This is a genomic window from Stenotrophomonas sp. MYb57, from assembly GCF_002966815.1.
Taxonomy (GTDB): domain Bacteria; phylum Pseudomonadota; class Gammaproteobacteria; order Xanthomonadales; family Xanthomonadaceae; genus Stenotrophomonas; species Stenotrophomonas indicatrix.
Map to the genome: position 1 here is coordinate 4,010,555 of NZ_CP023271.1, position 55,836 is coordinate 4,066,390.

The 55,836-nt window shown below is 66.4% G+C and carries 53 protein-coding genes (2 of these 53 only partly in view); 21 read left to right on the forward strand and 32 right to left on the reverse strand.

Annotated elements, in window-relative coordinates; translation table 11 throughout:
- A protein-coding gene (locus tag CLM74_RS18270; protein ID WP_105164667.1) for a M1 family metallopeptidase crosses the window boundary here: on the reverse strand, window positions 1–1,864 show its 5' portion. It extends 65 nt beyond the left edge of the window; the window shows 1,864 of its 1,929 coding nt (coding positions 1–1,864); its start codon is at window positions 1,862–1,864; its stop codon lies off the left edge, out of view.
- Window positions 1,865–2,094: 230 nt separating this feature from the next.
- Window positions 2,095–2,856: a bifunctional demethylmenaquinone methyltransferase/2-methoxy-6-polyprenyl-1,4-benzoquinol methylase UbiE gene (gene ubiE / locus CLM74_RS18275; protein WP_025877269.1), complete on the reverse strand. Its 762-nt coding sequence runs from the start codon at window positions 2,854–2,856 to the stop codon at window positions 2,095–2,097.
- Between the two features lie 80 nt (window positions 2,857–2,936).
- Here ubiE and CLM74_RS18280 point away from each other — a divergent pair, with 80 nt between their 5' ends.
- From CLM74_RS18280 to CLM74_RS18295, 4 genes are all read left to right on the forward strand, one after another.
- Window positions 2,937–3,389 carry a nucleoside deaminase gene (locus CLM74_RS18280; protein ID WP_005411083.1) on the forward strand — a complete coding sequence of 151 codons (453 nt, stop codon included), beginning with the start codon at window positions 2,937–2,939 and terminating at the stop codon, window positions 3,387–3,389.
- Window positions 3,390–3,588: 199 nt separating this feature from the next.
- Window positions 3,589–3,849, forward strand: a complete 261-nt coding sequence (locus CLM74_RS18285) for a hypothetical protein (RefSeq protein WP_025877271.1) — start codon at window positions 3,589–3,591, stop codon at window positions 3,847–3,849.
- 74 nt (window positions 3,850–3,923) lie between these two features.
- Entirely contained in the window at window positions 3,924–4,250 is a 327-nt protein-coding gene (locus CLM74_RS18290; protein ID WP_025877273.1) for a hypothetical protein, read from the forward strand.
- Between the two features lie 72 nt (window positions 4,251–4,322).
- The gene (locus tag CLM74_RS18295) at window positions 4,323–4,745 is read left to right on the forward strand and encodes a low affinity iron permease family protein (RefSeq protein WP_025877275.1); all 423 of its coding nucleotides are present in this window, start codon (window positions 4,323–4,325) and stop codon (window positions 4,743–4,745) included.
- A 103-nt stretch (window positions 4,746–4,848) separates the two neighbouring features.
- On the opposite strand, the gene smeF is transcribed toward CLM74_RS18295, so the two are convergent.
- The 3 genes from smeF to smeD all read right to left on the reverse strand — a co-directional run bounded on the left by smeF (window position 4,849) and on the right by smeD (window position 10,679).
- Window positions 4,849–6,249, reverse strand: a complete 1,401-nt coding sequence (smeF, locus tag CLM74_RS18300; protein ID WP_134833102.1) for a multidrug efflux RND transporter outer membrane subunit SmeF — start codon at window positions 6,247–6,249, stop codon at window positions 4,849–4,851.
- A gap of 110 nt (window positions 6,250–6,359) precedes the next feature.
- Window positions 6,360–9,485 carry a multidrug efflux RND transporter permease subunit SmeE gene (gene smeE / locus CLM74_RS18305; protein WP_080149814.1) on the reverse strand — a complete coding sequence of 1,042 codons (3,126 nt, stop codon included), beginning with the start codon at window positions 9,483–9,485 and terminating at the stop codon, window positions 6,360–6,362.
- Between the two features lie 12 nt (window positions 9,486–9,497).
- The gene (gene smeD, locus CLM74_RS18310; RefSeq protein ID WP_032976547.1) at window positions 9,498–10,679 is read right to left on the reverse strand and encodes a multidrug efflux RND transporter periplasmic adaptor subunit SmeD; all 1,182 of its coding nucleotides are present in this window, start codon (window positions 10,677–10,679) and stop codon (window positions 9,498–9,500) included.
- 226 nt (window positions 10,680–10,905) lie between these two features.
- On the opposite strand from smeD, the gene smeT reads away from it, so the two are divergent.
- The gene (gene smeT, locus CLM74_RS18315) at window positions 10,906–11,565 is read left to right on the forward strand and encodes an efflux transporter SmeDEF transcriptional repressor SmeT (protein ID WP_025877280.1); all 660 of its coding nucleotides are present in this window, start codon (window positions 10,906–10,908) and stop codon (window positions 11,563–11,565) included.
- 164 nt (window positions 11,566–11,729) lie between these two features.
- On the opposite strand, the gene hslU is transcribed toward smeT, so the two are convergent.
- The 9 genes from hslU to CLM74_RS18360 form a co-directional block, all read right to left on the reverse strand.
- On the reverse strand, window positions 11,730–13,106 hold the full coding sequence (gene hslU / locus CLM74_RS18320; RefSeq protein WP_025877282.1) for an ATP-dependent protease ATPase subunit HslU: 1,377 nt from the start codon (window positions 13,104–13,106) through the stop codon (window positions 11,730–11,732).
- A 76-nt stretch (window positions 13,107–13,182) separates the two neighbouring features.
- The gene (gene hslV / locus CLM74_RS18325; RefSeq protein WP_105164668.1) at window positions 13,183–13,734 is read right to left on the reverse strand and encodes an ATP-dependent protease subunit HslV; all 552 of its coding nucleotides are present in this window, start codon (window positions 13,732–13,734) and stop codon (window positions 13,183–13,185) included.
- A 74-nt stretch (window positions 13,735–13,808) separates the two neighbouring features.
- Window positions 13,809–14,009, reverse strand: coding sequence for a DUF3079 domain-containing protein (locus tag CLM74_RS18330; RefSeq protein WP_025877286.1), 201 nt, complete (start codon window positions 14,007–14,009; stop codon window positions 13,809–13,811).
- A gap of 176 nt (window positions 14,010–14,185) precedes the next feature.
- Window positions 14,186–15,079 carry a tyrosine recombinase XerC gene (gene xerC, locus CLM74_RS18335; RefSeq protein ID WP_105164669.1) on the reverse strand — a complete coding sequence of 298 codons (894 nt, stop codon included), beginning with the start codon at window positions 15,077–15,079 and terminating at the stop codon, window positions 14,186–14,188.
- A gap of 16 nt (window positions 15,080–15,095) precedes the next feature.
- Complete coding sequence (locus CLM74_RS18340; protein WP_105164670.1) at window positions 15,096–15,770, reverse strand: DUF484 family protein; 675 nt, start codon at window positions 15,768–15,770, stop codon at window positions 15,096–15,098.
- Complete coding sequence (gene dapF / locus CLM74_RS18345; RefSeq protein WP_033832253.1) at window positions 15,767–16,618, reverse strand: diaminopimelate epimerase; 852 nt, start codon at window positions 16,616–16,618, stop codon at window positions 15,767–15,769. The genes CLM74_RS18340 and dapF overlap by 4 nt, the downstream gene beginning before the upstream one ends.
- Window positions 16,611–16,850, reverse strand: a complete 240-nt coding sequence (locus CLM74_RS18350; RefSeq protein ID WP_105164671.1) for a lipoprotein — start codon at window positions 16,848–16,850, stop codon at window positions 16,611–16,613. Before CLM74_RS18350 ends, dapF begins: the two co-directional genes overlap by 8 nt.
- Before the next feature lie 128 nt (window positions 16,851–16,978).
- Window positions 16,979–17,401 carry a YbaN family protein gene (locus CLM74_RS18355; RefSeq protein ID WP_032976551.1) on the reverse strand — a complete coding sequence of 141 codons (423 nt, stop codon included), beginning with the start codon at window positions 17,399–17,401 and terminating at the stop codon, window positions 16,979–16,981.
- A gap of 56 nt (window positions 17,402–17,457) precedes the next feature.
- Complete coding sequence (locus CLM74_RS18360) at window positions 17,458–19,590, reverse strand: S9 family peptidase (RefSeq protein ID WP_105164672.1); 2,133 nt, start codon at window positions 19,588–19,590, stop codon at window positions 17,458–17,460.
- Between the two features lie 203 nt (window positions 19,591–19,793).
- Between CLM74_RS18360 and CLM74_RS18365 the strand changes: the two genes are divergently transcribed.
- Window positions 19,794–20,978 (forward strand): pyridoxal phosphate-dependent aminotransferase, encoded by a 1,185-nt coding sequence (locus CLM74_RS18365; RefSeq protein WP_199776056.1) that lies wholly within the window; start codon window positions 19,794–19,796, stop codon window positions 20,976–20,978.
- A 109-nt stretch (window positions 20,979–21,087) separates the two neighbouring features.
- Here the strand turns inward: CLM74_RS18365 and CLM74_RS18370 are convergent, their stop codons facing one another.
- On the reverse strand, window positions 21,088–23,184 hold the full coding sequence (locus CLM74_RS18370) for a prolyl oligopeptidase family serine peptidase (protein ID WP_105164674.1): 2,097 nt from the start codon (window positions 23,182–23,184) through the stop codon (window positions 21,088–21,090).
- 69 nt (window positions 23,185–23,253) lie between these two features.
- A complete protein-coding gene (locus CLM74_RS18375; RefSeq protein ID WP_105164675.1) occupies window positions 23,254–23,571 on the reverse strand; it encodes a hypothetical protein in 318 nt (105 codons plus the stop codon).
- A 126-nt stretch (window positions 23,572–23,697) separates the two neighbouring features.
- On the opposite strand from CLM74_RS18375, the gene CLM74_RS18380 reads away from it, so the two are divergent.
- Window positions 23,698–24,297 (forward strand): lipocalin family protein, encoded by a 600-nt coding sequence (locus tag CLM74_RS18380; protein ID WP_025877305.1) that lies wholly within the window; start codon window positions 23,698–23,700, stop codon window positions 24,295–24,297.
- A gap of 156 nt (window positions 24,298–24,453) precedes the next feature.
- On the opposite strand, the gene CLM74_RS18385 is transcribed toward CLM74_RS18380, so the two are convergent.
- From CLM74_RS18385 to CLM74_RS18395, 3 genes are all read right to left on the reverse strand, one after another.
- The gene (locus tag CLM74_RS18385; protein ID WP_025877307.1) at window positions 24,454–25,143 is read right to left on the reverse strand and encodes a methionine ABC transporter permease; all 690 of its coding nucleotides are present in this window, start codon (window positions 25,141–25,143) and stop codon (window positions 24,454–24,456) included.
- Window positions 25,140–26,147: a methionine ABC transporter ATP-binding protein gene (locus CLM74_RS18390; RefSeq protein ID WP_025877309.1), complete on the reverse strand. Its 1,008-nt coding sequence runs from the start codon at window positions 26,145–26,147 to the stop codon at window positions 25,140–25,142. Before CLM74_RS18390 ends, CLM74_RS18385 begins: the two co-directional genes overlap by 4 nt.
- Before the next feature lie 203 nt (window positions 26,148–26,350).
- Window positions 26,351–27,247, reverse strand: a complete 897-nt coding sequence (locus CLM74_RS18395) for a DMT family transporter (protein WP_025877311.1) — start codon at window positions 27,245–27,247, stop codon at window positions 26,351–26,353.
- An 83-nt stretch (window positions 27,248–27,330) separates the two neighbouring features.
- On the opposite strand from CLM74_RS18395, the gene CLM74_RS18400 reads away from it, so the two are divergent.
- Window positions 27,331–27,813, forward strand: coding sequence for a YajQ family cyclic di-GMP-binding protein (locus CLM74_RS18400; protein ID WP_025877313.1), 483 nt, complete (start codon window positions 27,331–27,333; stop codon window positions 27,811–27,813).
- A gap of 38 nt (window positions 27,814–27,851) precedes the next feature.
- Here the strand turns inward: CLM74_RS18400 and CLM74_RS18405 are convergent, their stop codons facing one another.
- From CLM74_RS18405 to CLM74_RS18420, 3 genes are all read right to left on the reverse strand, one after another.
- Entirely contained in the window at window positions 27,852–28,943 is a 1,092-nt protein-coding gene (locus tag CLM74_RS18405; RefSeq protein ID WP_223483514.1) for a helix-turn-helix domain-containing protein, read from the reverse strand.
- 567 nt (window positions 28,944–29,510) lie between these two features.
- A complete protein-coding gene (locus tag CLM74_RS18415) occupies window positions 29,511–30,638 on the reverse strand; it encodes an NAD(P)-dependent alcohol dehydrogenase (protein ID WP_105164677.1) in 1,128 nt (375 codons plus the stop codon).
- A gap of 17 nt (window positions 30,639–30,655) precedes the next feature.
- A complete protein-coding gene (locus CLM74_RS18420; protein WP_105164678.1) occupies window positions 30,656–32,122 on the reverse strand; it encodes a benzaldehyde dehydrogenase in 1,467 nt (488 codons plus the stop codon).
- 195 nt (window positions 32,123–32,317) lie between these two features.
- Between CLM74_RS18420 and CLM74_RS18425 the strand changes: the two genes are divergently transcribed.
- Both CLM74_RS18425 and CLM74_RS18430 read left to right on the forward strand, forming a co-directional pair.
- Window positions 32,318–32,884 carry a DUF1415 domain-containing protein gene (locus tag CLM74_RS18425; RefSeq protein WP_025877318.1) on the forward strand — a complete coding sequence of 189 codons (567 nt, stop codon included), beginning with the start codon at window positions 32,318–32,320 and terminating at the stop codon, window positions 32,882–32,884.
- Entirely contained in the window at window positions 32,881–33,681 is an 801-nt protein-coding gene (locus tag CLM74_RS18430) for an SDR family oxidoreductase (RefSeq protein ID WP_032976558.1), read from the forward strand. Before CLM74_RS18425 ends, CLM74_RS18430 begins: the two co-directional genes overlap by 4 nt.
- Window positions 33,682–33,848: 167 nt before the next feature.
- On the opposite strand, the gene CLM74_RS18435 is transcribed toward CLM74_RS18430, so the two are convergent.
- Window positions 33,849–35,879 carry a M3 family metallopeptidase gene (locus CLM74_RS18435; RefSeq protein WP_105164679.1) on the reverse strand — a complete coding sequence of 677 codons (2,031 nt, stop codon included), beginning with the start codon at window positions 35,877–35,879 and terminating at the stop codon, window positions 33,849–33,851.
- 170 nt (window positions 35,880–36,049) lie between these two features.
- Between CLM74_RS18435 and CLM74_RS18440 the strand changes: the two genes are divergently transcribed.
- Window positions 36,050–36,454 carry a hypothetical protein gene (locus CLM74_RS18440; protein WP_032976560.1) on the forward strand — a complete coding sequence of 135 codons (405 nt, stop codon included), beginning with the start codon at window positions 36,050–36,052 and terminating at the stop codon, window positions 36,452–36,454.
- A gap of 97 nt (window positions 36,455–36,551) precedes the next feature.
- On the opposite strand, the gene CLM74_RS18445 is transcribed toward CLM74_RS18440, so the two are convergent.
- Window positions 36,552–37,664, reverse strand: coding sequence for a PLP-dependent cysteine synthase family protein (locus CLM74_RS18445; RefSeq protein ID WP_025877326.1), 1,113 nt, complete (start codon window positions 37,662–37,664; stop codon window positions 36,552–36,554).
- A 127-nt stretch (window positions 37,665–37,791) separates the two neighbouring features.
- Between CLM74_RS18445 and gloA the strand changes: the two genes are divergently transcribed.
- Window positions 37,792–38,310 (forward strand): lactoylglutathione lyase, encoded by a 519-nt coding sequence (gloA, locus tag CLM74_RS18450; RefSeq protein WP_105164680.1) that lies wholly within the window; start codon window positions 37,792–37,794, stop codon window positions 38,308–38,310.
- A gap of 120 nt (window positions 38,311–38,430) precedes the next feature.
- Window positions 38,431–38,859: a VOC family protein gene (locus CLM74_RS18455; protein ID WP_025877330.1), complete on the forward strand. Its 429-nt coding sequence runs from the start codon at window positions 38,431–38,433 to the stop codon at window positions 38,857–38,859.
- A gap of 125 nt (window positions 38,860–38,984) precedes the next feature.
- On the opposite strand, the gene CLM74_RS18460 is transcribed toward CLM74_RS18455, so the two are convergent.
- Window positions 38,985–39,416, reverse strand: coding sequence for a CBS domain-containing protein (locus tag CLM74_RS18460; protein ID WP_025877332.1), 432 nt, complete (start codon window positions 39,414–39,416; stop codon window positions 38,985–38,987).
- A gap of 442 nt (window positions 39,417–39,858) precedes the next feature.
- Window positions 39,859–41,697: a glutamine--fructose-6-phosphate transaminase (isomerizing) gene (gene glmS, locus CLM74_RS18465; protein WP_105164681.1), complete on the reverse strand. Its 1,839-nt coding sequence runs from the start codon at window positions 41,695–41,697 to the stop codon at window positions 39,859–39,861.
- A 214-nt stretch (window positions 41,698–41,911) separates the two neighbouring features.
- On the opposite strand from glmS, the gene CLM74_RS18470 reads away from it, so the two are divergent.
- The 7 genes from CLM74_RS18470 to CLM74_RS18500 all read left to right on the forward strand — a co-directional run bounded on the left by CLM74_RS18470 (window position 41,912) and on the right by CLM74_RS18500 (window position 49,724).
- Window positions 41,912–43,189: an efflux RND transporter periplasmic adaptor subunit gene (locus CLM74_RS18470; protein WP_025877336.1), complete on the forward strand. Its 1,278-nt coding sequence runs from the start codon at window positions 41,912–41,914 to the stop codon at window positions 43,187–43,189.
- A gap of 31 nt (window positions 43,190–43,220) precedes the next feature.
- Complete coding sequence (locus tag CLM74_RS18475; RefSeq protein WP_032976565.1) at window positions 43,221–43,943, forward strand: ABC transporter ATP-binding protein; 723 nt, start codon at window positions 43,221–43,223, stop codon at window positions 43,941–43,943.
- 10 nt (window positions 43,944–43,953) lie between these two features.
- Window positions 43,954–45,258, forward strand: a complete 1,305-nt coding sequence (locus CLM74_RS18480; RefSeq protein WP_025877340.1) for an ABC transporter permease — start codon at window positions 43,954–43,956, stop codon at window positions 45,256–45,258.
- 21 nt (window positions 45,259–45,279) lie between these two features.
- Window positions 45,280–46,494, forward strand: coding sequence for an FtsX-like permease family protein (locus CLM74_RS18485; RefSeq protein WP_105164682.1), 1,215 nt, complete (start codon window positions 45,280–45,282; stop codon window positions 46,492–46,494).
- 1 nt (window position 46,495) lies between these two features.
- Window positions 46,496–46,879: a PDZ domain-containing protein gene (locus CLM74_RS18490; protein ID WP_105164683.1), complete on the forward strand. Its 384-nt coding sequence runs from the start codon at window positions 46,496–46,498 to the stop codon at window positions 46,877–46,879.
- A gap of 140 nt (window positions 46,880–47,019) precedes the next feature.
- Complete coding sequence (locus tag CLM74_RS18495; protein WP_105164684.1) at window positions 47,020–48,366, forward strand: sigma-54 dependent transcriptional regulator; 1,347 nt, start codon at window positions 47,020–47,022, stop codon at window positions 48,364–48,366.
- Window positions 48,363–49,724: an ATP-binding protein gene (locus CLM74_RS18500; protein WP_025877347.1), complete on the forward strand. Its 1,362-nt coding sequence runs from the start codon at window positions 48,363–48,365 to the stop codon at window positions 49,722–49,724. Before CLM74_RS18495 ends, CLM74_RS18500 begins: the two co-directional genes overlap by 4 nt.
- Window positions 49,725–50,192: 468 nt before the next feature.
- Here the strand turns inward: CLM74_RS18500 and CLM74_RS18505 are convergent, their stop codons facing one another.
- Both CLM74_RS18505 and glmU read right to left on the reverse strand, forming a co-directional pair.
- Window positions 50,193–50,726 (reverse strand): GNAT family N-acetyltransferase, encoded by a 534-nt coding sequence (locus CLM74_RS18505; RefSeq protein ID WP_032976568.1) that lies wholly within the window; start codon window positions 50,724–50,726, stop codon window positions 50,193–50,195.
- Window positions 50,695–52,062, reverse strand: a complete 1,368-nt coding sequence (gene glmU / locus CLM74_RS18510; protein ID WP_032976569.1) for a bifunctional UDP-N-acetylglucosamine diphosphorylase/glucosamine-1-phosphate N-acetyltransferase GlmU — start codon at window positions 52,060–52,062, stop codon at window positions 50,695–50,697. The genes CLM74_RS18505 and glmU overlap by 32 nt, the downstream gene beginning before the upstream one ends.
- A gap of 79 nt (window positions 52,063–52,141) precedes the next feature.
- Between glmU and CLM74_RS18515 the strand changes: the two genes are divergently transcribed.
- Window positions 52,142–52,525, forward strand: coding sequence for a GtrA family protein (locus CLM74_RS18515; RefSeq protein ID WP_059065201.1), 384 nt, complete (start codon window positions 52,142–52,144; stop codon window positions 52,523–52,525).
- Between the two features lie 77 nt (window positions 52,526–52,602).
- Here CLM74_RS18515 and CLM74_RS18520 read toward each other — a convergent pair whose 3' ends face one another.
- The 4 genes from CLM74_RS18520 to atpA all read right to left on the reverse strand — a co-directional run.
- Window positions 52,603–53,025 (reverse strand): F0F1 ATP synthase subunit epsilon, encoded by a 423-nt coding sequence (locus CLM74_RS18520; RefSeq protein WP_025877355.1) that lies wholly within the window; start codon window positions 53,023–53,025, stop codon window positions 52,603–52,605.
- A gap of 112 nt (window positions 53,026–53,137) precedes the next feature.
- Window positions 53,138–54,544, reverse strand: coding sequence for a F0F1 ATP synthase subunit beta (gene atpD / locus CLM74_RS18525; protein ID WP_025877357.1), 1,407 nt, complete (start codon window positions 54,542–54,544; stop codon window positions 53,138–53,140).
- Window positions 54,545–54,582: 38 nt separating this feature from the next.
- The gene (atpG, locus tag CLM74_RS18530) at window positions 54,583–55,446 is read right to left on the reverse strand and encodes a F0F1 ATP synthase subunit gamma (RefSeq protein WP_025877359.1); all 864 of its coding nucleotides are present in this window, start codon (window positions 55,444–55,446) and stop codon (window positions 54,583–54,585) included.
- 95 nt (window positions 55,447–55,541) lie between these two features.
- Window positions 55,542–55,836: the 3' portion of a F0F1 ATP synthase subunit alpha gene (atpA, locus tag CLM74_RS18535; protein ID WP_025877361.1), read on the reverse strand. Its footprint extends 1,253 nt past the window's final position; the window shows 295 of its 1,548 coding nt (coding positions 1,254–1,548); its start codon lies beyond the right edge, outside the window; the stop codon is at window positions 55,542–55,544.

The window sequence follows — 55,836 nt, forward strand, 5'->3', positions numbered from 1 at the left end:
GCTTGGCCTTCTCGAACGCCTGCTTGGCCAGCTCCAGCCCCTTCGGGGTCTTCACCAGTTCAGCGTAGATCGGCAGGATCAGCTTGCGACGGCCGACACGCTCGATGAACGCAGCGGCCGCTTCATTGGCCTGCTCGTAGCCGCTGCGGATGGTCAGCGGGTACCAGCGCATGGCGATCTCGCCATTCGGGGTGCCAGTGAAGTGGAACGCCTTGTCCAGCGTGGCCAGCTTGTCCAGCGGCTGGGTGGCGCCCAGGCCATCGATGAAGCGGACCCATTCCTGGGTGCTCCACTCGGCAATCACCTGGCTGCTCGGCACGGTGCCGGCGCTGGCGAAGGCAATGCGCGCGGTATCGACGCTGCTGAAGTTGCGCGACTGCGCCTTGGCTGCGAACGCCGGAATGCCCGGCTCGTCCAGCCACGCCTTCAGTTCGGCCTCGGTCACCGCCGACGGATTCTTCGGCAGCAGGTTCTTCTTCAGGTACTCGACGAACTGGTCGGTGTTGGCGCTCTGGAAAGCGTGGTCATCGAACCAGCCGCGCAGGAACGGGTCGAAGGTTTCGCGGCCGAAACGCTGTTCCAGGAATTCCAGGAACCACGAACCCTTGACGTAGGCCACCTGGCTCAGGGCTTCGTCCGGATCACGCTCGTTCAGCGGCGGCAGCGCCAGCGCCTGGTCGGCCGGGCTCATGTCCTTCACTTCGGCCAGCAGATCGGTCTGGTCGATCTGCTTTTCCATCTCGGCCATCTCCTTGCCGTACAGGGCTTCGGTGATGCGGCCCTGGACGTAGGTGGTGAAGCCTTCGTTGAGCCAGATGTCCTTCCAGCTGGCGTTGGTCACCAGGTTGCCCGACCAGCTGTGCGCCAGTTCATGGGCCACCAGCGAGACCAGCGACTTGTCGCCGACGATCACGGTCGGGGTGGCGAAGGTCAGGCGCGGGTTTTCCATGCCGCCAAACGGGAACGACGGCGGCAGCACCAGCATGTCGTAGCGGCCCCAGCGGTATTCGCCGTACAGCTTCTCGGCGGCACCGATCATTTTCTCGGTGTCTTCGAATTCCTTGGCGGCCTTGTTGACCATGGTCGGCTCGGCCCAGACGCCGGAGCGGCCGGAGATCGGCTCGAACACCAGGTCGCCGGCGGCGATGGCCAGCAGGTAGGACGGAATCGGCTGCGGCATCTTGAAGGTGTAGTCACCGTCACGCGCGGCCTTGGGATCGTTGTCGGCGCTCATCAGCACCATCACGTCCGGGCGCGAGACCACGTGCGCGCTGTAGGTGAAGCGCACGCTCGGGGTGTCCTGCAACGGTACCCAGGAACGGGCGTGGATCGCCTGCGACTGGCTGAACATGAAGGGCAGCTTCTTGCCCTCGGTCATCGACGGCGCCAGCCACTGCAGGCCCGAAGCGGTCGGTGCGGTGTGGTAGGTCACTTCGACCTTGACCGGCTGTTGCGGAGTTTCGATGGTCAGCTTGCTGCCGAACACCTTGTCGGCCGGGGCCAGCACGAACTGCAGCGGGCTGCGCGCGCCGTCAGCGGCGATCGCTTCGACCTTGGCGATGCTCAGCTCGCGGGTGTCCAGCACCAGCTGCTTGGCGTCCTTCTGCTTCCATTCCAGGGTGTAGGTGGCGGTGCCGCCGATCTGCTTCTGGTCGAAGTCCAGCTTCAGGTCCAGCGCGATGTCCTTGACGACGACCTTGTCCGGCTCGGCGTACGAGCTTTCATCGTGGCTGCGGTTTTCGGCGTTCACGGGGGCGGCGGGAGCCTTCTGGGCAGTCGGGGTGGCGGCGGGTGCGGCCACCTCCTGGGAGCAGCCGGCGGCCAGGGCCACGGCCAGCGGAAGGAGCATCAGCGGATTGCGCATGAATCGGGACCGTTACGGGGAACAAACCCCAATGGTACCTCTCCCCCGGCCGGGAAGCGTTGCGCGGTGCGGGGTAACGGCCGGCCCCGCGATGGCCCGGTAGGTGCCAACCTTGGTTGGCACGGACCTGTCAGCGCTAGCGGACGGGCGTGTGCCAACCAAGGTTGGCACCTACCAGGACCGTGCCGTGCAGATGCCGGCCAGCGGCCGGCACTACCTGGGAACCCGACTTACAGCTTGTAGCCGGAGTGGATCGAGACGATGCCGCCGGTCAGGTTCTTGTAGTGGCAGCGCTCGAAGCCGGCCTGCCCCATCATCGCCTTCAGCTCTTCCTGCGGCGGATGCTTGCGGATGCTCTCGGCCAGGTACTGGTAGCTGTCCGAATCGTTGGCGAACAGCTTGCCCAGCTTCGGCAGGATCTTGAACGAGTGGAAGTCGTAGATCGGCTTGAACCAGTCGGCGGTGACTTCGGAGAACTCCAGCACACGGGCCTGGCCGCCCACCTTCAGCACGCGGAACATCTCGCGCAGGCCAGCGTCCTTGTCGGTCACGTTGCGCAGACCAAAGGCGATGGTCACCAGGTCGAAGCTGTTGTCCGGGAACGGCAGGGCCTCGGCGTTGCACTGCACGTAGTCCAGGCCCAGCACCAGGCCGCGGTTGGTCAGGCGGTCACGGCCGACCGACAGCATGCCGGCGTTGATGTCGCCCAGCACCACCGAGCCCTCGGCACCGACGCGCTCCTTCAGCAGCGCGGCGATATCGCCGGTGCCACCGGCCAGGTCGAGCACGCGGTCACCCGGCTTCACCTGCGCGGTGGCGACGTAGTAGCGCTTCCATGCCCGGTGCACGCCCATGCTCATCAGGTCGTTCATCAGGTCGTAGTTGCGCGCGACCGACGTGAACACCTGGCCGACCAGCTTCTGCTTGTCCTTGGCGTCAACGTCGCGGAACCCGAAATGGGTGGTACCGGATTTGTAGGGGGATTCGCTCATGCCCCCGATTATCGCACCGCCGGGCCCCTGCGGGGAACGCTGGCCGTATCATGGCGCCCCACGACCTACCGGAGCCCCGCATGATCACCACGCCCGACTACCAGGCCCTGCTGCAGACCGCCATTGCCGAAGCCCGCCAGGGGCTGGCCGAAGGCGGCGTGCCGATCGGCGCGGCGCTGTACCACAACGACGGCCGCCTGCTCGGCTGCGGCCACAACCGCCGCGTGCAGGAAGGTGACCCGTCCGTGCATGGCGAGACCGATGCCTTCCGCAAGGCCGGCCGCCAGCGCCGCTACCAGGACACCATCATGGTCACGACCCTGGCCCCCTGCTGGTACTGCTCGGGCCTGGTGCGGCAGTTCAACATCGGCACGGTGGTGGTCGGCGAATCGCGCACTTTCCAGGGCGGCATCGACTGGCTGCGGGAAAACGGCGTCAACGTGATCGACCTGGACAGCCAGGAATGCGTGGACCTGCTTGGCGGTTTCATTGCGCAACATCCGGAAATCTGGAACGAAGATATCGGCGAATGAGCATCCGCCACGGCTGATGAGCCCGCCTTGATGAACGCTTCAGTGCCGGCACAGCCTTGTGCCGGCAGCGTCTGCACGCTTCAACGTGAACTGCTGCGCAGTCAGCTGGGTGCGGTCAACACGCGCCACTAACATCCTGCTGCGCAGCGACGTCTAGGGTGGAATGCAACCGGGCCCCCGCCCCGGATTGGAGCCGACCATGCAAGCGCATGCCGTACGTCCTCGCAGTGACCCGGCCCTGGCCGCGATCTGGAGCCGACTGCAGCAGCAATACGCACTGCACCAGCGCAGTGCCCCGTTCTGGAGCGCCTACCAGGACATGCAGCAGGATCTGCTGCACGACCATCCCCGCGACCTGGTGCGCCTGTGCAATGCGATGGCCGCCATGGCCGAACGCCTGGGTGCGGTTGAACACGCACAGCTGCTGCGCCATCGCCACGCTGGCTGCACATCACGCTGACGCGGCATGCACCGCCGCCCGGGCCACACTGTAATGGGCCCCCACTCCCTTCACCTCCAACCGATTGGATCGTCATGCACGCTGAAGTTCCCGCCATTCCCCCTGTCATCAATGTCGATGCGGAGCTGGATTACTGGCGCCGCCAGCACGCCGATGGCGCACTCGCGCACACCTCGTTCGGCACCTATGTCCCGTGGATCAAGTTCGCCTGTGATTCGCTGATCACCCAACCACGCGCCAGCAACGCCCAGCGCGATGAGCTATTCCAGACCCAATACGCCCTGCAGATCATGCCGCGCCTGAGTGAAGCGCAGGCCCGCGAATTCGTCGAACGCTGCTGGCAGCACGTCTACCTGGCCAGCCCGGTGCGCAGCCAGGAAGCACCGCGCCTGCGCGCCTGAGTCCACGCCTGCTGCACGGCACCTGCACGGCCATGTGCCGATGATCGTCGCCATTCCCGTGGAACGATGACGATGAGCGCAAGGAACCTGTTCAATACGATCGCCAAGAAGGCCGCGGCCGCCACCGGCTCGCCGTGGACCTTCCTGGCCGCAGTATCGATCGTCGTGCTGTGGGGCATCAGTGGCCCCATATTCAAGTTCAACGACACCTGGCAGCTGGTGATCAACACCGGCACCACCATCATCACCTTCCTGATGGTGTTCCTGATCCAGCACACGCAGAACTCGGACACCGCGGCGATGCAGATCAAGCTGGACGAGCTGATCCGCGCCACCGCCGAGGCCAACAACGAGCTGCTGGACCTGGAAGAGCTGGACGAAGAGCGCCTCGAAGAGATCCGCGCCGAGTACGAAAGAATGGCGCGCGAAGCCGGCGACGCATTGACGCGGGTACGCGCCTGCCGCACCGAGCGGCGCGACGACGAAGCGGTGTAGCCCTGCTCATTGACCGGTAGCGCCGGCCGCTGGCCGGCAACTGCACGATCCCTGTTGATCCCGCGCGCTGCCGGCCAGCGGCCGGCACTACCGGTCTGCGCGCTTACCCGCGCTCGTGCCAGCCGCCGCCCAGCACCTTGTACAGCGTGATGCGGTTGGCCTGCTGCGCCAGCTGTGTCTGCAGCTGGCTCTGCTGCGCGTTGTAGGCGGTACGACGTGCATCCAGCAGGGTGACGAAGCTGTCCAGGCCCGCGTCATAGCGCGCCTGCGACAGGCGGTTGGCCTGCTCGGCCGCTTCCACCAGGCGCTGCTGCGAGGCCGCCTGTTCATCCAGGCTGACATTCAATGCCAGCGCATCGGCGGTTTCGCGGAAACCACTCTGGATCGACTTTTCGTACTGCGCCAGCGCGATATCGCGGTCGGCGTTGGCCACGGCCAGGTTCGCGCGCAGCTTGCCGCCCTGGAAGATCGGCAAGGTGATCTTCGGCAGGAAGCTCCACACCCGCGTACCGCTGTCGAACAGGCCGGACAATTCACCCGAGCCACTGCCGATGCTGCCGGTCAGCGAGATGCTGGGGAAGAAGGCTGCGCGTGCGGCACCGATGTTGGCATTGGCCGCCAGCAGCTGATGTTCCGCCGCCATGATGTCCGGGCGCTGCAGCAGCACGTCGCTGGGCAGGCCAGCCGGCGGTGGTGCCAACGCAAGCACCTGCGGTGAGATGCTGTCCGGCAGCAGCGCCGGATCCAGCTGGCCACCGGCCAGCAGCGCCAGCGCGTTGCGGTCCTGGGCCAGCTGCCCACGCAGGCGTGCGGCATCGGTACGCGCGGTCTCGACCAGGGTGCGGGTCTGGGTCAGTTCCAACCCCGAACTGCCACCGCGCTCATGGCGTGCTTCGGCCAGGCGCAGCGAATCCTCATAGGTCTTCACCGTGGCTTCGGCGATTTTCAACTGTTGCGCGTCGGCACCGTAGGTCAACCACGCGGTGGCGGTCTCGGCCACCAGGCTCAGCTGCGCGTTGCGGCGGTTGGCGGCTACAGCGAAGTACTGCTGCAGCGCGGCTTCGCTCAGGTTGCGCACGCGGCCGAACAGGTCCAGTTCGAACTCGGCCACGCCGACGCCCGCGCTGAACTGCTCGGTGACCGGCACGTCGCCACCGCGGCGGTCCATCTGCCCGGTCACGGCCACGCCCGGCACCCGGTCCGCGCGCTGCACGCGGTACTGGCCACGCGCCTTTTCGACGTTGAGCACGGCCACGCGCAGGTCGCGGTTGTTGTCCAGCGCCTGGCCGATCACCTGCTGCAGGCGCTCGTCGGTGAAGAAGTCACGCCAGCCGACCGCGGCCGCATCGGCCACTTCGCCCTGCGCGGCTTCGGCCGGCCACTGCGACGGAATGGCCGGGGCCACTGCGGTGTTCTTCGGCGCCAGGGTGCCGCAGCCGGCAAGCGCCAGTGCCGCAGCGATGGAGAGGAACAGAGATGCACTTTTCATTGGAATGACTTCCATCGGTACTGCCGGATGGCAGGAGGTAGTGCCGGCCACTGGCCGGCAACCTCATTGGATTCACATCAAGCGAGCAGCAGCTGCCGGCCAGCGGCCGGCACTACCGTTTCAAATCAGCTGGTGGCGTTGCGCTTCTTGAACACGCGCTGCACCACGACGAAGAACAGCGGCACGAAGAACACGCCGAGCACAGTGCCGACCACCATGCCGCCGAGCACGCCGGTGCCGATCGCCTGCTTGGCGCCGGAGCCGGCACCGCTGGAGATCGCCAGCGGCAGCACGCCCATGCCGAAGGCCAGCGAGGTCATGATGATCGGGCGCAGGCGGTCGCGGACCGCGTGCATCGTCGCTTCGATCAGCCCCGCGCCCTTCTCCAGATGCTCCTTGGCGAACTCGACGATCAGGATCGCGTTCTTGCTGGTCAGGCCCACCGTGGTCAGCATCGCCACCTGGAAATAGATGTCGCGCTCCATGCCACGGAAGGTATTGGCCAGCACCGCACCGAGGATGCCCAGCGGTGCCACCAGCAGCACCGAGGTCGGCACGCTCCAGCTTTCATACAACGCGGCAAGGCACAGGAACACGATCATCAGCGACAGGGTGTACAGCAGCGGCGTCTGCGAGCCCGCCTGGCGTTCCTGGTAGGACATCGCCGTCCACTCGACACCGAAGCCCGCCGGCAACTGCTTGGCCAGCTGTTCGATCTCGGCCATGGCATCACCGGACGCCACGCCCGGGGCCGGCTCGCCCTGGATTTCGGTAGCCGACACGCCGTTGTAGCGTTCCAGGCGCGGCGAGCCGTAGTCCCAATGCTTGCTGGCGAAGGCGCTGAACGGAACCATCTCGCCCTTGTCGTTCTTCACCGACCAGAGATCGAAGTCCTCCGGCACCATGCGGAACGGCTGGTCAGCCTGCACGAACACGCGCTTGACGCGGCCGCGATCGATGAAGTCATCGATGTACGAGCTGCCCCACGCGGTGGCCAGAGTGGTGTTGACCTGGTCGATCGACAGGCCCAGCGAGCTGGCCTTGGCCACATCGATATCGATGCGGAACTGCGGCGTGTCTTCCTGGCCGTTCGGTCGCACGTTGGCCAGCTTCTTGCTGCCGGCCGCCAAGCCGAGCAGCTGGTTGCGGGCCGCCAGCAATGCCTCGTGGCCCTGGCCGCTGTTGTCCTTCAGGAAGAAGGTGTAGCCGGAGGCCGTGCCCAGTTCCGGAATGGCCGGCGGCGGGAAGGCAAAGATGAAGGCATCCTTGATCTGCCCCAGCGCGGCCATCGCACGTCCGGTGATCGGCATCACGCCGTTGTCGGCGTCACGATCCTTCCAGTCCTTCAACTTGACGAAGGCCATGCCCGCGTTCTGGCCCATGCCGGCGAAGCTGAAGCCCTGCACCGAGAACACCGATTCGACCGCACCCTTCTCGTTTTCCATGAAGTGCTTTTCGAGCGCGGCGATCGATTCCAGCGTGCGCTCCTGGGTTGCGCCCACCGGCGCCTGCACCAGCGCCATCAGCACGCCCTGGTCTTCGTTGGGCAGGAACGAGCTGGGCAGGCGCACGAACAGCACGCCCATCAGCAGGAACAGCGCGGCCACGATGCCCATGAACCGCCACGGGCGATGCAGAATGCCGCGCACGCCGCGCTGGTAGCTCTCGCTGGTGCGGTCGAAGCCACGGTTGAAACCGTTGAAGAAGCGACCGGCGAAACCGCGGTGGGCGACATGGTGCTCCCCCTTCTTCAGCGGCTTGAGCATGGTCGCGCACAGCGCCGGCGTCAGCACGATCGCGACCAGCACCGACAACGCCATCGCCGAGACGATCGTCGCAGAGAACTGCCGGTAGATCACGCCGGTGGAGCCGCTCATGAAGGCCATCGGCACGAACACCGCCGACAACACCAGGCCGATGCCCACCAGCGCGCCGGTGATCTGGCTCATCGACTTGCGGGTGGCTTCCAGCGGCGACAGGCCCTCTTCGGACATGATGCGCTCGACGTTCTCCACCACCACGATGGCATCATCCACCAGCAGGCCGATGGCCAGCACCATCGCGAACATGGTCAGCATGTTCACCGAGAAGCCCAGCACCGACAGCACGCCGAAGGTACCCAGCAGCACCACCGGCACGGCGATGGTCGGGATCAGGGTGGCGCGGAAGTTCTGCAGGAACAGGTACATCACCACGAACACCAGCACGATCGCTTCGAGCAGGGTCTGCACCACGCCCTTGATCGACACGCGCACGAACGGGGTGGTGTCGTACGGGATCTCGGCCTTCAGGCCGGCCGGGAAGAAGCCTTCCAGTTCCTTCAGCGTTTCATCGACACCGGCAGCGGTATCCAGCGCGTTGGCGCCGGTGGCCAGCGTGACCGCCAGGCCGCTGGCCGGCTGCCCGTTGTAGCGGGTGACGAAGTCGTACGACTCGGCGCCCAGCTCGACGCGGGCTACATCGCCCAGGCGCAGTTCGGCACCGTCCTGCGCACCGCGCACGATGATGTTGCGGAACTGTTCCGGGGTCTGCAGGCGCGACTGCGCGTTGATGGTGGCGTTGAGCTGCTGGCCCTTCACCGACGGCGCACCACCCAGCTGGCCGATGGCCACCTGCGCGTTCTGTGCCTTCACCGCAGCGACCACTTCCGGCACCGACATGCCGTAGGTGTGCAGCTTGTTCGGGTCCAGCCAGATGCGCATGGCGTACTTGCCACCGAACACCTGGATGTTGCCCACGCCCGGAACGCGGCTGAGACGATCCACGACGTTGGAACCGACGTAGTCGGCGATGTCGTTGGCATCCATGCTGCCGTCTTCGGACACGAACGCGATGACGTTCAGGAAGCCCGAGCTGGACTTGGCCACGTTGATGCCCTGCCGCTGCACTTCCTGCGGCAGCAGCGGCATCGCCAGCTGCAGCTTGTTCTGCACCTGCACCTGGGCGATGTCGGGGTTGGTCCCGCTCTCGAAGGTCAGGGTGATGGTGGCCTGGCCGTTGGACGAGCTGTTGGAGGAGAAATAGATCAGGCCATCAAGGCCCTTCATGTTCTGCTCGATGATCTGCGTCACCGAGTCTTCGACCACCTTGGCCGAAGCACCCGGGTAGCTGGCGCTGATTTCCACCGCCGGCGGTGCGACGTTGGGGTACATCGAGATCGGCAGCTTGAACAGGGCCAGGCCGCCGGCGAGCATGATGATGATCGCGATGACCCACGCGAAGATGGGTCGATCGATGAAGAAACGTGCCATGGAGTTCTCCGCTTACTTCGCACCTGCGGCCGCAGCTGCAGGTTGGGCGGCGGCCGGCTTGGCCGGGGCGGCGCCCTGTTCGGTGGCATTCACGGGCATGCCCGGGCCGATCTTCTGCAGGCCTTCGACGATGACCTTGTCGCCGGCCTTCAGGCCGTCCTCGACCAGCCACTTGTCGCCGACGGTGCGGCTGACCTTGACCGGGCGCACTTCGACCTTGTTGTCCTTGCCGACCACCATTGCACTGGTATCGCCCTTCGGATCGCGGGCGATGCCCTGCATCGGCACCAGCACCGCATCGCTGCGCACACCGCCGCCGATCACCGCGCGCACGTACATGCCCGGCATCAGCAGGCCATCGGGGTTGTCGACCCTGACCCGCAGCGCGAAGCTGCCGGTGGCCGGATCGACGCTGACTTCGGAGAACTCCAGCGTGCCCTTGTGTTCGAAGGTGCTGCCGTCTTCCATCAGGATGCTGACCGGCGTCTGCTGGTTGTCCTGCAGGCGGCCGGCGGCCAGTTCGCGGCGCAGCTGCAGCAGCTCGGCCGAGGACTGGGTCAGGTCGACGTAGATCGGGTCCAGCTGCTGCACGGTTGCCAGCGCCGTGGCCTGGCCGGCGCTGACCAGCGCGCCCTGGGTGACGCTGGACTTGCCGATGCGGCCGCTGATCGGCGCGGTGATGCGCGCATAGCCGAGGGTCACGTTGGCGGCATCCAGTGAGGCCTTGGCGGCGCCGACATCGGCCTCTGCCTGCTTCTGCGCGGCCACGGCGTTTTCCAGATCCTGCTGGCTGACCGCGTCGACCTTGGCCAGTTCGGTGATGCGCTTGGCGCTCAGCCGCGCCGCATTGGCGGTGGCTTCGGCGCGGGCCAGCTGTGCACGCGCACTGTTGGCCTGGGCGCGGTAGCTGGCGTCCTCGATCTGGTACAGCGGCTCGCCGGCCTTGACCATCCCACCCTCGGTGAACAGGCGCTTGGCGACGATGCCGTTGACCTGCGGGCGCACTTCGGCCACCAGGAAGGCGTTGGTGCGGCCCGGCAGCTCACGGGTCAGCCCGACGGTCTCGGACTTCAGCGTGACCACGCTGACCTGGCCCGGCCCCTGTTCGGGCGCCTGGGGTTGGCCGCCGCAGGCAGCGACGGTGGCAGCGATCGCCAGCGACAACGCGAAGGGTCGGATTCGGCTCAGCAACATGATGGGAATGGCTCTTGAAGGGAGGGATCTCAGCAGGTGCTGATACGACGGGCCCTCCTTTTGCAGGAGTAAGACCGCGCGAACAGCGCCCACCCGCCTGAAGTGGGAGCCAGGACAGGCCTGCCACGCACACGACGGGAATGATGGGACGGAAATATACATACATGCGTGTTTGTTTGTAAAGCGGTACAATTCAGCCACGTTTCACCCGCACTCGTACCCGCTCATGGCCCGCAAAACCAAAGAGGACACCCAGGCAACCCGCGAAGGCATCCTGGATGCCGCCGAAGCCTGTTTCCACGAACACGGCGTGGCCCGGACCACGCTGGAGATGATCGGTGCCCGCGCCGGCTACACCCGCGGCGCCGTGTACTGGCATTTCAAGAACAAGGGCGAGGTGCTGACCGCGATCGTCGAGCGGGTGCACCTGCCCTTCATGCAGGAGCTGGAGCGCACCTCCACCGACCAGCGCGACACGCCGGTGCATGACCTGCGCGCGGTGATGATCCACTCGTTCATCGAGCTGTCCGAGGACGAGCGCCTGCGCAAGACCATGGAGATCATGCTGCGCAGCGATGCCTCGGCCGACACCAGGGTGCTGACCGAACTGCAGCAGAGCGGTTTCCGCGATGCCCTGGACCGGATGGAACGCGCCCTGCGCCGTGCCCAGGACCTGGGTCAGCTGCGCGACGGCGCCGACCCGAAGATCGCCGCGCGCATGCTGCACGCCACCGTGCTCGGCGTGCTGCACGGGGCGATGGTCGAACCGGACCTGATGGACCTCAAGCGCGACGGCATGCTGGCGCTGGACATGACCCTGGCCGCCTACGTGAAGGAAGGCGTGTTCGTACCGGGTTCGGTGCCCGAGCCGCTGCCGGAGGCGTGACGGCGCCGCCGGGCATGGCCCGGCGCTACCGCAGATTCGGCCACAAAGGTAGCGCCGGGCCATGCCCGGCGAGTACGTAACGGGTCGGAGCCCTCGCCATGGCGAGGGATCCGACCCTGCATAACGAAAAAGGCCGCCTTTCGGCGGCCTTTTCGCATTCCTGGTTACAGGATGTAACGGCTCAGGTCCGGGTCCTGCACCAGTTCACCCAGGTGCGCATCGACATAGGCACTGTCGATGGCCAGGGTTTCACCATCGCGGTCCGGTGCTTCGTAGCTGAGCGAATCCAGCAGGCGCTCCAGCACGGTATGCAGGCGGCGCGCACCGATGTTCTCCTGGCGCTCGTTCACCTGGAAGGCGATCTCGGCCAGGCGGTCGATGGCATCGGTGGTGAAGCTGACCTTGACGCCTTCGGTGGCCAGCAGCGCTTCGTACTGCTTGGTCAGCGCAGCCTTCGGCTCGGTCAGGATGCGCACGAAATCAGCCTTGCTCAGCGCACCCAGCTCCACGCGGATCGGGAAGCGGCCCTGCAGTTCCGGGATCAGGTCGCTGGGCTTGGCCAGGTGGAACGCACCCGATGCGATGAACAGGATGTGGTCGGTCTTGATCGTGCCGTACTTGGTGGATACGTTGGAACCTTCCACCAGCGGCAGCAGGTCGCGCTGCACGCCTTCGCGCGAGACATCACCGCCACCCACGTTGTCACCCCGCTTGGCGACCTTGTCGATCTCGTCGATGAACACGATGCCGTGCTGTTCACAGGCCTCGATCGCGGCGGTGCGGATGTCGTCCTCGTTGACCAGCTTGCCGGCCTCTTCCTCCTGCAGCAGCGGACGCGCGGCCTTGATGGTCAGCGTGCGCTTGTGTGCCTTGGCGCCACCACCGAGGTTGGCGAACATCGACTTCAGCTGCTGGCCCATTTCCTCCATGCCCGGCGGGGTCATGATGTCCATGCTGACGTTGGCGGTCAGGTCGAGCTCGATCTCGCGATCGTCCAGCTCGCCGTTGCGCAGCATCTTGCGGAACTTGATGCGGGTCTCGTTGTCCTGCGCCGACGGTTCGTTGCGCGCAGCCTCCGGGTCGAAGCCGATGCCACCGCTGCGGCGCGGCAGCAGCGCATCGAGGATGCGGTCTTCGGCGCGCTCTTCGGCCTGCGTGCGCACGCGCACCTTGGCCTGCTCGCGGTACAGCTTGACGGCGGTATCGGCCAGGTCACGGATGATCTGCTCGACATCCTTGCCGACATAGCCGACTTCGGTGAAGCGGGTCGCTTCGACCTTGACGAATGGCGCGTTGGCCAGCGTGGCCAGGCGGCGCGCAATCTCGGTCTTGCCGACGCCGGTCGGGCCGATCATCAGGATGTTCTTGGGCATGACCTCGTTGCGCAGCTCGGGCTGCAGCTGCATGCGGCGCCAGCGGTTGCGCAGGGCGATGGCGACCGCGCGCTTGGCGTCGTGCTGGCCGACGATGTGCCGGTCCAGCTCCTGCACGATCTCGCGCGGGGTCATGGTGGCGGAGGAAACTTCGATCTTGTGCGGCATGGGTGTGCTCACGAATGCGTTGTCGGTAGCGCCGGGCCATGCCCGGCGGATCAGGAATGCGTGTGACGGTTCCCCGTCACAACTCCTCGACCACCACGTTGCGGTTGGTGTAGATGCAGATGTCACCGGCGATGTTGATCGCTTCGCTGGCGATGGTGCGTGCATCCAGTTCGGTGTGCGCCATCAGCGCGCGTGCAGCGGACAGCGCATACGAACCACCGGAACCGATGGCGATGATGCCGTCCTCCGGCTCGATCACGTCGCCGGTGCCGCTGATGATCAGCGAGGTTTCCCTGTCGGCCACCGCCAGCAGGGCTTCGAGCTTGCCGAGGCGGCGCTCGGTGCGCCAATCCTTGGCCAGTTCCACCGCGGCACGCTGCAGCTGGCCATGCTTTTCCAGCTTGGCTTCGAACAGCTCGAACAGGGTGAAGGCATCGGCGGCGGCACCGGCAAAGCCGGCCAGTACCTGGCCATCGCGGCCAAGGCGGCGGACCTTGCGTGCGTTGCCCTTCATCACCGTGTGGCCGAGGGTGACCTGGCCGTCGCCGGCAATGGCCACGTGCTCGCCGCGACGAACGCAGACGATGGTGGTGGCGTGGAAAACGGTGGGATTCTGACTGGGGTCCATGCGGCCTCCGATAGCTGTTCACGGGACATGGGGACAGCCGCCGAAGCGATCAAGCCCGCACCGATAGCTGCCGTTCAGCGCTTGGCATGCGATGGCCGGTCCGGATTGGGTTCAATGCCCCACGCCACGTACCAGTCTTCACCCTGGGTTTCGATCGGGTGCTGGGTGCGGCCCGAGCCGTTGCCACAGGCCAGTGCGTCGGCAGCGCAGTAACGGTCGCAGCCCCAGCAGATGCGCTCGGGGTGCTTGGGGCGCAGCGGAATGGGCTTTGCCATGGTCGGCATCTCTTCGTGGCCTGCGGCCACGATGCATCGGCGACCACTGCCCCGCCCTGATCCAGATCAAGCGGCGGCCGTTCCGGTAGCGCCGGGCCATGCCCTGCGAGCGCGCAGTGCGGGCGGCGTCGCGTACACGACACATGGATCGCACAGCCGCCGGGCATGGCCCGGCGCTACCCCCCCGAGTCGGGCGGGTCTTTGCGACGTTTCGCGCGCGGATGCGCCGCATCGTAGACCTTGGCCAGATGCTGGAAATCCAGGTGGGTGTAGATCTGCGTGGTGGCGATGTCGGCATGGCCGAGCAGTTCCTGCACACCGCGCAGGTCACCGGAGGATTCCAGGATGTGGCTGGCGAAACTGTGCCGCAGCATGTGCGGGTGCACGTGCTTGAACAGGCCCTGGCGCTGCCCCAGCTGGCGGATGCGGATCTGCACCGCGCGCTGGCTGATCGGCCCGTTGCGGCCGGGGAAAACCGGTGTGGCGCCACCACCGCCACTTTCGCTGCGCCAGGTCAGCAGCGCTTCGCGTGCCGGCTTTCCGAAGGGGACGCGACGTTGCCGGTTGCCCTTGCCCATCACGTTGACCAGGCCGCTGGCGAAATCCAGATCGCGCCAGGTCAGCGCACAGACTTCGCTCAAGCGCAGGCCGGAGGAATAGAACAGTTCCAGCAATGCGCGGTCACGACGACCCAGCTCGCCTTCCGGCTCCAGTTCAACCAGCTGCACGGCTTCATCGGCGTCGAGTACCTGCGGCAGCCGTCGCGGCGCACGCGGCGCCTTCAGTGTCGCTGCCGGGCTGGCCTCGATGCGGCCATGCTTGAGCAGCCAGGCATAGAAGCTGCGGCAGGCCGACAGCCGGCGTTGCAGGCTTTTGGCCGACAGGCCACGGCGGTGTTCATCGGCAACGAACTGGCGCACCGCGTCTGCATCCAGTGCCTCCACGGCCCCCCCGCGGGGTTCGGCCCACACCGACAACGCGTCCAGGTCGCGGCGATAGGCATCGAGCGTATGCGCCGACATCCGCCGCTCCACCTGCAGGTGCTGCAGGAACGCCTGCACCGCGCTCATCGTCGTCGTTTCCCGCTCAATCCGCGAAGCGCTTGAGCCCGGTCACCAGGGCCTCACCCATCATCCGCAGGAACAGCGTGCCCATGCCGGGATAGAAGCGGTTCGGATCATGGCTGCCCACCGCGATCAGGCCAACACCCGGCAGCGGCAGCAGCGCGGTGGTCTGCACCTCCTCGCTGCGCGCGCCGTACAGCACCGCGTTCTTGTCGCCGTGCAGGCGGCCGCAGATCGGCTCACCATCCTTCAGGCAGTCGCGGAACGGGCCCAGCTGCGCATCATCGGCAGCCAGCACCTGCAGCCACTCGGCCTGCTCCAGCCCCGCCACCGGCGCATGCACGACCAGCCGTACCAGATCGCCGGCGAAATCTTCCTGCAGTGACGCCGCCATCGCGCGCAGCGTGTCGGCGGCGTTGTCCTGCTTCATCAGGGCCAGGGTGAGCTGATGCGTGCGCACCGCCAACCGCTCGTTGACCTGCGCGGTCGCGCCCAGGTCGGCCAACCGTCGCGCCAGCTCGCGGTTCTTCTCGCGCAGCACTTCCAGCTGGTAGCTGGCCAGCGATGCGGTCGGGCCGTCATCGCGTGGCACCACCAGGGTCAGCGCCAGGTCCGGGAACTGCTTGAGGAAACCCGGATGGCGCCGCAACCAGGCGGCGACTTCATGGGCACCGAGCTTGTCGACGGTCTCAGTCATGCGATCCACTCCCCTTCGAAGACGAATGCGGTCGGGCCCGCCATCACCACCGGCTGGCCATCGCCCGGCCACTGGATGCGCAGGTCGCCACCAGGCAGGCTGATGCGCGCATCGCGCTGCAGGCGGCCGCGATGCATCAGGGTCACTGCCGCCGCGCAGGCGCCACTGCCGCAGGCCAGGGTTTCACCGACGCCGCGCTCGAACACGCGCAGGCGCACATGTTCCGGGCCCATTACCTGGGCGAAGCCCACGTTCACCGACTTCGGGAACGAGGCATGCTGCTGCAGCAGTCCGCCCACGCGCTCGACCGGTGCGGCGTCGACCAGGCCCACTTCGATCACCGCGTGCGGATTGCCCATCGACACCGCCGCGAAGCGCACGGTCTCACCCTGCAGTGGCAGCAGGTACTCCTCACGCGGGTGGGCGAAGCCGATCAGCGGCACCTGCGCCGGATCGAACAACGGCACGCCCATCGCCACCGCGTACTGGCCATCGCCGAGGACATCCACGGCGTGGCTGGCCAGCGGGCTGTCGATGACGAAGCGGTCGCCCTGCGCACTACCCTCGCGCACCAGCCAGGCAGCGATGCAGCGCGCGCCGTTGCCGCACTGCTCGGAATTGGAACCATCGGCGTTCCAGATGCGGTAAGAGGCGACGGAGCCTTCGGCGCGCGGCGGCTCGATGGTCAGGATCTGGTCGCAGCCGACGCCGGTATGGCGGTCGGCCAGGCGCGCGGCCAGTTCCGGGGTGGGCGGCGGGGTGCCGTCGCGCAGGTCGATCACTACGAAATCGTTGCCCGCGCCGTGCATCTTGCTGAAGCGCAGACCGTTGGTACCGGCCTTACTCATTCCCGTCGTCCATCTTCTTGGCCGGATCAGGAGTGACGGACGGACTGCCGTCGCGCGGGGCCTGGGTGGCAGCAGGCGTGGCGTCGACATCAGCGGCCGGTTCGACGGTTTCTTCCACCGGCACCGGCTTCTGCGGCAGCACCAGCGGACCCTTGTTGCCGCATGCGGCGAGGAACAGCAGCGAGGCCGCTGCCAGCGGAATCAGGATGACATTGCGATGGGGGATGTTCATGCCCCGAGTATAGCCATTGGCGGCTGAGCGGTTGGTGCAGGGTGCCGCGTCAGGCATCCGCCGGGCATGGCCCGGCGCCACCGCAACCCGGCACCGTGGCAACGCCGGGCCATGCCCGGCGGGAGAGATTAATCGGCCGGCGGCAGCGGCCGGGTCCACAGCCAGATCGCCACCACGGTCATGCTGCCGATGGAGAACCACTTCACCCAGGCCACCGGCACGCACCACAGCATGATGCCGGCGCACACCGCCATGGTGATCGTGGCCATCCATTTGCCGTAGCGGCTCACCGCACCATGTGCCTGCCAGTTGGCGATGGCCGGGCCGAAGCGCGGGTGCTGCAGCAGCCAGCCGTGCAGGCGCTCGGAGCCGCGCGAGGCGGCCCAGGCCGAGATCAGGATGAATACGGTGGTAGGCAGCCCCGGCACGAAGATGCCGACGATGCCGGTGCCCAGGCTGGCATAGGCCAGCAGCCACCACGCCCAACGGAACCGCACCGGCCGGGCGGGCGTTGGCAGGTCCTTGGTGGCGGGCGGTTCGGGCGGGCGCATCGCGCAAGGATACCGAGCGCAGGTGGCGGCGGCGATATCACCGCCGCCACGATGCGTCATTCCGTCGCAGCACCGGCCGCGGGCGTTTCGATGCCCAGCTGCTGCAGCACGAATGCATACGACTCGGACAGTTCGCGGTAACGCTGGAAGCGCCCGGACTTGCCGCCGTGGCCGGCTTCCATGTTGGTGCGGAACAGGATCGGGAAGGTGCTGGTGTTGTCATCACGCAGCTTGGCCACCCACTTGGCCGGTTCCCAGTACTGCACCTGCGAATCCCACAGGCCGGTACCCACGAACAGCGACGGATAGGCCTGCTTTTTCACGTTGTCGTAGGGCGAGTAGGACAGCATGTACTCGTAGTACGGCTTCTGCTCGGGGTTACCCCACTCGTCGTACTCGTTGGTGGTCAGCGGGATGGTCGGGTCGAGCATGGTGGTGACCACGTCCACGAAAGGCACCTGCGCCACCAGCACGCGGTAGTCCTGCGGCGCCTGGTTGGCGATGGCGCCCATCAGCAGGCCACCGGCGCTGCCACCGGACGCGGCGACACGGTCCTTCGCGGCCCAGCCCTGTGCCACCAGGCCACGGGTGACGTCGATGAAGTCGTTGAAGGTGTTCTGCTTGTGCAGCAGCTTGCCGTTCTCGTACCAGTCGCGACCCATTTCCTGGCCACCGCGGATGTGGGCGATGGCGTACACCACGCCACGGTCGAGCAGGCTCACCGCCGTCTGGTTGAAGTAGGGGTCCATCGACATGCCGTAGCTGCCGTAGGCGTACTGGAACAGCGCGCCGGTGCCATCCTTCCTGTAGCCCTTGCGATAGACCAGCGACACCGGCACCTTCACCCCGTCGCGCGCGGTGATCCACACCCGGTCGGTCTCGTACTTCGAGGCGTCATAGCCGATCACCGGCTGCTGCTTCAGCTGGCGACGCTCGCCGGTGGCGGTGTTCAGTTCGTACACCGTGGTCGGCGTGGTCATCGAGGTGTACACGTAGCGCAGCCACGTGGTGTCAGCCTCGGTGTTGTCGCCCAGGCCCATCGAATAGGCCGGTTCGTCGGCCTTTACGTAGTCGTTGCGACCGTCCTTGAACAGCAGGCGGATGCGCTCCAGGCCTTCGGAACGTTCGGCGATGGCGGTGTAGGTATCGAACAGTTCGAAGCCTTCGATGAACACCGCATCGTCATGGGCGATCCAATCCTTCCACTGCGCACGCGAGGTGGCGTCGGTCGGTGCGGTCACCAGCTTGAAGTTCTTCGCACCATCGTTGGTGCGGATCACCCAGCGGCCATCGTAGTGGTCGGCGTCGTACTCCACGTCGCGTTGGCGCGGGGCGAGCACGGTGAACGTGGTCGGGTCGCTGGCCGGCGCGTAGCGCTCTTCGGAGGACACGGTGCTGTGCACGCCGATGGTGATGAAGCGATCGTCGCGGGTGCGGCCGATGCCCATGTAGAAGCTGTCGTCCTTCTCTTCGTAGACGACGGTGTCGGCGCTGGCCGGGGTGCCCAGCACGTGCTTCTTCACTCGCACGGTCAGCAGGGTTTCCGGATCGTTCTCGACATACAGCACGGTGCGGTTGTCGTCGGCCCAGACCAGGTCGCCCGAGGTGCCGGTGATCGTGTCCGGCAGCACCGCGCCGGTGCGCAGGTCCTTGAAGCGGATGACGTACTGGCGGCGGCCCACGTCATCGTCGGCCCAGGCCAGCAGCTGGTTGTCCTGGCTGACCTCCATCGAGCCGACGCTGAAATAGCCCTTGCCGGCAGCCATCGTGTTGACGTTGAGCAGGACCTCTTCCGGCGCGTCCATGCTGGCCTTGCGGCGCGCATGGATGGGATAGTCCTGGCCGGTTTCGTAGCGGCTGTAGTACCAGTAGCCGCGCTCGCGCGCCGGCACACTGGCATCGTCCTGCTTGATGCGGCCGACGATCTCGCCGTACAGCGCATCCTCCAGCGGCTTCAGCGGTGCCAGCAGCTGGTCGGCGTAGGCGTTCTCGGCCTGCAGGTAGGCCAGCATGGCCCTGTCCTCGCGCTTGTCGTCGCGCAGCCAGTAATAGTCATCGTTGCGGGTCGCGCCGAACGGCGCCTTGACCACGTGCGGACGCTTCTCAACATCCGGCGGAACGGGCGGGGTGGCGGCGGTAGCGGTGCTGGTCATCAGGCTCGCAAGCAACAGGCAGAGAGTGGATTTCATGAAATAAGGCTCCTTGATCGGCAATGCAATGGCGTCCTTGCGCCTGAGTCTGGGTGGCAGGGGGGCTGCGGGCAACCCTGCGGATCGTCATGGACGCGCGGAGGTAGTGCCGGCCGCTGGCCGGCAACGGCAGCAGACTGTTCATCCCGAGGTTGCCGGCCAGCGGCCGGCACTACCGGGACACCCGGCGTACCATGTGGGGCATGAGTACCCTGCCCCACACGCCGGGCTACAGCCGGCGCAGCCACGAAATCGCTCCCTTCCATGTGATGTCCCTGCTGGCCCGCGCACAGGCGCTGGAACAGGCCGGTCACGATGTGATCCATCTGGAGATCGGCGAACCGGACTTCACCACCGCCGAGCCGGTCGTGCGTGCCGGCCAGGCGGCGTTGGCCGCCGGGCACACCCGCTACACCGCCGCACGCGGCCTGCCCGCCCTGCGCCAGGCGATCAGCGGTTTCTATCTCAGTCATTACGGCCTGGATATCGACCCCGAACGCATCCTGGTCACGCCGGGCGGCTCCGGCGCGCTGCTGCTGGCCAGCAGCCTGCTGGTCGACCCCGGCCGCCACTGGCTGCTGGCCGATCCCGGTTATCCGTGCAACCGCCACTTCCTGCGGCTGGTGGAAGGCGGCGCGCAGCTCGTTCCGGTCGGCCCCGAAACGGCCTACCAGTTGACCCCTTCACTGGTGCAGCAGCACTGGAACGCCGACAGCGTCGGCGCGTTGGTGGCGTCGCCGGCCAATCCCACCGGCACCGTGCTGTCAGCCGATGAACTGGCGGCCCTCTCGGCTTCGCTGCATGCGCGCGGCGGCCACCTGGTGGTCGACGAGATCTATCACGGCCTGACCTACGGCCTGGATGCAGCGAGCGTGCTGCAGGTGGATGACAGTGCCTTCGTGCTGAACAGTTTCTCCAAGTACTTCGGCATGACCGGCTGGCGACTGGGCTGGCTGGTGGCGCCACCGGCGGCGGTACCCGACCTGGAGAAGCTGGCGCAGAACCTGTACATCAGCGCTTCGAGCATCGCCCAGCACGCGGCCCTTGCCTGTTTCAGCGACGAGGCGATGGCGATCTTCGAGCAGCGCCGCCAGGCCTTCCAGCAGCGCCGCGACTTCCTGCTGCCAGCCCTGCGCGAACTGGGCTTCCGCATCGAAGTGGAGCCGCAGGGGGCGTTCTACCTGTACGCCGACGTCAGCGCGTTCACCGATGACGCGCAGGCGTTCTGCGCGCACTTCCTGGAAACCGAACATGTGGCGTTCACCCCGGGCCTGGATTTCGGCTTCCATCGATCGAACCAGCACGTACGCCTGGCCTATACCCAGGAAGTGCCGCGGCTGCAGGAAGCGGTGGAGCGTATCGCGCGCGGGTTGAAACGATTCTGGTAGTGCCGGGCCGTGCCCGGCGGAATTTTGCCGCGCGACGCGCTCGCCGGGCATGGCCCGGCGCTACCCGGAAAAGAAAAACGCCGCCTTGGGGCGGCGTTTTCCGTTCTGCTTACTTGCCGCCCAACCGCTCCCACAGGAAGCTGTAGGCCAGTGCGGACATGTGCGCGGCCTGCGCGTTGTTGGCTGCACCGCCATGACCGCCTTCGATGTTCTCGTAGTAGGTCACGTCCTTGCCGGCCTCGATCATCTTCGCGGCCATCTTGCGGGCGTGGCCCGGATGCACGCGGTCATCGCGGGTGGAGGTGGTGAACAGCACCGGCGGGTAGCTCTTCTTCGCGTCGAACAGGTGGTACGGCGAGAAGGTCTTGATGAACTCCCAGTCGCTGGTATCCGGGTTGCCGTACTCGGCCATCCACGACGCGCCGGCCAGCAGGTGGCTGTAACGCTTCATGTCCAGCAGCGGAACCTGCACCACCACCGCACCGAACAGCTCCGGGTACTGGGTCAGCATGTTGCCGGTGAGCAGGCCACCGTTGCTGCCGCCCTGCACGCCCAGGTGCTTGGCAGAAGTGATCTTGCGGGTAACAAGGTCCTGGGCAACCGCAGCCATGTCTTCATAGGCCTTGTGACGGTTCTGCTTCAGCGCCGCCTGGTGCCAGCGCGGGCCGTACTCGCCACCACCACGGATGTTGGCAACCACGTACACGCCGCCCTTTTCCAGCCAGGCGCGGCCCATGCCACCCGAGTACGACGGGGTCAGCGAAATCTCGAACCCACCGTAGCCGTACAGCAGGGTCGGATTGGAACCGTCGAGCTTCATCGCCTTGTCGTGCACCACGAAGTACGGCACGCGGGTACCGTCCTTGCTGGTAGCGAAGTGCTGCTCGATCACTTTGCCGTCGGCATCGAAGAACGCCGGCATGGTCTTGAGCACTTCCGGTGCCTTGCCAATGTCGGCAATGGCCAGGGTGGTCGGGGTCAGGTAATCGGTGGCGGTCAGCCACACCGCATCGCTGTCATTGCTGTCGACCGCACTGACGCCCAGGGTGCCGAAGGCCGGCGCGCCGACGAAATCGCTCTTCTGCCAGCCCTTGGCGGTCGGAGTCAGCACCGACAGGCGGTTCTTGACGTCGTCCAGCACGTTCAGCACCAGGTGGTTCTTGGTCCACGAGGCACTGGCCAGCGAGGTGGTCGCGGTCGGGGTGAACAGCACTTCGAAGTCACGCTTGCCGGCCAGGAAATCATCCAGCTTGGTCACCAGCAGTGCGCCGGAGGCGTAGGTCTTGCCACCCACGGTCCACGGATCGCGCAGTTCCAGGGTCAGCCACTGCTTGTGCAGGCCCTTCTCGGCCGAGTTCGGCGCATCGATCCTGGTCAGCTTGCCATCCTCGCCGCGCAGGTAGATCTCGTTGTTGTAGAAGGCCAGCGTACGGCTGACCAGGTTGCGCTCGAAGCCCGGGGTGTCATCGTGCATCGCCGCGATGTACATGTCTTCCGGCTTGCCTTCGTAGACCACGCTGGCGGCGGACATAGGCGTGCCACGCTTCCACAGCTTGGCCACGCGCGGGTAACCGGAGGTGGTCATCGAGCCGCTGCCGAAATCGGTGTAGACGAACACGGTGTCGCGGTCGATCCAGCTCAGGCCGCCCTTCGATTCGGGACGGAAGAAGCCGTCCTTGATCCAGCTCTTGCTGGCCAGGTCGAACTCGCGGGTGACATCGGCGTCGGCACCGCCGCGCGACAGCGCGATCAGGCAGCGGCTGTAATCCGGACGCAGGCAGTCGGCGCCGTGCCAGACCCAGTTTTCGTTCTCGGCCTTGTTCAGCGCATCCAGGTCGAGCACGGTTTCCCAGGTCGGCGAGGCCTTGCGGTACTCGGCCAGGGTGGTGCGACGCCACAGGCCGCGCTCGTGCTGCTTGTCCTTCCAGAAGTTGTAGTAGTAATCGCCGATCTTCTGCACGCCGGGAATCTTGGCGTCCGAGTCGAGCACCTCGCGGATGCTGCTCTCCATCTGCTTGAAGGCCGGGGTCTGCGCCAGGCGCGCCTCGGACTTGGCGTTCTGTTCCTTGACCCAGGACAACGGCTTGTCGCCGGTGACGTCCTCCAGCCAAGCGTAACGGTCGGTGTCTTCAGCGGCCACGGCGGTACCCACCGAGGCAGCGGTCATCATGCCGGCCAGCAGGCAGGCGGAAGCGAATCGTGACATTGCAGCTCCAGGCAGTCATTAGCCGTGGAACGCTAGCATGGATCACCGGGGCCGCCCCCGTGTCGAAGGTCAGGCCGTGGCGGTGTGCGCCTTGCGCGTACGTGTGGGGGAGCGCCGCCGGGCCTGCCCATGGTCGCGTCGCAGCGAGCGGAGCGCGGCCAGCGTTGGCAACGGGCAGCGCAGCAGTGCCCACCAGGCCGCCAACGGCATGCCGACCAGCCACAGCGGCAACCAGCCCAGCCAGGCACTGCTGCCGCGCGCGGCCGGCCACACCAGCACCACGGCCAGGCCAGCAAGGACGAGCTGCGGCACCACCCGCAACAGGCGCGGATCGGCGCGTTCGCTGACGCGTTCAGTTGGCGGGCGGTGGCGGGGACGTGTGCGCATGCGGATTCTCCGGTGGTCGATGCCGGTCAGCTTGGCTGCGGGGCTTCTCACCGGCTGCGACACCATTGACGGATGGCGTGCACACAGTGACCATGCGCGGGCAAGCCCACTGGAGCCCGCTCCCGCATGACCTCGATCCGCCCGCTCTGCGCTGTGTTGCTGGCCCTGTCCCTGGGCGGTCCGGCAGTGGCTGCCAATTCCCCACCGTCGTCCCGCAACAGCGCCGCGGAAGCCTCTGCAGATGGGGTGATCGACCTGCAGCGCTTCATGGGGACCTGGTACGTGATCGGCCGCGTGCCGAACTTCATCGAGCGCGGCCACGTCGCCAGCGTCAACCAGTACGAGCTGCGCGAGGACCACAAGGTCGCCATCACCTATCGCTACCGCGATGGTTTCGGTGAACCGCTGCAGGAAATCCGTGCGCGCGCCAGCGTCGATCCCGACAGTGGCAACCACGGCTGGCGCACCTGGTTCTACCGGGTCGTGCCGACCCATTCGCGGGTACTGGAAGTCGCACCGGACTATTCCTGGGCGCTGATCGGCTACCCGGGCCGCGAGATGGCCTGGATCTTCGCCCGCACGCCTGACATGGACAAGGCCCTGTACAAGGACCTGGCCGAACGCCTGCGCGACGAGTACGGGGTCAACACCGACAAGCTCAAGCGCGTGCCGCAGCACGCCGAGCAGGTGGGCAAGCTGGGCTACGAAGTACCGAACGTGCGTTGACTGCACACGGTGGTAGTGCCGGCCGCTGGCCGGCAACTGCAGGGTGCTTCCCGCGTTCATGAGGTTGCCGGCCAGCGGCCGGCACTACCAGACATGAAGTTGCCGGCCAGCGGCCGGCACTACCCTGAACGATGCCGGGCGCCGCCCGGCATTCTGTTATCTGCGGCTGTAATGCGCGACCAGGCGGTCGCCCAGCATCTGCAGCAGCTGCACCAGCACCAGCAAAAGGACCACCGTGACCAGCGCCACGTCGGTGTGCGAGCGCTGGTAGCCGTCGCGGAAGGCCAGGTCGCCCAGGCCACCGGAACCGATCGCACCGCCCATCGCGGTGAAGCCGATCAGGGCCACGGTGGTCACCGTGGCACCGGCAATCAGGCCCGGCCGTGCTTCGGGCAGCAGCACGCGGGTGACCAGCTGCCAGGTGGTGGCACCCATTGCCTGGGTCGCCTCGATCACCCCGCGGTCCACTTCACGCAGCGCGGTTTCCACCAACCGCGCATAGAACGGCGCAGCGCCGATGACCAGCGGCACGATCGCGCCACGTACGCCCAGCGAGGTGCCCATCATGAACAGGGTCACCGGGATCAGCACGATCATCAGGATGATGAAGGGCACCGAGCGCAGCAGGTTCACCACCAGCGCCAGCACGCCGTAGGCAACCGGCCGGCGTTTCAGCTGTGGCGCACCGAACAGGTACAGCAGCACGCCCAGCGGCAGGCCGATGGCCAGGGTCAGCGGCAGCGAACCGGCCAGCATCAGCAGGGTGTCGATGGTGGCCTGGCCGATGTCGGCCCACTTGCCCGCATCCAGGTGACGGAAGAAGCCGCCGGCGGTGGCGATGATCATCGACGCAGTTCCTCAACATGCACGCCGGCAGCCACGAATGCGGCCTGCGCGGCGGACTGGTCACCGCCCACCAAGGCGACGATCAGCTGGCCATACGGGGTGTCCTTAATCCGGTCGATACGCCCGGACAGGATGTTGTAGTCGACCCCGGTCTGCCGCGCGACGCTGCCGAGCAGGGGTTCGTAGGTGTCGGCGCCAAGGAAGGTCAGGCGCACGACACGGCCACCGACCGCGTCGAAATCGCGGTGCAGGGTACCCTCGTCCACCTGCTCCGATTCGCTGACGAAACGGCGGGTGGTCGGGTGCTGCGGGTGCAGGAACACCTTCGTTACCGGGCCGGTCTCGACCAGCTGGCCGGCATCAAGCACGGCCACGCGGTCGCAGACGCGACGGATCACGTCCATCTCGTGGGTGATCAGCACGATGGTCAGGCCCAGTTCGCGGTTGATCTTCGACAGCAGCGCCAGCACCGACGCGGTGGTCTGCGGATCGAGCGCGCTGGTGGCCTCATCGCACAGCAGGATCTGCGGGCGGGTGGCCAGTGCGCGGGCGATGCCCACACGCTGCTTCTGGCCGCCCGACAACTGCGCCGGGTACTTGTCCGCATGCGCCTGCAGGCCCACGGTCTGCAGCAGCTCGGCGACGCGCGCATCGATCTCGGCCTTCGGCGTACCGGCCAGCTCCAGCGGGAAGGCGACATTGCCGGCCACCGTGCGCGAGGACAGCAGGTTGAAGTGCTGGAAGATCATGCCGATCCGGCGGCGCAGCGCGCGCAGGCCTTCCGGATCCAGCGCGGTGACATCTTCGCCGGCGATCAGCAGGCGGCCACCACTGGGCTCCTCCAGGCGGTTGATCATGCGGATCAGCGTCGATTTGCCCGCACCGGAATGGCCGATGATGCCGAACACCTCGCCGGCCTCGATGGTCAGGTCCAGCGGCTGCAGCGCGCTGACCGCGCGGCCGGCAACGGCATAGGATTTGTGCAGGCGCTGGAACTCGATCACGGGATCAGCTCACCGGGAGGGCGATGGAAGGGGCGTGCAGCCTACCAGCGCTGGCGCTCGCGCGCCCGCGCCATGGGCCAGAATGTTATTCCTTTTGGTTCTAAGACGCCCGCCCCGGCACATCGGCGGCGGTCCCCTGCGGGGATCCGACCCCGGGGTCGGATCCCCGCAGGGGCTCTGACCCCTTCCCCAGCCAGATCGGTTCAGGGATGGTCCAACGGTTTCGGCGGCTCCTGCCGGTTCACCCGTTCGCGGTGCAGCAGGTACAGGCCCGAGGCGACGATGATTGCCGCGCCCGCCCAGGTGTAGCCATCCGGCAGCTGCCCCCAGAAGGCCAGGTCCCAGCCGATCACCCAGACCAGGCCGCTGTATTCGAGCGGTGCGATCATCGAGGCCTCACCCAGCTGGAAGGCCTTGGTCAGCGCGATCTGGCCCAGTGCTCCGGCCAGGCCCATGCCGGCGATCAACGGCGCATGCGCCATCTGCAGCGGCACCCAGCCGGGGATCGCCAGCAGCCCGGCGCCGATGGCCATGATGACCAGGAACCAGACCACCATCGACTGCGAGGTATCGGTGCGGGTCAGCAGGCTGACGGTGATCGCGGCGATGGCATAGGCGGTGGCGGCGGCCAGCACCATCAGGCCCGGCACCGAGATGAAACCGCCCACGCCCGGCCGCAGCACCACCAGCACGCCGACCAGGCCGATGCCGATGGCGACCCAGCGCCGCGGCCCGACCCGCTCGCCCAGCAGCGGCACCGACAGTGCGGCAATCAGCAGCGGCGCGACGAAATAAATGGTGTAGGCGGTGGACAGCGGCAGGTCGCGCAGGGCGAACACGAAGCAGCCGATCATCGCCATGCCCAGCCCGCCGCGCAGCAGGTGCAGCCCCCAGCGGCGCGGGATCAGCGAGCGTGGCCCGGCACTGGCCAGCACCCAGACCAGCACGAAGGGCAGCGACGCCGCGCCACGCAGGAAGGTGACCTGCAGCGAGGGATAGCCGGCCGAGAGCTGCTTCATGCCGGCGTCCATCAGCGAGAAACAGGCGACAGCAGCGACCATCCAGGCCACGGCGCGCGAAGGGGAGCGTTGCACGTTCATGGCCCATTATCGCCGACCACGGGCGTTGCCGCCGCGACCGGCGCGATAGAATGGCCGCCACTGATTTCTGCGGAGTAACGCCCATGCCTTCCTTCGACGTTGTGTCCGAAGTCGACACCCACGAACTGACCAATGCGCTCGACCAGGCCAACCGCGAGCTTGCCACCCGTTTCGACTTCAAGGGCGTGGACGCCAAGTTCGAACGAGACGGCGAAGTGATCACCCAGTCCGCGCCGAGCGAGTTCCAGCTCAAGCAGATGAACGACATCCTGCGCGCTCGCCTGGCCGCCCGCAGCATCGACGTGCTCAGCCTGGAATATGGCGACGTGGAAACCAACCTTGCGCAGGCCCGGCAGAAGATCACCGTCAAGCAGGGCATCGAGCAGAAGATCGCCAAGAAGATCGCTGCGGCGCTGAAGGAAGCCAAGCTGAAGGTGGAAACCCAGATCAACGGCGACAAGCTGCGGGTGATGGGCAAGAAGCGCGACGACCTGCAGGACGCCATCGCCGTGCTGAAGGCCGGCAAGTTCGAACTGCCGCTGCAGTTCAACAACTTCCGCGATTGATCGACACCGCGATGTAGCGCCGGCCTACGTGGCCGGCCTCACTCGCGCAGCAGTTTGTACAGCGTTGTCCGCGAGATGCCGAGCTGGCGTGCGGCGAGGCTGAGGTTGCCTTCGGCGGTATGGGCGGCTCGCCGTGCCGCATCGCGCTGCTGGTCACGCAATGGTGCCGCCTGCACGGGCGCTGCGGCCGTAGCCGGTGAACGCGTCCGTGCGGCGCGCGGTGCCTGCAGATGCTGCAGATGGACCGCACTGCCCTCGCCCAGTCGCACCCGATGCGCAGGGCCGGGCTGCAGCAGTCGACGTCGCTGTGCTGCGCTGGCGCCGGCAAACAGCGTGTCCAGCGAAAGCAGCGGCAGCGGCCCACGCCGCGGCAGGCCGAGCAGGCGCCGGGCGACGCGATTGGCGCAAAGCAACTGGCCGTCTTCCTGCACCGCCAACAGGCCCTGCAGCGGTGATGCCAACCAGCGCGGATCATGCTGCACCGCCAGCAGATGCACATCGCTGAGCGTGTGCATCAAGCGGTTCTCGATGGCCAGCGCTGCCTGCCGGAAATAGCCCTGCAGCAACGCCGGATCGCGTTCCCCCAGCCCAGTGATGTCGATCGCACCGCAGACCTGCCCCTGCAGGTCATGCAGCGGCTCACTCAGGCAGAACACGGGGGCAAACCGCTGCAGATAGTGTTCATTGCCGCGTACCAATGCGGGAAGGTCGTCGGCCAGGCTGACCGCAGGCGCGGTGGTACCGATCTCGGCCTCGCCCAGCCGCCGGCCCACCTGGATCGGCCGCAGCAGCGCTGCATCTTCCAGGCCATGGGCGCGATGCACGATCACCATGCCCTCACGGTTGGCGCAGAACATCGTCCACCCACGCGCACCGAACGCGGCCCACAACTGCTCCAGTTCCGGCTGCACGCAACGGGCCAGGCGGCGGTCATCGCGGGACTCCAAGCGGTGTCCGTTGCCCTGCAACGGCGGGTAATACGGCTCCTGCCCGGGGCGCACACCCGCCGCATGCGAGCGCTGCCAGGACTGCTGCAACGGCAGGGGCAGCATCGCCAGCGACTGCACGTCGCCCTCGGCGAAGGCGGCCCGAGCCGCCACCAGCTGCTGTTGCCCGACTGTCGTGGCCATCATGCATGCAGCGTACACCCACACACGCCATGCCCGCGTTACATGCCAACAACGGAGCGTTTCCAATTTCGTCCGGCATTCATCCACGCATGGCGTGGATCCACGTGTCGACCAAGGTCGACACCCACCAAGAGCAGCCCATGCCGTTACGACAGATCGCGGGAACCCACGATCACCCCAGCACAGCGCCAAGCCGGGAAATGCGTTTCCATTCTCGTCCGGCATTCATCCACGCATGGCGTGGATCTACGTGTCGACCAAGGTCGACACCCACCAACAGCAGCGTGGTCGACACCCACCAACAGCCGCGTGCCGACCAACGGTCCCCACCCACCAACAGCAGCGGGAACCTGTCGAAGGCGGGGTGGGTCCGGTTGCGGGGGCGTGAGCCGCATGGATGCGGCGACCGAGCTTACATGGACGTACTTGCAGCGTCCCCCGCAACCGGACCCACCCCGCCATCCCACGGAATGCCCGCTTTTGCCGTTGCCGTTGCCGTTGCCGTTGCCGTTGCCGTTGATTCGGCAGGTGCAGGGCGCAGCCCTGCAAACCCACCCCACCCTCACCTCACGCCGCGATCCGCAGAATCGGCTTCAACGTAATCCCCCGCGTGCTGTCCTCGGCCGCCTGGTTGATCTGCTCCAGCGGGTAGAACTTCACCAGCCTGTCGAACGGGAAGCGCCCCTGCTGGTACAGCGTCACCAGCCGGGGAATGAACACCTGCGGCACGCTGTCACCCTCGACAATGCCACGGATGCTGCGGCCACCCAGCAGCAGGTTGTTCACATCGAAACTGGCAGTGGTGCCCAGCTTCGGCGCACCGACCACGCCCATCATGCCAAGCCCGCCGAGCGCTTCGATGCCGGCCGATATCACTTCCGGGCGCCCGGTCGATTCCAGCGCGAAATCGGCGCCACCCCCGGTGATCGCGCGCACCGCCTCGATCACATCGGTCTCGCGGCTGTTGACCACATGGGTGGCGCCCAGCTCCATGGCCAGCTGCAACCGCGAGGGCACCACGTCGATGGCGATGATGGTGGTGGCACCGGCGACCTTGGCCGCCATCACCGCACTCAGGCCGACCGCACCGGCGCCGTAGCTGGCGAAGCTACTGCCCGATCGCACCTGCAGCGAGTTGAGCACCGCACCGGCACCGGTCTGGATGCCGCAGCCCAGCGGACCGAGCAGCTCCAGCGGCGCATCGTCAGGCACCTTGATCGCATTGATCTCGCGCGCCAGCGCAAACGTGGCGAACGACGACTGTGCAAAGAAGTGATCGTGCAGCGGTTGGCCCTGTGCATCGGTGATGGCGGTATGGCCGTGGCCATCATCACCACCGAAATTCAGCGCGAAGAAATCGCGGCAGTACGCACCGTGGCCACCACGACAGGGATTGCAGTGGCCGCATTGGCCGTAGGTCAGCACGACATGGTCGCCGGCCTTCAGTTCGCGCACATTGGGGCCGACCGCTTCGACGATGCCCGCACCTTCATGGCCCAGCACTGCCGGCAGCGGTACCGGATAGTACTGGTCACGCACGATCAGGTCGGTATGGCACAGGCCGGTCGCTACGATTTTCACCAGCACTTCGTCGTCCTGCGGGCCGCGCAGGCGCGCCTGCTCGATGACAAAGGGCTGTTCCTTGCCGCGCACCACCGCTGCGGTGATGTCACGCGATCCACTGTTGCTGCTCATCGTTGCGTTCTCCTCGATCAGATGGGATAGGCCGGGGCTTCGCCCTTGACCGTCATCCATTGCCACTGGGTGAATTCCTCCACGTTGGACGGACCGCCGATGCTGGTGCCGTTGCCGGACGCCCCTACCCCACCGAAGGGATTGATGACCTCGTCGTTCACGGTCTGGTCGTTGATGTGCAGCAGACCGGTGCGCAGGCGCTCGCCCAGCTTCAGCGCGCGGCCGACATTGCGGGAGACGATCGCCATCGACAGGCCGTACTCGCTGTCATTGGCCAGGCGCACGGCTTCGTCGTCGTCATCGAACGGCACCACCACCGCTACTGGCGCGAAGATCTCTTCGTTGAACGCCGGATTGTCGACACTGACGTTGCCGAGCACGGTGGGTGCGAAGAACAGGTCCTGGTGGGTGCCGCCGGTTTCGAGCGTGGCACCCGCCTTCAACGCGTCGTCGACCACACGCGCCGCATGGTCGCGTTGCGCGGCATTGATCAGTGGGCCCAGCGCAACATCCTCGCGTGCCGGGTCACCCACCTTCAGCGACTTCGCCTTGGCCACCAGCTTCTGCAGGAAGGCCTGGTGGATGCTGCGCTGTACCAGCACACGGCCGGTTGCCATGCAGATCTGGCCCTGGTGCAGGTACACCCCCCAGGCGGTGTTGGCTACAGCCAGGTCGAGATCCGCATCGTCAAGGATGATCAGCGCGTTCTTGCCGCCCAGCTCCAGTGACACCTTTTTCAGGTGCTTGCCGGCGGCTTCGCCAACCTTGCGTCCGGCCGCCGTCGAGCCGGTGAACTGGATCATCGCCACATGCGGGTCGCTGGTCAGCGCGGCACCGGCGGCGCCGTCGCCGGGCAACATCTGCAGCACACCCTGCGGAAGACCAGCCTGCTCGAACAGGCGTGCGATCACCGCACCACCACACACCGCCGTGCGCGGGTCCGGCTTGAGCACCACGGCATTGCCGAGCGCGATCGCCGGCGCCACCGCGCGCATCGCCAGGTACAGCGGGAAATTGAACGGAGAGATCACCCCCACCACACCCAGCGGACGGCGCCGCGCCAGGTTCAGCCGCCCAGGTTCGGACGGCAGGATCTCACCCACGCTGCGCGAAGGCAGCGCGGCGGCCTCATGCAGCGCCTTGATGGTCACCTTGGCTTCGAAACCGGCCTTCAGGCGGGTGGAGCCACTTTCACGGACCAGCCAGTCGACCAGCGTATCGATGTTTTCTTCGGCCAGGCGTGCAGCCTTGCGCAGCACCTCGGCGCGCTGTTCGTACGGCGCTGCCGCCCATGCCTGTTGCGCCTGCGCCGCAGCGGCCGCCGAACGTGCGACCTGCGCCGCATCGGCCAGGCCGATTTCGCCAAGCGAGTGCCCGGTGGCGGGCTCGATCACCGGCTGGCGCTGTGCAGCGGCGCTCCATTGACCGTCGAAGAAGGCGCCTGACCAGAGTGCGTCCGGCAGCCATGGGGAAGATGCAGTCATGAAAAGTCCTCCTGTGTCGTGCCGCCATTGCACGCCTGGCCCGCAGCGTCGGCAATCGGCCATTGGCGTGATGTCGGCAAGGGATTGAATCGACGGGAATTTCCAGCATCGCCGTTGTCCAGTTCCTGCACAGTGAACGGCGCCCCTGCAGCGGCCCGCCTACAATGGCCACCCCCGCCAGCCGATGCGCCCGCCATGACCGACACCCCCCTGCCCACCGATGACCCGATCGCCGCCACCCGCCTGTGGCTGGAGCGCATCGTCATCGGCCTGAACCTGTGCCCGTTCGCCAAGGCGGTGTACGTGAAGGACCAGGTCCGCATCGTGCTGAGCGACGCGACCACACCCGAAGCCCTGGTGGAAGAACTGGCCGAGGAACTGGTGCTGCTGCGCGACACGCCGGCCGAGCAGATCGATACCACCCTGATCGTGCATCCGCAGGTACTGACCGACTTCCTCGACTACAACGACTTCCTCGACAACGCCGATGCGGCGATCGAGGCGCTGGACCTGCAGGGCATCCTGCAGGTGGCCAGCTTCCATCCGGACTACCAGTTCGATGGCGTCGCCGCCGATGACGCCAGCAACTACACCAACCGCGCGCCCTACCCCACCCTGCACCTGCTGCGCGAAGACAGCGTGGCACGCGCGGTGGATGTCTACCCGGACCCGGACGTGATCGTCGAGCGCAACATCCAGACCCTGGACCGGATCGGTGTCGAGGGCTGGCACCGTCGCCTGCGCGGCGACGACCTGTCATGAGCACGGTGCCGCCGATTGCCACCTGGCCGGCTGCGCCGCTGCACGGCAGGGTGGTGCTGGTCACCGGCGGTGCCAACGGCATCGGCCGCGGCATCGCCCAGGCGGTGCTCGGGGCCGGCGGCCGTGTGCTGATCGGCGATCTGGACGTAGAGGCGGGCCAGGCCTGCCTGGCCGAATGGCAGCGCGGCGATGATGCCGCGTTCCAGCGGCTGGACATCACCGACGAAAGCAGCGTGCGCGACTTCATCGCAGTGGCCCTGCAACGCTTCGGGCGCATCGACGGCCTGGTCAACAATGCCGGCATCGCCGGGCCGCACGGCACCCTGCTGCAGGACATGGACTGGGAAGAATGGCAGCGTCGGCTGTCATCGCTGCATGGCGCGTTCCTGTGCAGCAAGCACGCATTGCCGGCGTTGTCGGCCGACGCAGGCGCGATCATCAACATCGCATCGACGCGCGCCTGGCAGTCCGAGGCGCACAGCGAAGCCTACGCTGCGGCCAAGGGCGGGCTGGTGGCCTTCACCCATGCACTGGCCATCAGTGCGGGACCGGCGGTGCGGGTGAACAGCATCAGCCCCGGCTGGATCAGCACCGATGCCTGGCAGGCACCGTCACGCCGGCACGTGCCGCAGTACTCGGCCACCGACCACGCCCAGCATCCGGTTGGCCGCGTCGGCGAACCCGAGGACATCGGCGCACTGGCGGTGTACCTGCTGTCCTCGTTGTCCGGCTTCAGCACCGGCCAGGACTTCATCGTCGACGGCGGCATGACCCGGAAGATGATCTACGCCGATTGAAAGCGGGACGCCGCGGTAGCGCCGGGCCATGCCCGGCGGCTTTCCTACGCCGCGCTACGTGCTCGCCGGGCATGGCCCGGCGATCACGGAGCGCTGCCTTTTTTGCGTTTACGCCATGCCGGAGCATTCCGGTAGATCCACGCCATGCGTGGATGGCGGCAACCTGCTTACGCCATGCCCGAATGGCGCAGCAGCGCGTCGATCTGCGGCGCACGGCCGCGGAAGGCCTTGAAGTTCTCGGCGGCCGGGCGGCTGCCGCCGCGCGACAGCACCTCGTCGCGGAAACGCGCGCCGGTTGCGGCCAGCGCCTGCGGCGCTTCCTCGAACGCGGCGTAGGCATCGGCGCTCAACACTTCGGCCCACTTGTAGCTGTAGTAACCGGCGGCATAGCCACCGGCGAAGATATGGCTGAACTGGTGCGGGAAGCGATTCCAGCTCGGCGGATGGTTCACCGCCACTTCCGCACGCACCCGCTCAAGCAGTGCCAGCACGCTGTCCTGCGCCGCCTCGAACTGGCTGTGCAGCAGCATGTCGAACAGACCGAATTCCAACTGGCGCACGGTGGCCATGCCGCTGTGGAAGTTGCGTGCGGCCAGCATGCGCTCGTACAGCGCGCGCGGCAGCGGCTCGCCGGTTTCCACATGCGCGGTCATGCCCTGCAGGTGGTCCCATTCCCAGCAGAAGTTCTCCATGAACTGGCTGGGCAGCTCCACCGCATCCCACTCCACGCCGTTGATGCCGGCCACGCCCAGTTCGCCGATGCGGGTCAGCAGCTGATGCAGGCCATGGCCCATTTCATGGAACAGCGTGGTCACTTCATTGTGGCTGAAGGTTGCCGGCTTGCCATCGGCACCACGGCCGAAGTTGCACACCAGGTACACCAGCGGCGTCTGTACGCTGCCATCGGCGCGCTCGCGGCGGTTGCGGCAGTCATCCATCCACGCGCCGCCACGCTTGCCCTCGCGGGCGTACAGGTCCAGGTAGAACTGGCCGACCAGGGTGCCCTGCGCATCCACCAGGCGGAAGAAGCGCACGTCCTCATGCCAGACCGGCGCACTGTCTTCCTGCACGCGCAGGCCGTACAGCTGCTCGATCACCGAGAACAGGCCGCCGAGTACCTTCGGTTCGGTGAAATACTGCTTCACTTCCTGCTCGGAGTAGCTGTAACGCGCCTGCTTCAGGCGATCGGCGGCGAACGCCAGATCCCAGGCCTGCAGGCTGTCGATACCGAGATGCTCGCGGGCGAACTGCTCCAGCTCGGCGCGGTCCTTGGCCGCGAACGGCTTGGCGCGCGCGGCCAGGTCACGCAGGAAGCCCAGCACTTCGGCGGGGGCGCTGGCCATCTTGGTGGCCACCGAGTAGTCGGCGTAGGAATCAAAGCCCAGCAGCGCGGCCAGCTCGGCACGCAGTGCAAGGATGCGATCGATGTTGCCGCCGTTGTCCAGCGCATCGTCGCCGAACTCGGAGGCGCGTTGCGCGCTGGCGCGGTACAGGATCTCGCGCAGGTCGCGGTCCTCGCCCCAGGTCTGCACCGGCAGGTAGCACGGCATCTGCAGGGTCAGCTTCCAGCCTGCCTTGCCGTCTTTTTCCGCAGCGGCGCGTGCAGCAGCCTTCACGTCGTCCGGCACGCCGGCCAGGCGCGCCGGGTCTTCGACGATCAGCGACCACGCATCGGTGGCGTCGAGCACGTTCTGCGAGAACTTCGCCGACAGCGCCGACAGTTCCTCCTTGATGGCGGAAAAACGCTGCTGCGCGTCCGCATCCAGTTCAGCACCGCCGAGGCGGAAATCACGCAGGGTGTTGTCCAGCACCTTGCGGCGCGCCTCATCAAAACCGGCCGCTTCGGTGCTGGCCGCCAGCGCTTGGTACTGGCGGTACAGCGCCAGGTTCTGGCCCAGCGCACTGGCAAAGCGGGTCACCCGCGGCAGGTTGCTGTTGTAGGCCTCACGCAGTTCCGGCGTGTTGACCACGCCCTGCAGGTGGCCCACCAGGCCCCAGGCGCGCCACAGGCGTTCGGTGGCGTCGTCCAGCGGGGTGACGAAGGTCTGCCAGGTTACCGGCTGCACCTGCTCGGCAGCGCTGACCGCCGCTTCGGCCTGCGCCAGCAGCACGTCCAGCGCCGGCGCCACATGCTCGGGGCGGATCGCCTCGAAGCGCGGCAGGCCGGAAAAATCGAGCAGGGGGTTGGCAACGGTCACGGCAGGTCTCCAGAGTACGGGCCCGGCAGCGCGGGCAGCCAGATCGATATGGCGCTGGCCGGGCCGGCAGACAAGGGGCGGCGGGCCATTGTTCACGTCGGCCTTACGGCCGCCGGCTGAAGCTTGCGGCGCGGGGGAGACCGCAGCGGAACGTGTCGAGGAGGCCCCACATGGAAGGTCTGGCTCCAGCTCCATCCGCAGTACGTTCACCAACGCTGGCGCTGTCGGCCAGCCCGACTGAACTGGCCTGGATCGCCGCACTGTGCGATGCGGGCGATGATGCGCCGCGCCACCTGCAGCAGTTGCAGGCACTGCAGCGCCAAGGCGGCAGGTTCAGCGACGAGCAGGAATGGTATCCCTTTGAAGTGATCGAGCGCGGTGCCAGCCAGGTGCGGCTGGGCCACGAGCGCGAATTCGTCATCTGCGTGCTGCTGTGGCTGCAGGCTCTGGCCCAGGGCCGGGCCAGCAGCCTGGACCCACGCCTGCACCTGGACGACCGCGCCGTGGAGATCGAGGCCCTGCCCGACGCGCTGCGCGATGCGGTACTGGATGCCTTCATGGCCGCCGGGTATTGAGCGCGATCCAATGCGCCGCTGCGCTCGCCGGGCATGGACCGGCGCTGCCGACCTGTCCTGGTAGCGCCGGGCCATGCCCGGCGGATGCCTGACGGGCTTACAGCGCTTCCAGACTGCACCACGGCAATCCAGGCAGGCCCTGCCCGGCCACCGCCGCCGCTACCTGCGCGTCGGCAGCGTCCACATCGATTCCCTGCCGCACATACCAGGCCGGGTCGTAATAGCTGTGCGCGTAGCGATCGCCGCTGTCGCAGAGGATGCTGACGATGCTGCCCTGGCGGCCGGCCTCGCGCATCCACTGCGCGGCCTGCAGCACGCCAATGAAGTTGGTGCCGGTGGAGCCACCGACGCGGCGCCCCAGCTGGCGGCTGACGTGGCGCATCGCAGCCAGGCTCAAGGCGTCGGGCACCTTCACCATGGCATCGACACTGGTCGGGATGAAGCTGGACTCCACCCGCGGCCGGCCGATGCCTTCCACCCGCGAGCCGCCGTTGCAGGTCATGCCGCGCCACTCGTTGCCGCCGGCCAGGGCAGCCTGGTATCCATCGTAGAACACCGAGACTTCCGGGTCCGCACACAGGATGCGGGTGTCATGCCGACGATAGCTGACGTAGCGCCCGAGCGTTGCTGCGGTACCGCCGGTGCCGGGGCTGCACACGATCCAGTCCGGAATCGGGCTGGGCTCCTCGGCCATCTGCTTGAAGATCGATTCGGCGATGTTGTTGTTGGCACGCCAGTCGGTGGCGCGCTCGGCATAGGTGAACTGGTCCATGAAGTGGCCGCCGGTTTCGCGGGCCAGCTTTTCCGAATCGCAGTTGAGGTCGCAGGCGCGCTCGACCAGATGGCAGCGGCCACCGTGGAACTCGATCGCGGCAATCTTCTCCGGCGACGTCGTGGCCGGCATCACTGCGATGAACGGCAGGCCGAGCAGGCGCGCGAAGTAGGCCTCGGAAACGGCGGTGGAGCCGCTGGAGGCCTCGATCACCGGCCGCCCTTCACGCAGCCAGCCGTTGGCCAGCGCATACAGGAACAGCGAACGCGCCAGCCGGTGCTTGAGGCTGCCGGTGGGATGGCTCGATTCATCCTTCAGGTACACCTCGATGCCCTCGAACCCGGGCAGCGCCAACGGGATCAGGTGGGTATCGGCGGAACGGTTGAAATCGGCTTCGATCTTGCGGATGGCGGCGGCCACCCATTCACGCTGCGACATGGCGGGCAATGGTCATCAGGACGGAACGGTGCGATCCGGCCATTGTACGTCGCGGTGCCGTCAGCTGCCGGCCCGTAGAATGACACCCATCCGGCCGGCAACGGCCCTGTCTGAAGGACCTCCCCCCATGACCATTCCCGCCCTGCGCGATGTCCCCGGCGTCGCCACCCAGGCCCCGGCCGAGACCACCGGCTTCGTCTTCAACCACACCATGCTGCGGGTCAAGGACGCCACCGCCTCGCTGGACTTCTACACCCGCGTGCTGGGCTACCAGCTGATCGACAAGCGCGACTTTGCCGAAGCCCAGTTCAGCCTGTACTTCCTGGCCTACGTACCGGCCGGCACCATGGTGCCGGAAGATGACAACACCCGCCGCCTGTGGATGGCCGGCCTGCCGGGCGTGCTGGAACTGACCCACAACCATGGCACTGAGAACCAGGAAGGCTCCGTCTACCACGACGGCAACAGCGACCCGCGCGGCTTCGGCCACATCTGCGTGTCGGTGCCGGACATCGAAGCGGCCTGCCAGCGTTTCGAAGACCTGGGCGTGACCTTCCAGAAGCGCCTGACCGACGGCCGCATGAAGAACCTGGCCTTCATCAAGGACCCGGACGGCTACTGGGTCGAGATCATCGCCAACGCCTGACCCAGAAAGGGCCCGTTCCGGTAGCGCCGGGCCATGCCCGGCGGCCTTGCTCCGACATTCATGGCACGATGGGGCCGCGAGCGACTTGATCCCCTCCGTCCCCTTTTTTGTGAGGTTGGCATGGAAACGATGGAACTGCACCGTGGGCGATTGATCGACCACATCCAGCTGGTCGTACGCGATCTGGCCGCCAGCCGCCGCTTCTACCAGGCGGTGTTCGACACGATCGGCATCCCGGTGGCCGGCGAAGGCGATGATTACTTCTGGGCCGACGAACTGTTCATTTCCAGCGCCAGCAGCGAGGCCGCTGCCGGCCAGCTGACCGGTCGCCATCACCTGGCGTTCCAGGCACGCGATACCGCCACCGTCGATGCTTTCCACAGCGCTGCGCTGGCGGCTGGCGGCAAGGACAACGGCGCGCCCGGCGAGCGCCCGTACCATCCCGGCTACTACGGCGCCTTCGTGCTCGATCCGGATGGCAACAACATCGAGGTCGTCTACCACGGCCCGGCGAACTACAGCGCCGATTCGGTGAAGGTCAGCTTCTGATTCCTGCGCTACGCGCTCGCCGGGCATGGCCCGGCGCTACCAACGAATGAAGCCGGGCATGGCCCGGCGCTACCAACGAAGAAGCCGGGCAATGCCCGGCTTCGTTTCATCACACAGCGCAGGCCTCAGTGGGCCGCCATGTAGATGTCCTGCAACACGGCCTTTTCCAGCTCCAGCTCGCCCAGCAGGTTCTTCACGATGTCACCCAGGCTGAGGATGCCGACCAGCTTGCTGCCGTCGGTGACCATCAGGTGGCGACGACGCGAGTAGGTCATCAGGGACATGGCCTGCTTCAACGTGGCGTCCGGCGCAATGCCTTCCAGGCCGGTGGACGGCAGGCTGGAAATCACCCGGCGACCGGCCTGCGGGCCATCATCGGCCAGGCTGCGGACGATGTCCTTTTCGGAAATGATGCCGACCGGCGCATCATCCTTCATCACTACCAGTGCGGCGATTTTATTCGCGCTCATCTTGTGCGCAGCGGCACCGATCGTGTCTTCCGTGTCGATGGTGATGACAGCTTCTTTCTTGGATTGCAGGAGCTCGCGGACATTCATTCTTGTTTCCTGGTGCAGGTCACTCAAGTCAAAAAAGTGTGCTCTGCCGATTCGCCCCCTCCCCGGGAACAGACCTTTCAGTGCACGTCTGGCGCACCCACCTGCCGCTTGGAATGGATCGGCAGACGTCGTGCTGCAACACGAACGAGGGGGTTCAACGGCTCAACCCGGATCTCGGTCAACTCGATTCTACGACTGCGACCATCGGTCACTAGCGGCATCGATGGGACAGTTCGTCGTAGGAACCAACTGACGATCCAGAGAATGGCACCGCGGCTGAAACCGCCGCTGAATACAGGCGATGTCGCGCATTAAAGATTGATTGCCTGCTGCCGACTGCGGACAGAAAACCCGGCAGCTGTCCCACTTGGCAGCGCCAGCGTCGTAAACGAAAGGGGCCACGTGGGCCCCTTTCGCATGCAGCATCCAATGGATCCGAGTGTTACTCCACCGTAACGCTCTTGGCCAGGTTGCGCGGCTTGTCCACGTCGGTGCCGCGCGCCAGCGCGGTGTGGTACGCCAGCAGCTGCACCGGGATGGTGTGCACCACCGGGCTGAGCACGCCGGCATGGCGCGGGGTGCGGATCACGTGCACGCCTTCGGACTCGTTGAAGTTGCTGTCCTGGTCGGCGAACACGAACAGCTCGCCGCCACGCGCGCGCACTTCCTGCATGTTGGATTTGACCTTCTCCAGCAGGCTGTCGTTGGGTGCGATCACCACCACCGGCATGTCCTCGTCCACCAGCGCCAGCGGCCCGTGCTTGAGCTCGCCGGCCGGGTAGGCCTCGGCATGGATGTACGAGATTTCCTTCAACTTGAGCGCGCCTTCCAGGGCGATCGGATAGTGCAGGCCACGGCCGAGGAACAGCGCACTGCTCTTGCGTGCGAAGCGCTCGGCCCATGCGGCGATCTGCGGTTCCATGTTCAACGCATGCTGCACGCTGCCCGGCAGGAAACGCAGCTGCTCCAGGTAGTCCGCTTCCTGTGCGGCATCAACGCGGCCATGCAGCTTGCCCAGCACCACGGTCAGCTGGAACAGCGCGGCCAGCTGGGTGGTAAACGCCTTGGTCGAGGCCACGCCGATCTCGGCGCCGGCACGGGTGTAGCAGACCAGTTCGCTGGCGCGCGGAATCGCGCTTTCCGGCACGTTGCAGATCGACAGCGTGTGCATGTGGCCCAGCGATTTGGCGTACTTCAGCGCTTCCATCGTGTCCAGCGTTTCGCCGGACTGGGAGATGGTCACGATCAGGTGCTTGGGATTGGCATACGCGGCGCGATAGCGGTATTCGCTGGCGATCTCCACGCTGCACGGCAGGCCGGCGATGGCCTCGATCCAGTAGCGCGCGGTCAGGCCCGAGTAGTAACTGGTACCACAGGCCAGGATCTGCACGCCCTCGATTCCCGACAGCACCGCTTCGGCATTCTTGCCGAACAGTTCGGCCGGGAAGCCACCAGCGTCGATCGCCGCTTCGATGGTGTCGCCCAGCGCACGCGGCTGCTCGTGGATCTCCTTCTGCATGAAGTGGCGGTACGGGCCCAGCTCCAGGGAGGCCAGCGAGACATCGGAGAGATGCACATCGCGCTCGATCGGCTGATCGTTGCCATCGAAGATGCTCACGCCATCCCGGCGGATCTCGGCGGTGTCGCCCTCTTCCAGGAAGATCACCTTGCGCGTGGCCGACAGCACGGCCGACACATCGGACGCCACGAAGTTCTCGCCCTCGCCCAGACCGACCAGCAGCGGGCAGCCCATGCGGGCACAGACGAAACGTTCCGGCTCGGCACGGCTGACCACGGCCAGCGCATAGGCACCGGTCAGTTCCTTCACCGTGTGCTGCAGCGCCACCAGCAGGTCATCGCCCTTCTTCAGATGGTGGTGGATCAGGTGGGCGATCACTTCGGTGTCGGTCTGCGACTCGAAGGTATAGCCCAGCGCGCGCAGCTTCTCGCGCTGCTCCTCATGGTTCTCGATGATGCCGTTGTGCACCAGCGCCACGCCATGGCTGATGTGCGGATGCGCGTTCGCCTCGGTGACACCACCATGGGTGGCCCAGCGGGTGTGGCCGATACCGAGGCTGGCGTTGAAGCCTTCAGCCTCGGCAGCAGTGGCCATCTCCGAGACACGACCGGTGCGGCGTACGCGGCGCACCTCGGGCCGTTCGGCCTGATCGATCACGGCGATGCCGGAGGAATCGTAGCCGCGGTATTCCAGTCGCTTCAGTCCTTCGATCAGCAGCGGCACCACGTCGCGCCCGGCGATCGCACCCACGATTCCACACATGTCACGCATTTCCTTGAAGACGGTCGCCGCATTCTAGCCTGCGCGTCCGCCAGCCCCCTCCTGTCCGCTTAATGAAAGTGTCCGGAAAGGTGTCCGCGGACACCCGGACAGTAGCGACACATGTTCAACTCATTGATGGAAAAGGAAATAAAGTTGGCACGCTATGTGCTTTTTCCTTGGTACCACTCTGGCACCACCGACAGGCACGAACCCGATGATCCGCGACACCTCCGCCCAGGACCAGATCGTTTCCTCCGCTTCAGCCAGTGCCCCCAAGGCCGCATGGCACCGTTACCGCTGGCCGGCCCTGGCGGGTATCGCGCTGCTGGCCGGCATCGGCTGGGCCGTGCATGCGTGGTCCAATGCCAGCAGTTCGTTCGACAGCAGCCGGGTGCGCATCGCCGAAGTGCAGCGCGGCGACCTGGTGCGCGACATCGCCGCCGACGGCCGCGTGATCGCCGCCAACAGCCCGGTGCTGTACGCCATCTCCGCCGGCACGGTGGACCTGAAGGTGGTCGCCGGTGACGTGGTCAAGAAGGGCCAGGAGCTGGCGATCATCGACAGCCCCGAGCTGCGCAGCAAGCTCGCCCAGGAGGAGGCCACCCTGGCTGGCCTGGAGGCCGAGGCCAGCCGCGCCAACCTGGATGCCACCCTGGCCCGGGCCAAGTCGCGCAAGGAAACCGACCAGGCCAGCATCGAGCGGCAGGCCGCCGACCGCGACCTGCAGCGCTACCAGCGCGGCTTCGATGGCGGCGCGGTGCCGCAGATCGATCTGGCCAAGGCCCAGGACACCCTGAAGAAGGCCGACATCAGCCTGGTCAATGCCACCACCGATGCACGCCTGCAGAGCCAGGGCGCGGACCTGGACGCACGCAACAAGCGTTTGCTGGCCGACCGCCAGAAGGCCGTAGTGGCCGAAGTGCGGCGCCAAGTGGACGCACTGACCCTGCGTGCACCGTTCGATGGCCAGGTCGGCCAGGTGCAGGCCACCCAGGCCACCAACCTTGCCGCCAACGCGCCGGTGCTGGGCGTGGTCGACCTGTCCAAGTTCGAAGTCGAGATCAAGGTGCCGGAGAGCTTCGCGCGCGATCTGGCGATCGGCATGCCGGCGCAGCTGACCGGTGGCAATGGCCAGCCGTTCCCGGGCGAGATCAGTGCGGTGTCGCCGGAAGTGGTCAATGGTGAAGTCAACGCCCGCGTCCGCTTCGCTGCGGCCCAGCCTGAAGGCCTGCGCCAGAGCCAGCGGATGTCGGTGCGGGTGCTGCTGGATACCCGCAGGAATGTCATGAAGGTCGAGCGCGGCCCGTTCGTGGAACAGGGCAACGGTGTGGCTTACGTAATGGATGGCCGCACCGCGGTGCGTCGTCCGATCGAACTGGGCGTCAGCAGCCTGGGCGAAGTGGAAATCAAGTCGGGTGTGCAGCCGGGGGACCGCATCGTGGTCTCGGGCAGCGACCTGTTCAAGGACGCCGAACGCGTCTCCGTCAACTGACAACTCATACATTCTGGAGAGAGGACACCCCATGTACATGCTCGAAATGCGTTCGGTCGCCAAGGTCTTCCGTACCGAACAGGTGGAAACCCACGCGCTGCGTTCACTGGAACTGCAGGTCAAGGAAGGCGAGTTCGTCGCCGTCACCGGTCCGTCCGGCTCCGGCAAGACCACCTTCCTCAACATCGCCGGCCTGCTGGAAACCTTCACCAGCGGCACCTACATGCTTGATGGCCAGGACGTCAGCAAGCTCGGCGATGATGCCCGCAGCCGCCTGCGCAACCAGAAGATCGGCTTCATCTTCCAGGGCTTCAACCTGATTCCGGACCTCAACCTGTTCGACAACGTGGACGTGCCGCTGCGCTACCGCAAGATGAGCGCCGGCGAGCGCCGCGAGCGCATCGAGAAGGCGCTGAGCCAGGTCGGCCTGGGCTCGCGCATGAAGCACTACCCGAACGAACTCTCCGGCGGCCAGCAGCAGCGCGCGGCGATCGCCCGTGCCCTGGCCGGCAGCCCGCGCCTGCTGCTGGCCGACGAACCGACCGGCAACCTGGACACGCAGATGGCGCGCGGGGTGATGGAACTGCTGGAGGAGATCAACGCCGCCGGCACCACCATCGTGATGGTCACCCACGACCCGGAACTGGCCGCACGCGCGCAGCGCAACGTGCACATCGTCGACGGCCAGGTCACCGACCTGGTGCGCGAGCCGGTGCTGGCCACCCCGCGTCGCATCGTCGCCGTCAACGAGTGAGGGCACGACCATGTTCGCCTACTACGCCCGACTGGCGGTACGCAGCTTCCGCCGCAACAAGGTACTGACCGCGCTGATGGTGGTGGCCATCGCGCTGGGCATCGGTGCTTCGATGACCACCCTGACCGTGTTCCACGTGCTGTCCGGCGACCCGATCCCTGACAAGAGCGACCGCCTGTTCTACGTGCAGGTCGATCCGCGCCCGCGCTCGGGTTACCTGACCGGCGAAGAGCCGGAGACCCAGATGACCCGCTTCGATGCCGAGACGCTGCTGCGCGAGAAGCGTGGCGAGCGCCAGGCGATGATGAGTGCCGGTGACGCGACCATCGAGCCGGAAGGCAGCACGTTGAAGCCGTTCAACATCGACACCCGCTGGACATCGGCTGACTTCTTCCCGATGTTCAATGTGCCGATGCTGTATGGCCGTGCCTGGACGGCCAGCGACGATGACGGTCGCTCCCGCGTGGTGGTGCTGTCCAAGGTGATCAACGACAAGCTGTTCCAGGGAGCGGACAGTGTCGGCCGTGAGATCCGTGCCGATGGCCATTCGCTGCGGGTGATCGGGGTGATGGATACCTGGAATCCGGAACCGCACTTCTTCGACCTGACCGTTGGCAACTACGGCCGCGAAGAGGACCTGATGATGCCGCTGTCCACCGCAATGGACCTCAAGCTCGGCAGCAACGGCAACATGAACTGCTTCCGCGACGGCGCACCCGATGACGACAGCAATTCGATCAACGCGCCGTGCACCTGGATCCAGTACTGGGTGGAGCTTGACCCGTCCAAGGCCGAGGACTACCGCCGCTACCTGGTGAACTACTCGGACCAGCAGCGGGCTGCCGGCCGCTTCGAGCGCCCGGCCAACGTGCGCCTGCGCACCGTGATGGAGTGGCTGACCTTCAACAACGCGGTACCCAGCGACGTGCGCCTGCAGATGTGGCTGGCCCTGGGTTTCCTCGGTGTCTGCCTGGTCAACACGGTCGGCCTGCTGCTGGCCAAGTTCCTGCGCCGCAGCGGTGAGATCGGCGTGCGCCGCGCACTGGGTGCCAGCCGCGGGCAGATCTTCCTGCAGTGCCTGGTCGAGGCGGGCGCGGTGGGCGTGGTCGGCGGCGTGCTCGGCATCGGCCTGGCACTGCTGGGCCTGTATGCAGTGCGCCAGCAGCCGGTGGACTACGCCAAGCTGGCCCACCTCGACGGCAGCATGCTGCTGCTCGCCCTCGGCCTGACCCTGCTGGCCAGCATTGCTGCCGGCTTCCTGCCCGCCTGGCGCGCGATGCAGGTCACCCCGGCCATCCAGCTCAAGTCGCAGTAAGCACGAGAACGAGGACTTCCCATGGACATCCGCCCCATCCTCAGCACCCTGCGCCGGCACAAGACCGCAGCCGCATTGATCGTGCTGGAAATCGCCCTGACCTGCGCCATCGTCTGCAATGCCCTGTTCCTGGTCACCCAGCGCGTGGAAAAGATCAGCCAGCCCAGCGGCCTGGCCGAGAACGAACTGGTCATGGTCCGGGTCAGCGGCATCGGCAAGCAGGCCAACGCCATGGCCCGCACCAACGAAGACCTGGCATCGCTGCGCGCGATCCCCGGCGTGACCAGCGTGGCCAAGGTCAACCAGCTGCCGTTCCGCCGCAATTCGAGCAACACCAGCATCTCGCGCGAGCGTGATCAGGAACGGCCGACAGCCTTCGTGTCGCAGTACATGGTTGGCGAGAACGCGTTGTCCACGCTCGGCCTGCAGCTGGTCGCCGGCCGCGACTTCCAGCCCAGCGAGTACATCGACCTGGAAGAAGCACAGAAGAATCCGAAGCCCGACCGCGCCGCACCGGTAATCATCAACCAGCAGGTCGCCGCCAAGATGTACCCGGACCAGAGTGCGCTGGGCAAGACCTTCTACATGGGCAACCAGGCCCTGCATGTGGTTGGTGTGGTCGCCCATCTGGCCACCCCCACCGACTACAACGACAACAGCACCCTGTCGATGATCCTGCCGGTACGTACCGACTTCACCCGCGGCCCGTACATGCTGCGCACCTCACCGGAACGCCGCGATGAAGTGCTGAAGGGTGCGCTGGCCGCGCTGGAGCACAACGACCCCAACCGCTTGGTGCGCGAGAAACTGACCTACCAGGAACAGCGTGCCGACTACTTCAAGAACGACCGCTCGATGGTCGGCCTGCTGGTGACGGTCTGCGTGGCGCTGCTGGTTGTCACCGCCCTGGGCATCGTCGGCCTGGCCAGCTTCTGGGTGCAGCAGCGCAGCAAGCAGATCGGCATCCGCCGCGCATTGGGCGCCACCCGCGGGCAGATCCTGCGCTATTTCCAGACCGAGAACTTCCTGCTGGCCACGCTGGGCATCGTGCTGGGCATGCTGGCGGCGTACGCCATCAACCTGGCCCTGATGAACATGTACGAGCTGCCGCGCATGCCGCTGCTGTACCTGCCGCTGGGCGCAGCGCTGCTGTGGCTGCTGGGGCAGATCGCCGTGTTCGGCCCGGCCCGCCGCGCCGCTGCGGTGCCCCCGGCCGTCGCCACGCGGGGGGCGTGAGATGCGCGCCAGCCTGCTGGTGCTGTTGCTGGCCCTGCCGCTGCCGGTACTCGCCGGCAGCAGCAGCGCGCAGACGCTGGAGTGGCGACAGGACGATGCGCGGCTGGCGCTGCGCTCGACCGAAGGCGTGGTGAGGGTGGATGCGGCCAGCCCGGAGGCGCGCTTCGGCGTGCGCCATGGCGACCGCATCCTGCGCGTGGACGACTCGCCGGTGCGGCAGATCGAACAGCTCGCCGACGCAGTACGGGCGGCATCGACGCCCACCGTCTACCTGCTGCTGCGGCGCGATGGCCGGATGCTCACGGTACCGGTGGCGGTGTCGGCGTGGCGGGCGGCGCTGAACCCGCCAGCACCACCGCCACCGCCGCCCCCGCCACGGCGCTGAGTCCGGACGCCCCTGCGCTACCGCTGGTTTCGCTATATTGCAGAGCGGCCCGGTAGCGCCGGGCCATGCCCGGCGGTTCCAGCCGCTGCAACTGCACCCGCCCCGCCGGGCATGGCCCGGCGCTACCCTCTTTGCGACCCATGCCTGCGATCCTGATCATCGACGACAACGCCAGCGTGGGAACCGCGCTGGACGTGCTGTTCTCCCTGCACGACATCGACACCCTGCTGGCGCAGAGCCCGGCCGAAGGGCTGGCGCTGCTGGAATCGCAGCCGGTGGACCTGGTGATCCAGGACATGAATTTCAGCGAGGACACCACCTCCGGTGAGGAAGGCGAGGCGCTGTTCGCACAGATCCGCGAACGCCATCCCGATCTGCCGGTGATCCTGCTGACGGCCTGGACCCACCTGAGCAGCGCGGTGGACCTGGTCAAGGCCGGTGCCGCCGACTACCTGGCCAAGCCCTGGGATGACCGCAAGCTGCTGACCACGGTCAACAACCTGCTGGAATTGTCCGAAGCGCGGCGCGAACTGGACCAGCGACGCCAGCGCGAACAGCGCCAGCGGCATGCGCTGGAAGACAAGTACGCATTGTGTGGTGCGGTGTTCGCCGACCCCGCCAGCGAGCGGGTGATCGCCCTGGCGTGCCAGGTCGCGCGCTCTGAGCTGCCGGTGCTGATCACCGGCCCCAATGGCGCGGGCAAGGAGAAGATCGCGCAGATCATCCAGGCCAACTCGCTGGTGGCCAAGGGCCCGTTCGTGGCGGTGAACTGCGGCGCCCTGCCCTCCGAACTGATCGAGGCCGAACTGTTCGGCGCCGAGGCCGGCGCCTATACCGGCGCCAACAAGGCGCGCGAAGGCAAGTTCGAGGCAGCCGACGGCGGCACGCTGTTCCTGGATGAGATCGGCAACCTGTCGCTGGGTGGGCAGATGAAGCTGCTGCGCGTGCTGGAGACGGGACGTTTCGAACGCCTGGGCTCCAACCGCGAACGCCAGGTCAAGGTGCGCGTGGTCAGCGCGACCAATGCCGACCTGCCGGCGATGATCCGCGAAGGTACGTTCCGCGAAGACCTTTACTACCGGCTCAACACGGTGGAACTGACGCTGCCGCCGCTGGCCGACCGCCCCGGCGACATCGTGCCGTTGGCCGAGCATTTCCTCAGCATCGGCAAGCCGCTGTCCAGCACGGCGGCCACCGCACTGCAGCGCCACCTGTGGCCGGGCAACGTGCGCGAGCTGCGCAACGTGATCCAGCGTGCCGAACTGCTGGCCATCGGCAACCGCATCGAAGTGGCCGATCTCAACCTGCCGCGTGCACCTGCTGCACCGCGCCCGACGCCAAGCGCCGGCAATGATCCCGATCGCGCACGCATCGAAGAAGTGCTGGCGCGCAACCACGGCGTCATCGCACAGGCGGCCAACGAGCTTGGACTGAGCCGGCAGGCGCTGTACCGGCGCATGGACCGTCACGGCATCCCACGCGAATGAAGCGACGCTCCTTCACCTTCCGCCTGTTCCTGCGCCTGCTGCCGGTGCTGGCGCTGGCTGCCGCGCTGCCGTGGCTGCTGGCCTACTGGATGGACCATGGCTGGGTGGTGACCACGGTCTCCACGATCATCCTGCTGTCATTGATGTGGTGGACGCTGCGCCGCGCCACCGCACCGGTGCGCTCGTTGATGCGGGCGCTGTCCGGGACCACCAGCAGCTACCGCGACGGTGAGTACAACTTCGGCATCTACTGGCCCGGCAATGACGAACTGGGTGACCTGGTGCAGGCACACCGCGAGCTGGGGGAAGTGCTGCGCGCACAACGCCAGGGCCTGGTGCAGCGCGAACTGCTGCTGGATACCATGGTGCAGAACACCCCGGTGGCGATGCTGCTGATCGCCGCCGGTGGCGATGGCATTTCCCGCGTGGTGTTCTCCAACCTGGCCGCGCGCAAGCTGCTGCACAGCGGCTGGAAGCTGGAAGGCCAGCGCATGGAAGACGTGCTCGAGCAGCTGCCGGTGGAACTGCGCGATGCCATCGGCCGCGGCGGCGACAGCCTGTTTGCGGTGAAGTCGGAAAGCGAAGACGGCGTGGAAGGCGACGAGGACGACGAACAGGTCTATCACCTGTCGCGGCGCGCGTTCCAGCTCAACGGCCGTCCGCATGACCTGCTGTTGGTACGCCAGCTCACTGCCGAACTGCGCCGGCAGGAAGTACAGACCTGGAAGAAGGTGATCCGGGTGATCAGCCACGAACTCAACAACTCGCTGGCGCCGATCGCATCGCTGGCGCACTCCGGCGGCGAACTGGTCAAGCGCGAACGCTTCGACCGGCTGCCGGAGATCTTCACCACCATCGAAGACCGCGCCCGCCATCTGGAAGGCTTCATCCGCGGCTACGCGCGTTTCGCCAAGCTGCCGCAGCCGCAGCTGCAGACCGTGCACTGGGCGCCGTTCCTGTCCAGCCTGTGCCAGCAGATTCCGTTCACGATGGAGCGTGCACCCGACGAGGAACTGAGCAGCCGGATCGACATCGCCCAGTTCGGCCAGGCCCTGCTCAACCTGCTGAAGAATGCACACGAAGCCTGCGCCGAAGCCGATCCGCCCAACGACGACGTGCAGGTGCAGCTGACCCGGCTGCCGCAGTGGCTGCGGCTGGATGTGCTGGACCGCGGCAAGGGCATGAACGAGCAGGTGCTGCAGAATGCGCTGATGCCGTTCTATTCGACCAAGCGCAACGGCACCGGGCTGGGGCTGGCCCTCACCCGCGAGATCGTCGAGGCGCACGGTGGTCGCGTGTCACTGCAGAACCGCACCGAGGGCGGGCTGTGTGTGTCGATCCTGTTGCCGGTGGGGTAGGTTTGTTCTTCCTTCCTCTGTTGATGGCTGAAGGTTGATCACGGTTCATGGGTGTCACTTTTCTTTGTACGCAAAGAAAAGTAACCAAAAGAAGCGTTCCGCCGGCCGCGAGCCGTCGTGCTGCGCATCGGAGCTCAGCTCGCTTCAAGACGGACTCGAGAAGCAGAGCAAAAGCATCCACGCATGGCGTGGATCTACTGGGTGCAACTGTGGCCTTTGACTTGGGTCCGCCTTGAAGCGAGCCGAGCACCGCAGGGCCGGCGAGGGCGAAGAGGCGCGGGTGTCTGAGCGCAGCGAGTTCCCGCGCCGTCCCTCGACGGACCGAGGAGCGCAGGGTACCGGCGTGCGCAGCACGACGGCTCGCGGACTGGCGGCGCGTTTCTTTTGGTTACTTTTCTTTTCGCGCGAAAAGAAAAGTGACACCCATGAACCGTGATCAACCTTCAGCAATCAACAGGAGAAGCAAAACTAAAGCACCCGCCGCATCGCCACCCGCAGGTGCATCGGGAATCCCAACGCGGCTTCCTCGGCCATCACCCCTCGCAGGCCCGCGCTCCACTCTGGCTCCGGCAGCAGGGTGAATCCTTCGCTGGCATAGAACGCCGCATTCCACGGTACATCGGACAACGTGGTCAGCACCGCCGCCGGATAGCCAAGCACCTTGGCCTCGGCGAGTACGTGCTGCAGCAACGCCCGTCCGTAGCCACGGCGAGCATGATTGGGATCCACATCCATCTGCAGCACATGGAAATCGCCGTCGAGCGTACCGCCCAGCAGGTAGCCGGCGATGCCGCCATCGGCGCCTTCGATGATCCACAACAGGCCACGCCGCAGTCCGGCCTGCAACGTGGGAAGGTCCAGTCCATGGCCGGCGAACACCGGGTACGCCTCGTGCCCGCGCAGCAGTTCACCCGCACGCTGTTCGATGCGGGGCAGCGCACTCAGTTCATCGACGCGCGGTGGCCTCGGCTCAGCTTTTCTTGATGGGGCGCTGCCAGCCATCGATGGTTTCCTGGCGCGCACGGGCTACGGTCAGCTTGCCGTCCGGCGCAGTGCGGGTGATGACCGAACCGGCAGCAATCGTCGCGCCTTCACCGATCAGCACCGGCGCCACCAGCGAACTGTTGGAGCCGATGAAAGCGTTGTCGCCGATGGTGGTGGTCGACTTGTTCACGCCGTCGTAGTTGCAGGTGATGGTGCCCGCGCCGATGTTGACCTTGCTGCCAATCACCGCGTCGCCCAGATAGGTGAGGTGGTTGGCCTTGCTGCCCACTCCCAGGGTGACCTTCTTGGTTTCCACGAAGTTGCCCACGTGCACGCCATCAGCCAGCACGGTGCCCGGGCGCAGGCGCGCGAACGGGCCGATCTGGGCCGCCCCCTCGCTGATCACGCCTTCCACATCGCAGTGCGCACGCACTTCGGTGCCCGCGCCGAGAGTGACGTCCTTCAGCCGGGTGAACGGGCCGATGGTCACGCCATCGCCGAGCACCACCTTGCCTTCAAGGATCACATCGACATCGATCATCACATCGCTGCCGACGACCACCTCACCCCGGATATCCACCCGCGCCGGATCGCGCACGCGCGCGCCCTGGATGCACAGCGCGCGCACCGCGCGCCGTTGCCAGGCCCGTTCCAGCTGCGAGAGCTGCCACGGATCGTTCGCGCCTTCGGCGTCCTGCGCATCGGCCACCAGGGCCATCTCCGCCGGAGTGAACTCGCGGGCGGCAAAGGCGAATACATCGGTCAGGTAGTACTCGCCCTGCGCGTTGCTGTTTGACAGCTGCGACAGCCAGCGGCGCAGCGCCGTCGATTCGGCAGTGATGATGCCGGTGTTGATGATGCGCACCCGGCGCTGTTCGTCATCGGCGTCCTTCTGCTCGACGATCGCCCCGACCTTGCCTTCGGCGTCGCGCAGCACGCGACCATAGCCGGTGGGATCGTCGACATCGGCCACCAGCACCGCCAGCCGGCCCGGCTGGGCCAGCAGGTCGCGCAGGGTCTGCGCACGGATCAACGGCACATCGCCGTACAGCACCAGCACCTGGGCGGCGTCGGGCACCTCCGGCATGGCCTGGGCAACGGCGTGACCGGTACCCAGCTGCTGCGCTTGTTCCGCCCACAACAGGTCCGGCTGGTCAGCGAAGTAGCTCCGCACCTGGTCCCCGCCGTGGCCGTACACCACGTGGATGGCGGCCGGCTGCAGTTCGCGCGCGGTGGCGATCACATGCGCCAGCATCGGCTGGCCGGCAATCGGCTGCAGCACCTTGGGCAGCACCGACTTCATGCGCTTGCCGGCGCCAGCGGCGAGGATGATCACGTGCAGGGGTTGGGTCATGCGGGCGGTCCACGATTCGATGGCGGTGATTCTAGAACGGGGGCCGTTAACATGGAGCCCCCACCATGACCCCGGCACCATGAGCCTGCTCCGCCAAGGCCGTTCTTACCTCATCGTCGGCCTGCTGCAGTTGCTGCTGGACTGGGCGGTGTTCGTGCTGGCGACGGCGGCCGGCATGCCCACAGCGCCCGGCAACGTCTGCGGACGCGTGGCCGGCATGCTGCTGGGTTTCTGGCTCAATGGACGCATCACCTTCGCCGACGCCAACGGGCAGCGCCTGGGCTGGCGCCGCTTCGCACGATTCCTGCCGCTGTGGCTGCTGCTGACCGCGGCCAGCACGCTGCTGGTGGCCGCCGCCGACCATGCGCTGGGCCTGCGGTACGCCTGGCTGGCAAAGCCGCTGGTGGAAGCGGGCCTGGCGGTGGTGTCTTTCCTGCTGCTGCGCCATGTCGTGTACCGGTAACGGCGTTTCCGCTGCGTTGTCGACACATACAAAAACGCCGGCACTGGGCCGGCGTTCCTGCTTGATGGCGCTGGACCTCAGTGCTTGAGGGTCTTGCGCAGGCGCTCAAGCGCCTGCAGCTGGACGACGGCCTCTGCCAGCTTCTGCTGGGCTTCAGCCACTTCCATCGCTTCGCCGCGGTTGGCCAGGATGCGTTCGGCTTCTTCCTTGGCCTTGCGGACCGAGGCTTCGTCGATGTCCTGTGCGCGGATCGCGGTGTCGGCCAGCACGGTCACCACCTGCGGCTGCACTTCCAGGATGCCGCCGGAAATGGCGAAATCCAGCTGCTCGCCGCTCGGCGTGGTCACTACCACCTTGCCCGGCTTCAGGCGGGTGATCAGCGGTGCGTGCTTGGGCGCGATGCCCAGTTCGCCCAGCTCACCGGTGGCCACGACCAGGGTCGCTTCGCCACGGAAGATTTCCTGCTCGGCGCTGACGATGTCGCAACGGATGGTGCTCATGTAACTCTCTTCGCTAGGGGGCGGGTCGAACCCACCGCAGGGATTCCGCAGCGGTGGGCGCAGGCCCACCCCGTGTCACGGTCGGGACGGGCGTGTGCCCGTCCCCGCCGCATCAGGCCTTCTCGGCCATCTTCTTGGCCTTCTCGACCGCTTCTTCGATGCTGCCGACCATGTAGAACGCCTGCTCCGGCAGGTGGTCGTACTCGCCATCGACGATGGCCTTGAAGCCACGGATGGTGTCCTTCAGCGACACGTACTTGCCCGGCGAGCCGGTGAACACCTCGGCCACGTGGAACGGCTGGCTGAAGAAGCGCTCGATCTTGCGGGCGCGCGACACGGCCTGCTTGTCTTCTTCGGACAGTTCGTCCATGCCCAGGATGGCGATGATGTCCTTCAGTTCCTTGTACTTCTGCAGGGTCTGCTGGACGCGCTGGGCGGTGTCGTAGTGCTCGTGGCCGATGACCAGCGGGTCCATCTGGCGGCTGGTGGAGTCCAGCGGATCGACCGCCGGGTAGATACCCAGCGAAGCGATCGAACGCGACAGGGTCACGGTCGAGTCAAGGTGGGCGAAGGTGGTCGCCGGCGACGGATCGGTCAAGTCATCGGCCGGCACGTAGACGGCCTGGATCGAGGTGATCGAACCATTCTTGGTCGAGGTGATGCGCTCCTGCAGGACGCCCATTTCCTCGGCCAGGGTCGGCTGGTAACCCACTGCCGACGGCATACGACCCAGCAGTGCCGACACTTCGGTACCGGCCAGGGTGTAGCGGTAGATGTTGTCGACGAACAGCAGCACGTCCTTGCCCTTGCCGTTCTCGTCCTTCTCGTCGCGGAAGTACTCGGCCATGGTCAAGCCGGTCAGGGCGACGCGCAGACGGTTGCCCGGCGGCTCGTTCATCTGGCCGTACACCATCGCGACCTTGTCCAGGACGTTGGAGTCCTTCATCTCGTGGTAGAAGTCGTTGCCCTCACGGGTACGCTCACCCACGCCGGCGAACACGGACAGACCGCTGTGCGCCTTGGCGATGTTGTTGATCAGTTCCATCATGTTGACGGTCTTGCCGACGCCGGCGCCGCCGAACAGGCCGACCTTGCCGCCCTTGGCGAACGGGCACATCAGGTCGATGACCTTGATGCCGGTTTCCAGCAGCTCGGTGGCCGGGGACTGGTCTTCATACGACGGAGCAGCGCGGTGGATTTCCCAGGTGTCGCTGGAGGCGACCGGACCGGCTTCGTCGATCGGGCGGCCGAGCACGTCCATGATGCGGCCCAGGGTGCCAGCGCCGACCGGCACGGAGATGCCGCGGCCGGTGTTGGTGGCCACCAGGTTGCGCTTCAGGCCATCGGTGGAGCCCAGCGCGATGCAGCGGACCACGCCGTCACCGAGCTGCTGCTGCACTTCCAGGGTGATTTCGGTGTTGTCCACCTTCAGCGCGTGGTACACCTTCGGCACCGACTCGCGGGGGAATTCGACGTCGACGACGGCGCCGATGATCTGAACGATCTTGCCCTGACTCATTGCTGCATCCTCTAAATGTGTGCTTTTAACGAACGCGGTCAGACTGCTGCCGCGCCGCCGACGATTTCGGAAATTTCCTGGGTGATCGCTGCCTGGCGGGCCTTGTTGTAGACCAGCTGCAGGGTTCCGATCAGCTTGTTGGCGTTGTCACTGGCCGACTTCATCGCCACCATGCGCGCGGCATGCTCGGAAGCGACGTTTTCCAGCAGCGCCTGGTACACCAGCGACTCGATGTAACGCGTCATCACGTGCTCGAGCACGGTCGCGGCATCGGGTTCGTACAGGTAGTCCCAGTCGTGGTGCGCAACCTGCTTCTCAGCTGCCGGCAGCGGCAGCAGCTGATCGAAGCTGGCCTTCTGCGTCATCGTGTTGACGAAGCGGTTGTAGACCAGGTACACGCGGTCGACCTTGCCTTCGGTGAAGGCGTCGAGCATGACCTTGATCACACCGATCAGCGATTCCAGCTTCGGCGTGTCGCCGATGTGGGTCACCGTGCCGACCATGTTCACCTTGACCCGGCGGAAGAAGGTCGATGCCTTCTGGCCGATGGTCACCAGGTCCACTTCGGCGCCCTTGTCCTGCCAGGCCTTGGCTTCGCCAAGCATCCTGCGGAACAGGTTGTTGTTGAGGCCGCCGGCCAGACCGCGATCGGAGGAGATCACGATGAAACCGACCCGCTTGACCTGCTCACGCTCGACCAGGAACGGATGCTGGTAGTCGGTGCTGGCCTGCGCCAGGTGGCCGATCACCTGCTTCATCGCCTGCGCGTACGGACGCGAGGTCTTCATCCGATCCTGCGCCTTGCGGATCTTGGAGGCCGAGACCATTTCCAGGGCGCGCGTCACCTTGCGGGTGTTCTGCACGCTCTTGATCTTGGTTTTGATTTCGCGTCCGCTTGCCATCTTTTATTCCCGTGGCGCGGGGCCGGGGCCCCGCGTTGTTCAACCGTTTGATCGTCTGGTCCAGCGGAGCATCGCTCCGCTCTACAGGACCTCGATTACCAGCTGCCGGTGGTCTTGAACTCGACGATGCCCTTCTTGAAGGCACCTTCGATGTCGTTGTCCCAACCGCCGGTGGCGTTGACCTTGCCGATCAGTTCGCCCTGGGTGTTGGCGAAATGCGCGTGCAGGCCTTCTTCGAACGCCAGCAGCTTGCTGACCGGCACGTCGTCGAGGTAACCCTCGTTGACGGCGTAGATCGACAGCGCCTGGTTGGCGATCGACATCGGCGCGTACTGCTTCTGCTTCATCAGCTCGGTGACGCGCTGGCCGCGCTCAAGCTGCTTGCGGGTG

Bases quoted from the DNA above. Each gene is read 5' to 3' on its own strand.
- CLM74_RS18415 (WP_105164677.1), bottom strand. From the start codon at position 30,638: ATGAGCAGCAACAGTGGATCGCGTGACATCACCGCAGCGGTGGTGCGC.
- CLM74_RS18365 (WP_199776056.1), top strand. From the start codon at position 19,794: ATGAGTACCCTGCCCCACACGCCGGGCTACAGCCGGCGCAGCCACGAA.
- CLM74_RS18455 (WP_025877330.1), top strand. From the start codon at position 38,431: ATGGAAACGATGGAACTGCACCGTGGGCGATTGATCGACCACATCCAG.
- CLM74_RS18515 (WP_059065201.1), top strand. From the start codon at position 52,142: ATGAGCCTGCTCCGCCAAGGCCGTTCTTACCTCATCGTCGGCCTGCTG.
- CLM74_RS18430 (WP_032976558.1), top strand. From the start codon at position 32,881: ATGAGCACGGTGCCGCCGATTGCCACCTGGCCGGCTGCGCCGCTGCAC.
- hslU (WP_025877282.1), bottom strand. From the start codon at position 13,106: ATGCCGCACAAGATCGAAGTTTCCTCCGCCACCATGACCCCGCGCGAG.
- smeE (WP_080149814.1), bottom strand. From the start codon at position 9,485: ATGGCACGTTTCTTCATCGATCGACCCATCTTCGCGTGGGTCATCGCG.
- CLM74_RS18505 (WP_032976568.1), bottom strand. From the start codon at position 50,726: ATGGCTGGCAGCGCCCCATCAAGAAAAGCTGAGCCGAGGCCACCGCGC.
- CLM74_RS18495 (WP_105164684.1), top strand. From the start codon at position 47,020: ATGCCTGCGATCCTGATCATCGACGACAACGCCAGCGTGGGAACCGCG.
- CLM74_RS18420 (WP_105164678.1), bottom strand. From the start codon at position 32,122: ATGACTGCATCTTCCCCATGGCTGCCGGACGCACTCTGGTCAGGCGCC.
- CLM74_RS18370 (WP_105164674.1), bottom strand. From the start codon at position 23,184: ATGTCACGATTCGCTTCCGCCTGCCTGCTGGCCGGCATGATGACCGCT.
- CLM74_RS18380 (WP_025877305.1), top strand. From the start codon at position 23,698: ATGACCTCGATCCGCCCGCTCTGCGCTGTGTTGCTGGCCCTGTCCCTG.
- glmS (WP_105164681.1), bottom strand. From the start codon at position 41,697: ATGTGTGGAATCGTGGGTGCGATCGCCGGGCGCGACGTGGTGCCGCTG.
- dapF (WP_033832253.1), bottom strand. From the start codon at position 16,618: ATGAGTAAGGCCGGTACCAACGGTCTGCGCTTCAGCAAGATGCACGGC.
- CLM74_RS18290 (WP_025877273.1), top strand. From the start codon at position 3,924: ATGCACGCTGAAGTTCCCGCCATTCCCCCTGTCATCAATGTCGATGCG.
- CLM74_RS18285 (WP_025877271.1), top strand. From the start codon at position 3,589: ATGCAAGCGCATGCCGTACGTCCTCGCAGTGACCCGGCCCTGGCCGCG.
- gloA (WP_105164680.1), top strand. From the start codon at position 37,792: ATGACCATTCCCGCCCTGCGCGATGTCCCCGGCGTCGCCACCCAGGCC.
- CLM74_RS18340 (WP_105164670.1), bottom strand. From the start codon at position 15,770: ATGACTGAGACCGTCGACAAGCTCGGTGCCCATGAAGTCGCCGCCTGG.
- CLM74_RS18280 (WP_005411083.1), top strand. From the start codon at position 2,937: ATGATCACCACGCCCGACTACCAGGCCCTGCTGCAGACCGCCATTGCC.
- atpG (WP_025877359.1), bottom strand. From the start codon at position 55,446: ATGGCAAGCGGACGCGAAATCAAAACCAAGATCAAGAGCGTGCAGAAC.
- CLM74_RS18425 (WP_025877318.1), top strand. From the start codon at position 32,318: ATGACCGACACCCCCCTGCCCACCGATGACCCGATCGCCGCCACCCGC.
- CLM74_RS18480 (WP_025877340.1), top strand. From the start codon at position 43,954: ATGTTCGCCTACTACGCCCGACTGGCGGTACGCAGCTTCCGCCGCAAC.
- smeF (WP_134833102.1), bottom strand. From the start codon at position 6,249: ATGGAAGTCATTCCAATGAAAAGTGCATCTCTGTTCCTCTCCATCGCT.
- CLM74_RS18405 (WP_223483514.1), bottom strand. From the start codon at position 28,943: ATGGCCACGACAGTCGGGCAACAGCAGCTGGTGGCGGCTCGGGCCGCC.
- CLM74_RS18400 (WP_025877313.1), top strand. From the start codon at position 27,331: ATGCCTTCCTTCGACGTTGTGTCCGAAGTCGACACCCACGAACTGACC.
- xerC (WP_105164669.1), bottom strand. From the start codon at position 15,079: ATGAGCGCGGTGCAGGCGTTCCTGCAGCACCTGCAGGTGGAGCGGCGG.
- CLM74_RS18490 (WP_105164683.1), top strand. From the start codon at position 46,496: ATGCGCGCCAGCCTGCTGGTGCTGTTGCTGGCCCTGCCGCTGCCGGTA.
- CLM74_RS18470 (WP_025877336.1), top strand. From the start codon at position 41,912: ATGATCCGCGACACCTCCGCCCAGGACCAGATCGTTTCCTCCGCTTCA.
- CLM74_RS18360 (WP_105164672.1), bottom strand. From the start codon at position 19,590: ATGAAATCCACTCTCTGCCTGTTGCTTGCGAGCCTGATGACCAGCACC.
- CLM74_RS18500 (WP_025877347.1), top strand. From the start codon at position 48,363: ATGAAGCGACGCTCCTTCACCTTCCGCCTGTTCCTGCGCCTGCTGCCG.
- CLM74_RS18375 (WP_105164675.1), bottom strand. From the start codon at position 23,571: ATGCGCACACGTCCCCGCCACCGCCCGCCAACTGAACGCGTCAGCGAA.
- CLM74_RS18395 (WP_025877311.1), bottom strand. From the start codon at position 27,247: ATGAACGTGCAACGCTCCCCTTCGCGCGCCGTGGCCTGGATGGTCGCT.
- smeT (WP_025877280.1), top strand. From the start codon at position 10,906: ATGGCCCGCAAAACCAAAGAGGACACCCAGGCAACCCGCGAAGGCATC.
- CLM74_RS18295 (WP_025877275.1), top strand. From the start codon at position 4,323: ATGAGCGCAAGGAACCTGTTCAATACGATCGCCAAGAAGGCCGCGGCC.
- CLM74_RS18355 (WP_032976551.1), bottom strand. From the start codon at position 17,401: ATGCGCCCGCCCGAACCGCCCGCCACCAAGGACCTGCCAACGCCCGCC.
- CLM74_RS18330 (WP_025877286.1), bottom strand. From the start codon at position 14,009: ATGGCAAAGCCCATTCCGCTGCGCCCCAAGCACCCCGAGCGCATCTGC.
- CLM74_RS18385 (WP_025877307.1), bottom strand. From the start codon at position 25,143: ATGATCATCGCCACCGCCGGCGGCTTCTTCCGTCACCTGGATGCGGGC.
- ubiE (WP_025877269.1), bottom strand. From the start codon at position 2,856: ATGAGCGAATCCCCCTACAAATCCGGTACCACCCATTTCGGGTTCCGC.
- hslV (WP_105164668.1), bottom strand. From the start codon at position 13,734: ATGGACCCCAGTCAGAATCCCACCGTTTTCCACGCCACCACCATCGTC.
- smeD (WP_032976547.1), bottom strand. From the start codon at position 10,679: ATGTTGCTGAGCCGAATCCGACCCTTCGCGTTGTCGCTGGCGATCGCT.
- CLM74_RS18445 (WP_025877326.1), bottom strand. From the start codon at position 37,664: ATGTCGCAGCGTGAATGGGTGGCCGCCGCCATCCGCAAGATCGAAGCC.
- CLM74_RS18440 (WP_032976560.1), top strand. From the start codon at position 36,050: ATGGAAGGTCTGGCTCCAGCTCCATCCGCAGTACGTTCACCAACGCTG.
- CLM74_RS18485 (WP_105164682.1), top strand. From the start codon at position 45,280: ATGGACATCCGCCCCATCCTCAGCACCCTGCGCCGGCACAAGACCGCA.
- CLM74_RS18520 (WP_025877355.1), bottom strand. From the start codon at position 53,025: ATGAGCACCATCCGTTGCGACATCGTCAGCGCCGAGCAGGAAATCTTC.
- CLM74_RS18460 (WP_025877332.1), bottom strand. From the start codon at position 39,416: ATGAATGTCCGCGAGCTCCTGCAATCCAAGAAAGAAGCTGTCATCACC.
- CLM74_RS18350 (WP_105164671.1), bottom strand. From the start codon at position 16,850: ATGAACATCCCCCATCGCAATGTCATCCTGATTCCGCTGGCAGCGGCC.
- CLM74_RS18475 (WP_032976565.1), top strand. From the start codon at position 43,221: ATGTACATGCTCGAAATGCGTTCGGTCGCCAAGGTCTTCCGTACCGAA.
- atpD (WP_025877357.1), bottom strand. From the start codon at position 54,544: ATGAGTCAGGGCAAGATCGTTCAGATCATCGGCGCCGTCGTCGACGTC.
- glmU (WP_032976569.1), bottom strand. From the start codon at position 52,062: ATGACCCAACCCCTGCACGTGATCATCCTCGCCGCTGGCGCCGGCAAG.